We start from the raw sequence: 57,671 nt of genomic DNA, 5'->3' as shown, positions 1-57,671 counted from the left end.
GCCTTCTATTTCACCTTGCTTGAACCCACCAAGTAAATCAATGAAATCAGATTCAGCATAAGAAATTTCTTCCTTGATGCTTTTAAGCTGACTATTGAGTTTCTTTTGTTTTGCAAGTAAATCAACCAAATTTCCCGCAACTGATAACCAATTGGATATGCTAATGTTCTTAGCAACATCCGGTGTGATCACATCCCTATTAGGACAAAGTTCAGGTGGCTGTTTTGTTTCGCACAGTACAAAGAACGCCTTTACTTTTTCAGCAAGCCATTCTTGATATGCAATATTTGCCTCAATTTTGAAGCAAATAATTTCTTCGGTTTCAACGTTATAAAACGCCAAGTATCCGATTTTGCAACCTACGACAAAGAGTTGATATTGTACTTGAGTGTAATAAAGCCGGTATGAATGGCTTAATCTTCTTCGTTTAACAATATCTTGCCAAGCAGATTCAGATGGGCATTTGATCTCTAATACTTCTTTGTAAATCTGATTATATCCGTCCAAAGACGCAATATAGGGATACCCTAGATCAGATACTACACAAGTTGGAACAAATACCTTTCTTGCACCTCTTTGGAATTTTATTCTCGCTTCATTCTCAAAGCGATCCCCTCTAATGACGTTCGGGTTTCTGCTTAGGTCTGGTTCATCCCAGAATCCGCAGATTTCCCCCCAAGCGATGTATGCAGTTTTATATGGATTGCAATCAATGACCGTTGAAGCTAAAGAAGCTCCAATGCCATATCTGCGCCATTGTTTCCACTCATCAGTACCTTGAGTTAAGTTTAAAAAATTAGCCATAGTAATAACCTAGTTTTGTGCAAAGCACGTTGTTGAATTAAAACGGTTTAATCAGCCCTAATTCATATTTCAAATTATGTTTGATCGCATAAGCCGTTAATGATTTTATTGAGGCAGTCGAACAGAATGCCTTATTTCCATTGAGAGTTGTTGGATATACCTCAACCTCGTTAATGAAGTATCTATCCATTGATAGAAGTTCATGTTTAGGGTTTAGTTTATCTACTATCAAATGCTTACTAGCCTCCGATATATAGACGTAAAAAGTCGCAAAAGACATAAAGTGCCCCTTGTGGTTTAGAGTTAAGATTGGAGTGAATGAAATTGAAATCGACAAGAGTGAGTTCAATGTTCAAACGTGAGAAGTTACAGCTTGATGCTGTAAATTGGTTTTGATGGTTTATTTATTTGTTTGTCCAATTGGACTTGATTTGCCGAGGATGGCTGGTGGTATGGGCTAAAACGCTTCTCTAAAATGCCCGAGAGAGAAGTGAGTGTTTGAGTTGTTAATATCGCACACATTAATTGATTTTACAATTTGAGAAAATAAAAAGCCCATTCAAAAATGAATGGGCTTTTTGTTCTTACGCTGATTTCTTTGCAATTTCAAAAATTGCTTTCGGTAAATCAGTTAATGTTTTAACTACTGTGAAATTATCACCAAAGATTTCCTTTCCCTTTGCAGGGGCAGAATCAATCATTAATGAATACATTTCAATGTTAGGCTCCTTGTGGATTTGCCTGATCATTTCAGTAGTCATCTTTTCCTCATCGGGTAGACCATCAGTTAATAGAATAATCACGTTTCGGTTGTCGCCACTGGATTGCGCCTGCACAAGAGTTGCCATTAAGGCTTGTGCTAAAGGTGTGCATCCGCGTGTACATAACCGAGTAAGGTTATTCAAACATATACTCTGTGTTTGCTGTGGCGTTTTTAACACAGCAACGTCATAGGTATTTTCAAAACCAAACCCATATACAGATGTTTTAACGTGATGGAATACTTTCAAAGAATCCAAAATTGCCATTGTTGATGCAATTGTTTGAGTTATTCTAGTTCCTGCCATTGACCCAGAGCTATCAATCAGTATGTGAAAATGCGTACTTTCACATTCCACTTCAGTTGTAGTTCTAAAGACTTTATGATCAAACCTAGTTAACTTTTCGATTGCATTTTGTGTTAAACGCTTGCCCTTTCTGCCGGTTCCAACTTTCTTCGCGTATTTAGCCTGGACTAAACCGTGTAGCGATCTCCTTAAAGAAGATGAAAGCTTATTGGCATCATTCATAATATCTGCAGCCTGACTTACGACAGGATAATTTTGAATGCTTACCAGTTGCGGCATTACAGGCAATGAAATAGTTTCGAAATTATCGACACCTTGTGATAGCAGGTCTTTTAGAACCTTACCCGCATCAAGTTCACCATTGTTTTCAAAACCATTCACAGCATTGCTTAGGTCAAAAGGCTTTGCCTTATCACCATCAGTATCACCACCAGCTTTACCGTCAGTATCACCATCGGCTTTACCATCAGTGTCACCATCGGCTTTACCGTCAGTATCACCATCGGCTTTACCGTCAGTATCACCATCGGCATTACCATCAGTGTCACCATCGGCTTTACCGTCAGTATCACCATCGGCATTACCATCAGTGTCACCATCGGCATTACCATCAGTGTCACCATCGGCATTACCATCAGTGTCACCATCGGCATTACCATCAGTGTCACCATCGGCATTACCATCAGTGTCACCATCGGCTTTACCGTCAGTGTCACCATCGGCTTTTTCGTCTATGCAGCTATCGTCTTCTTGATCTTTAAAAAAACTGATCAATCTATCGGTAAGCATAATACTGCCAATAGTCTCATCGATTAGCCTTACATCGAAAAGTATTTCATTTAACTTTTCTAATTTTGCTTTTTCAAACCCGCGCTTGATTAAGCAATCTGCATATATACCGATAGAGCGCTCATAAACAGAGAAGTACCCTGAATAGCCGAATGAACGACAATATATGTAATTATGCAGTAACGATGAATTGGAAAGCTGTGAGGCATTATCAAGCGTATTATCATCAATTAGATACTTACGTAGCCAAATTAGCTTCGCTTTGGCACCTGCAAAATCTAATGATAATTTCTTCTCAATAAAGCAGTCTTCAAAGATATTCAAAAAACCAGCGAGCTGACCAAACTTTTTGGCCGCCTTGCTGTACTCTTTTGAATCTGTATATCGTGCGTGTCCAGCCTCATGAATTGAGTAAGCATACGCAGCGCATTTTAGTGTTTCATCACTCGGATCGAATGGTGGAATATTTATACGAACACAACCTCCAGACTTTTGACAGTACGCATCCCCTTGGTTAGCGGTTACGAGTAGCCTCATGCCTTGAAATTCATTCATCAACCCACCAATAAACACCGGTAATGATTTTAATATTGACATAGTTAGTTTCCTTTAGTTTTGTGCAACGCACGATTGGTAAAACGCCCCGAACGGGGCGAATTGAGTTAGAACATATCAAAAAGCAAATCAGTATCTAATTCATCAATTTCTGATAAATCGGCTTCTTCACTTTCAGTATTGTTAACGTTGGTTTCTTCCTTGTTGTTTGAGCTTTCGAGATCTAAATCTGATAGTTCAATTTCATCAAGGTTGTTAGTTTGCGAGATACCAGAGCTTTCTTTAGATGAATTATGTGAAGCTGTAGTGTCAGGCTGTGGGGTGTCTTCCGCATCATCAAAATTTAGCAATGCTATATCGCCAAATTCTTCATGAGCTGCTTTTCCATTACCAGAATAACCAGAGGTTATTAGGCTTGGGTTTGCAAGAATGGAAAGAGTTTTTAAGTACGTAGCAACAAAATCTGGATGATCTGAAACAGCATCTTTCTCAGGTATATCATTGTACGCACGATAGACAGCATCTACTTCTGCAAGCAAGAGGCTGATACTTGGATCAAGTAAGGTATTTGCTCTCATCTTATCAACAATCGAATCATAAAATCGCATATCAAAGCGAGTTAAAAAACCATTTTTGGCTTTCTTTGCTGCTTTTTCTTTTTGCATTTTCTTCTCGATTGCAACTTGTTTATCACAAGCAGCCGAAGCTATTTCATCAATGTAAGCAGAACCTAGGCTTTTCATTTCTTGGTCAAGCGTTAGCCATTTGAATTGTAACTGATTAGCCACATATTCTTTTGAGAACGCTCTTTGCAAAATGATTTCCCCAAAGCCTTCAATTTCCTTTTCTGCCTCAACAGCCCATGCACGCAACTCATTTTCATAAGAAGCAACGATTTGAGCCGAGAGTTGATTCCATGCTTGACTCAATTGAGTTAAGCGGGATTCAAGCCAAGAAACTTTACTAATTGGGAATAAGTATCCATCACCAAATTTAATACCAAACTGATTGCACAATGAGTGCGCCTGTAAGTACCAATTACGGAATGGTTTTAGTGTTTCATCATCAAACGTATTCATCGTCCCAAGAGAGGCCAAGCGTTTAGTAATTTGCTTGTCCAGACCTAGGTCGCTCGATTGAAGATTTCGTTTAGCTGTCCACTTAGAAATTTTCAGAATATAGACTGTGTATCCTTCTGGAATTAGATCTTTAGTAGTTTTCATAAGTTCACCTTAGTTTTGTGCAAAGCACGATAGAAAAAGCCCCCGAAAAGGAGGCTAATATTGGACTATATTGGACTGGTTGATTAAGCGGCTTGTACCGTTGGAATGTGCGTAGTCAGAATTTCAACTACAGCTTCCTTGGTTGGCTCATCCAGAGTGTTTGCGTAAGCAATTTTGAAGCTATCAAGGATGGATTTACCTGTTAGATATTTAAAAATCCAACGTTCTAATCCACGTAATGACAGTACCGGTAGGTCTTGTTGTTCAGCGGAGGTGCGAATTGCGCGAGCTACTTCAACCATTTGAGAGGCTAGAGGTAAAACCCCCGCTCGTTTGTTTTGGTAACTTTTGTTTTTCGCTAAGCCATATTTCTGCTCTATGTCAGAAACAACAGACTCCATGAATTTCTGTTCTAGTTCCTTCGTCATGTAAGGTACATCGATAACGTAAAAACGATCCATAAACGCCTCGTTTAATACGTTTGCACCAACATAAGAACCACTTAGACCAGACCCATTAGTGTTGCCGGTAGCAACAAATCTGAAGTCTTTATGTACATTGACCCATTCTTCTATTTGAGGAACATAAATTTTGTCAGCAGTGAAAAGCTCATTAAGCTTTACAAGTTCGCCAGCACTCATCATGTCAATTTCATCAAGAAGATAAATCCCTCCCTCTTTAATGGCAGTAAAAAGCTTCCCTGCGAGAAACTTAATAGAACCACTGACGGTCGGTAAGGTGGTGCCAAATAAATCAAGGTATTCAGTAGTTGAGCTCCCAGTTTCTTGATACAGAGGTAGCCCTGTTCGAGCGCAATACTGTTCAATAATGGAGCTTTTACCTGTCCCTTTTTTGCCTGTTAAAAATAAACCATATTTTCTAGGCTGTAATACAAGTGCATTTACTTCTACAAGGAGATCTTTTCTGAAGAAATAATTCTCTTTGATTGAAGGAACTGCAACGTGCGGTAATGACCACTTTCTGACTTTAATGTTAACGCTTTCATTAAATGGTTCATCTAGTATCTCAAACAATGAATTTGCCGAAACTTTTTCAATTGTTTGCTTGTTGGAGGTGCCTTGGTAGCCTAAAAATTTCGCGGCCTCAGCACGATTTGCTTTTGCTTGTTCTGTCACCAATGTTTTAGCTAGAACTTGAGCAAATTGCTCTACTGTTTGTGTATCGAACATAGTTAGTTTCCTTTAGATTTTGCGCAAAGCGCGTAGTACAAATGCAACAAAGCACACATCGAGCAAAAATTAATTTTGATCTCGATAGTGCGAAAATTTGTTGATAAGTGTGATTGGAGTTTCCCGTAGGGGATAGATTAGCCGAGGATGGCTGGTGGTATGGGCTAAAACGCTTCTCTAAAATGCCCGAGAGAGAAGTGAGTGTTTGAGTCTTTAATTTTGCACAGGGGTGGGTAATTGTCAACCAAGTACGCATTATTACCACGGTAATAATATGGCATACAGCTCACAACCCCGTAGCTTTTAGTTCGATAACTTTTTCATCGACAAATTGCTTAACTTTCCATTTAAAATCATTACTTGTAAGCTCACCGGCTTCGACTTTGTTTAAAAGCAATTGCCATTGACTGGTCAAATCAACAAGTCGAGCGAACTCTGGTAATGCTCTATAAAAATCATGCCCCAACCAACGCTTTCAAACTCGTTTTTGGACAAAAACGAGTTATATATTTTAGTAAATTAGGAGGTAACGGATTAACTGAAGTATGGGAAAGTAACAACGCCCGCTTAAGTGGTGAGCAACGCAATACCGATGTTGCCGCATACCACCTAAATCATTGAATTTGCCGCAAACCACAAATGCCACGCGTTGCGAATCCGTCTTAAAGCGTTTGTTAGGCTTCTAGCTCACGATATAGCACTAAGCAATTGTATTCTTTGCCGAATTCTATTTCTTGATCGAAAGCTCTAATTTGCGTAAAACCTTGTCTATACCAGAACCTAAAAGCAGAAATGTTTTCTGCATAAACATTTAAACCTACGCTTTGTAGATTTGCGTACTCACAGGCTACGGCGATAACACTACTAACTATTTCTGAACCCAAGCCTTTACCTTTAAAACTCGGTAGAATAGTTAACATAGGAAGCCAAAGTATGCCAGTTGACGGAGCATGAAACTCTATCTGTATGTAACCAACCACTTCACCTTTCTTTGTGCTAATTTTTCTTAGGTAAAATGCACCTTGCTCGTCAGATAATTTTGACTTGTTGCTTTCAGCTATTAATTTTTCATACTCGGTGATAGACCATTCCCTAAACGTTGGGTCCATTGCTTGTACATTTAAGTTACTGTCAAAGATTGACTTGGCTAGCTCCGCCTCATCACTTGAAAACTCAGTGAAAACCAAATTTTTGGATTCCCATTGTGATATCAACACTAACAACTTCCTCCTTGAAGCCTAACGCCCAATTAAGGTGTGAAGCACGCGACCACGACACTCAATTTTACCACCGTAATCACTAAACTTGACTCAAACCAAAAATGCCAAGCGTGCTGAATCACTCTTAAATTGTTTGTTATGTTTAAAGCCAAACGAGTCCACTATACGGCTTAGTTCTTAGGGATTCTAACCTGCTTTTAAGGGAGCCAGAGTGTATCTCTAGTTTATGGCCATCCGGGTCTAAGATATAAAGTGACTGTCCTTCACTCTTATTCTGTTTCCAAACTTCCACACCCAATGAAACTACACGCTTCGCAAAGGCTTCAAATTCTTTTGGTTCGATATCAAAGGCTACGTGGGTATAGTCGGTTTTGGGGCAAGGTTCATCGTGAGAAAGGCAAAACCAGAGTTCACCTACTGACAAATAAGCCCCGTTGTCCCACTTAGCGTGAGCAGTGAATCCCAACGTCTCCCGATAAAACTTAAGAGAGCGCTCTAAGTCACTAACTGCAATGGTTATATGATTGAGTCCTAAAATCACCATTTTCTCCCGTAAACATAACGCCCTGTTAAGGGGTGAGCAACGCAATACCGAAGTCGCCGCATAACACCTTAAACACTAAACCCTACGCATAGTAAAAATGCCACGCGTTGCAAATCCCTCTTAAACAGTTTGTTATAGCAAATATTCAATAACTCTCTGAATTAATTCCACTAGTAGACTCAAACTTACAATCACCGTTAGTAATATAGTCAAGGCCATACCTATCGCGAGGTAATCTTTTGATAACTTTCCCCAGTAAGTCCTCCCCTTTTTCCGGACATTTACCAGTTTCTAGCAAATAAATATCAGCAGCATTACCTAAGCCTATAACGTCTGCGATTTCGGTTTGTTTGGCAGTTTCCTGCCTCTCAGCTTTTAGCTGCTCTGTTTTTACCTTATCAAATATAAATGGACTAGCTAAAACAGCAGCTCCTATCACTAACGAACCTATTAATATTGACTTACTCAACGTTTATCTCCTTTGCTATAACGCCCGCCTAAGGGGCTGGCAACGCTACCGCACGGCTTAAATTTACAACCGTAACCACCACAGCTCATTGGGACTGGGAACGCCACGCGTTGACAGTCCCTCTTGAGGCGTTTGTTATGTGTGTGTTCAAACCATCAAATTTAGTCAGGTACTACTATTAAACCTAATTGCTCTAAAAGTTGTTCTTGTTGCCACGAACAGATTTTTACACCTGTAAGGTCAACTTTCCGGGGGTCTAAACCATACAGCTCCGAGTGGCTCAAATCACAACCTTGCAACCTACACTGGCTCCAGCACCCTTCAGAAAATACTCCCCGACTTAAATCAGACTCTTTAAATGATGTCCCACTCAAATTTGCACCAATCCATCTATTCTCAAACAAATCACACTTTTCGATACACTGCCTTTCAAAATTTGCGTATGACAGATTACAACCTGTTATATAGGCTGAACAAAAATACATTCTGTTCGATACCTGATTCATGAAGCTAGCTTGAGCAAAATTTGCCCCCTTTAAATCGCACTCTCTGAACTCGATACCAAAACAATTTGCACCTTTGAAATACGACATTGAAAGACTGCAGTTTTTAAAAGATGCGTCTCTAAGATCCGAGTAAGAAAAATCACACCCCTCTAATTCTCCTCGTTCAATGAAAGAACAATCTACAAATTGTGTATCGCGGAGGTTTGCCCGTTTAAAGGAACAGCAGAAAAATTTGCAATTTTTAAAATACTGACCACTCAAGTCTTGATGTGAAAAGTCAGCTTGTACATATAACTGGTCTGTTTTATCCATTTTGTAGCCCTCTTTTTATTTGAGTCGAAGACTAACATTTACCAACCAGTTCTCAAGAAAAATAAACACCTTAAAAACAGCAACTTGCAACCACTTAAAATCACAAAAATAAGGCGCCAAATTGACGCTCTAAGGCGCTGATTTTTGATCTACCCACGCCGCATGGCTAGAAAAAAGTTTTGTTCAATTACGGCGCTTACAAGAAAAACACATAACATTCTTAATAACAGGCCGGCTCGTTTTCCCTCCAACCTAACTTACAATCAATCTAACATAAACCATTAAAAAATAAAGAATATACATAAATTTTATTATTTTACCTTCACATAAAAACGAGCCGGCCTGTTATCACTTTTTACGTGGCATGTTATCTTGGGGAGTTCTTGCTTCAACTTACCTATTAACAACGACTTACTAATTGCTCTGCCGACAAAATGAGCCACTACTCCTGATAAAACAAGCCATTTTTCATACTCAAACTCCTTCTAACACCAATAAACTGTATAAAAAAACAGTTTTGGGAGGTGGGAAATGGCAAGCAAATTCATTGAAGAAATCCGTAGACACATGCGAATGCGAGGCTATAGCCTCAAAACAGAAAAGGCCTATATATACTGGATAAAATACTTCATTCGCTTTAATAAGCTAAAGCATCCTCAAGATATGGGAACGACTGAGGTAACAGCCTATCTGTCTTATCTTGCTAATGAACAACACGTCGCTATCAACACTCAAAAAGTCGCGCTTAATGCGATTGCGTTCCTTTACAACCAGTTTTTACAAAGACCGCTTGGTGATCTAGGTTTTACTTATGCTAAAAAGCAGCGCAAGGTTCCGAGCGTACTTACGCCAAATGAAGTCCAACTGATACTGTCACACCTTTCTGGTGTTAATCACATCATTTTTTCTCTGTTGTATGGTTCTGGACTTAGAGTTAATGAGTGTTTGAGAATTAGAGTTCAAGATCTTGATTTACAAAACCTATCTTTAACCGTGCGAGATGGGAAAGGGAAAAAAGATCGCGTAACTTTACTTAGCCCAACGTTAATTGGTTCTCTTCAATTGCAAATTCAGAAAGCGTCAAAAATACAAGAAGAAGATATCAAACAAGGCATCGGTCCCTCGCTTCCACACGCCCTTGGTAAAAAGTACCCGAACGCTTTTAAACAAATTGCTTGGATGTTTATCTTTCCTTCTTTAAGCATCTGTCGGCACCCACTGACTAATCAGCTTTGTCGGCATCATTTACACGATTCTGCACCAAGAAAGGCTCTCAAACGAGCGGTGCAACAGGCTAAAATCTTTAATAAACGAATAACATGCCATACCTTCCGTCATAGCTTCGCTACCGAACTGCTGCGCTCGGGGCAAGATATTCGTACAGTCCAAGAGCTATTAGGACATTCAGATGTAGCGACGACACAAATCTATACCCATGTTATTGGCGAACATTTTGCGGGTACTGTAAGCCCACTAAATAAAATCTTTATTGAAAACTATAAGGAAAACCAATGATCCTTGCCATGAACCAAACATAACAAAAATTAGGGCTTATTTGGAACAGATACTTGAGTGGAGTAAACAATCTAAATTGCTTTGGGGCATTTTCGATTTAGGAATGGCAGCGTATCGATTGCGATCGCTGCCATTTTAGTATGATACTTTAATACTAAGTATGAATCTTTATTACTTGGTATGAGACTTTATTACTCTCTCACAAGAGGAATGATGGTTCATCCTTTAATCGGATTTCCTATCGGATTGCTTCTTTTCGTGTCATCCCTTGTTTATCACCTTGTTCCTGAATGTGGATTAGAGGGAAAGCGATGCTTCAATCACATACAATTAGGTCACAAAAAAGCCCAATCAAAATGAATTGATTGGGCTTTTGTTTATTGTCTCGTTGCCTTTAAAATGACAACAGAGACGCTAGTACCATCGAATTGATTATTCCTATCACTTGAATATTCGTAATCAAATCCATCAGGTAATTTATAGTTTCTTGCTGAAACCGGCAAAATTGCCGATAGTCGGCCACCAGCTTTCAGTAATGACAGTGCTAAATTCAAATGCAATTCCGCTCGCCCCTCGCTGAATGGAGGATTCATAACTATTGCATCATAGTAATCAGAAGTGTTTTTGGCATAAGTGACAAAATCTGCTTCCATTACATTCTCAAAACCCATTCCTCTCAATATTGCACAATGAAGTTTACTTGCTTCAATGAGAGTGGCATTTGCCGGTAAGAATTTTGCAATCCCTCCCTGCCCTGCGCTTGGTTCGAGAACAGCATCACCGTCCTTAATGTCGGCCAGAACAACGGCTTCCATAGCAAGAACTTGATTGGTTGGATAAAACTGATGTGACAATTTATCAGGAATACAACCAATTCGTTGGATTTCATTCAGTATATCGACAGGATTATATTCAAACTCAAAAGCCGTCTGGGCTTTTATAGAACGAGCTTTTACCCCACCGATTAACTGAAGAACACGTTCAAGCTCTTTAATTAGGTGCTTGTCTTTGTTGTGTGTAGCTATAAATAGCAGGTATGCTCCGCTATTCGATCTCTTACATGCACTGTAACCCTTGTGCGTAAATTCATTTAACGCATTAAGAACTTCAACCGTTAAATAGTCATCGCGTAGGATAACCACTTTTGATTGCTTCTCTTTCTTTGGTTGACGGTGCTTGTGTGGGATCGCTGCCCCATATATTGTTGCTAATATTGAATTGAGCTGCCATGCGATCTCGGGGTGAAATTCAATATGACATGTTCCTTTCAAATAGCGTCTAATTTTCCACGTACCACCATCCATTTCATACCATTGTCCATCATGCGGTACAGTGTCTAATAACTGACGAGTATGATATACGGTAAAAAGTTTGGTGTTTCGGTTTGTTAAAAGCAAAATCACTGCTCTAAAATCATGAATGCAATCCACCATCCCACTGAGATAATCATGCCACCCCCCGTTATTTCTATCTAACGCGAAGATGCAGCGTTTATAGAATCCCTCTGGTCGGTTGGTGATATGCTCTTTAGAAAGGCTTTTAAAGCATCCATCAATCTTTTCTGCGGTGAATTTACCTTGCTCTTTAAGTAGGGCGAACAAAGTGGATTTAATGTTTTCCTCATTAAAATCAACCCATTCTTCTTGGTTTTCCCATTCCTTTTTTCGTTGATTTGGCAGAACGTCATACAATCCGGTTGTGTGAAGTAACTCCTTCCAAGAAGACACTTTTAATTGTTCCAGCGCTACTTCTATTTTGTTTGCAAAAAAGCTGTAGGTTTGGCTAGAAATGTATTTATACACACTCTCAAAGCAACTTTGATTTTGGTAAAACCATTCAATTTGCTCTAAGCGTTGTTTGTACATGATGAATTGATGTTCAATGATCCCACCATTCACTGCTAATGCAGTTTTGTTGAGTTGTTCATTACCTAAATCAATATTGAATTTTATGTTTGCTAATGCAGTTGTCATAGTTAGTTTCCTTTTGCTTGGCGCGTAGCGCATTTGAAAAGGAATCTCACCCTAATGAGAATGAGATCCCTTTAGGGTTTTAGTGGTTAAAGTTTGGTTAGTTATTACCGGTTAGATTTGCGCTCTGCGCGGGTTTAGTTATCCCCTAGATTCAATGTAAATCGCTCAGGGTTCCTAGTTCGAATATTTACATACTCACCAAAGAACACATCGAAAACTCTCACAGCATCTTCATAAGTACCGCATCGCATAATCTCCCCTACGTTGGTAGTTATGCCGAGCTTTTTTGTGAGGTTATTAGCTACCGAGATCAGCACAAAAACATTGCCGTGCTCGCCATCTAAATCTATTTCGATTTTTGCTTCTCTTAGTCGTGGTGTAAGAATTGCCATAGTGTTTCCTTTTTTTGCGTTTGTTATTATCAAAAGGAATTTCCCTGCAGGGAAATGTCCCTTTAGGGTTGTGAATACTTTGCTGATTAAGTTATTTCTTAATTAGCGCTTTATATTCAAGGTAGTTACCACAGTTATTTAAGTCGCTTTGGCAGAAATTCCATGTTATGAAATTCTTCCTCAGTGCGGTTAAATGATGTGACTCGATTGTTTTAAAGCTTGTGCTTAGTTTGATTTTTCCATCCATATCAATTGCACCATCCTCGACCCATTTGAGTCTACGAGGTGATTTTGATTCTAAATAGATAGCATATTCACGAGCCTCATCAGAAGACGGGGCTTTAATGATAACGTCTGTATCGAACTCAATATCAGAGATTTGAATCCGTACATTCACTAGATAGTGTTTGTTAAACATGGTTATTTCCTTTTAACTAAGTTGAGCAATAAATGCTCAATAGGTGGTTTCAAGACGCAATAAGCCACAGCAAAAAGCTGATTGGTTTAATGGTTGAATAGTCTGGTATTGGTTTGTCCAAGGTGGACGAAAAGAGTTGCCGAGAATGGCTGGTGGTATGGGCTAAAACGCTTCTCTAAGAGTGCCCGAGAGAGAAGTGAGTGTTGAGTCGTTAATATCTCATAAGGTTTAAATGATTTCAATTAAACAAAAAAAGCCCGCACGAATGCGGGCTTTTTCAGTATTACTTTTCGTTAGCGTAATCGAGAAGTTTTTTCTCAACTATTATCAACTTTTTTTCTATGTAAGGTGATGCAATGGCAAGTAAGCCAATTGTTAACGCAACACCCATTACAACATATAAAGCTGTCATATTCTGTCCTTAGCTTCAATGAGCCATTGTTCACATTTTAGTCTTTTGAAGAAATGATGGCAAGTAGCGTAAATATCACACCTGATCCCAGCAACAAATAAAACTGTTGGTTAAAATCAAAATCTGATGATATAGCCGATGTATAAGCACCGGTATATCCAGCTACTCCCAAGTTCCCCAAGTGGACACCGATAGCTGCTTTTGCATTTTTCAATGCGCCAGCAATTTTTCGAATAAAATGAACAAAAGCGGCAATTCGTATTGAAATTGCCTTTTTCAAAGCGTTGAATTTTGCTTTCATTTGTTCCTCTTTAATTAAAAAGAGGCAACTCCCCTACGGGAATTGCCCCGTAGGTTTGTTATTAAATTACTTACTGTACTGTGCAGGGATAGGCATAAGAACGACCGTCACACACAAAATGCTGCGGCTTGTTCAGCATACCTCTGATAGATTCGTATCTGTCTGAGTCAACAAAGTCCACTAAATCAAGGATGTGTCTGATCTCAAACTTATTCCCAAACTGCCCTGATACCGTAATAATTGCGACATCTCGAACAAGCTTATTTAGTGTTATTGTTACCTTCCCCTTTTGGCTTGCTAACATTAAGACCTTTGGATTCGCAATTAACGAACATTTTGGATCTGAAATGTTTAAACAATGAGTGATTTGAGAGCCCAAATTTCTTCTTCTAGGTTCTCGGTTAGTTAATACCTGTGCTTTGGCCAAGCTTAATGCGTGGCTTCTCGATATGTGCTGCAAAATGGATTTTTGATCTCCATTATTATGCAGCCAAAAGAACTCTGATGACTCAGGTTCATTCTTTATCGTGTACTCAAGCATTTCTATTCCAATTTTACTGTTTAAGCGATAGAGCCATGTACCAGCTCCATTTCCTTTCAGTATCCAAATATATTTATCGCCTACTACCGAATCGTTTTCGATAATATCTCTATCAATCTCAAACAGATCTTCTGTAAAGCGAGTCATTAACGGGTACTGAACGGATGCTTCAACCATTTGTTCGAATAGTGTTTTCATAGTTATTTCCTTTTTGAATTGCGTAAAACGCGGGTTTATGCGCACGACAAGAACAAAACCATTTAAAAAATGGTTCTGCTGTCGATTGCAAGTTGGTATTAGTTAGCTTGTCTAATAAGACGAATGGAAAGCCTAAAAGATGGCTTGAGTGTGGCTTAGTAGGTAAGAGATTTGATGGCTATACTTTGGTTGGTTAACTCAATTAGAACTGATTTAGCTTCCTTTAATTCAGTTAAAAGTTCAGCTTTATTAAGTTCTTTCTTGAATGTTGTTTTAACCGCATCACCATCAACCGATTCCACCAGCTCTGAACGAACTGAGAAACCGTTTTCTGTCTCCAATACCAAGTCCTTACCGTTAAACGATAAGAAAGCGTTGTCATTGAATTTAATAGCATCACGTAACAAGTCACGAAAATACTTTCCAATAAAGATGAATTTCATATAACCACCAATGATTAAAAGAGTTGTGCATACCCTTTTGGGTACGCACAAGCACTTTACCATAATGAATGGTTTTATTTGATACGCGCAGCAATCATTCGAACGTAAGCCTTTTCAAGCTTAGTTGTGAACGATTCAGCAGCCTTTATTAAAAACTCAGCACCGCCTTTACCCTCTGAAATTGAGGCTAACTGGTCGATGGTGTGTCTTGTTGCAGGGCTGATTGCAGTGAAGTCATAATCATCGAAATTTTCAAAGTTTTCCGTATCAATGCTTTCAGAAAAATCATTTTCAACCGGTTCCTCTGATTCAACTTCTGTTGCTTCGATAGCCACTTCTTCATCTTCATCTACCAGCTCATCATACTCCGAATCGATAACTGTAACCTCTGAAGTTTCAACAACTTCCTCTGCTTCAATTACCACAACTTCTTCGTCCGATTGAACGGTATTTACAGCTTCAATTTCCTGATCATGAGAGTTGTTTACACCTGATTTTTCTTCAGTTGTATGCTCATGTTCAGCCGCTTTCTTCGCTTCTGCTTCTTGTTTCGCTTTATTTAGCTTTTCCAAGTTGATTGTCACAGAATCACTAAGGTACTTCTTCATATTCACTAATTGCTCAGCATTTGTGAAATGAATAGTCTTACCCTGCTCAGAAAGCTTCGACTCAATGTTGCTAACGATTTTATTTACTAAATTTACGTCAGTATCGAGTCCTAGCTTGTGAACAAAACCTTTCCATTCAGCATTTAGCTCAATTGATGGATCTACCTCGACCTTTTTAGGGGTTTCGGATTCATCCATGACAATTCCACCATCATGCTCTTGGCCAGACTTTGTTTCATCTAACTCCATCTCCATTAACTCCACACTATCACCACAATCAAGTGATAGAGCGAAAGCAACGCCACGAGTTAACGCCTTCATTGCATTTAAACGGGATGGATATTTTGTCCACACGATAGTATTTCGAACGTTCTCTAAAAAGAATTCAGGAATTCCCTCGATAACTCGCCCATCCTTAAACTCTATAATTAAAGAGCACCATTCATTAACTGAATGCTGTGAGTATGGGCAGGTTACTTTTTCACTCGAAAACACCATTTTGTGAGTTTTGTAGTCTGGATTATTTATCAATGCAGATAAGTAACCTTTAGCAGTTAAATCCACCGTGATTTGCCCACCGTACACACCAGCGTATATTTGCCCGAACAACGGGTTTAACGCGGTTCTACGTGCGAGAACAAATAATTCCCAAATGCTTGATTCAGGAATAAACGACAATGGATCTCTTTCTCTTGTTAAGAGTGGAACGAAAATCTTATTAAACACTAATTCATAGTATTTATACTCGTCATTGAATCCGGCTTTTTTTGCCATTGGTGCAATAAACGCGCGAAGTTCGTTTGATATTGTTTTGTCAGTTGTAGTTGTCATAGTCATTACCTTTAAGTTTTGTACATAAGTACGATTGGAAAATTCCATCAATCAAATACTCGGCTTACGCCAAGATCTTGAATGAAGAATTGAGTTTAAGTTTGCTTGTCCGAATCGGACATTGATTTGTCAGCTATGTGACGGATGGTTTGGGCTAAAACACTTACCGAAATTGCCCGAGCAGTAAGTGAGTTTGGATTTTGGGTAGTAGACCTACCGAATAAAACAAAGCCCCTACTGGGGCTCTGTTTTGATACGGTTTAAATAGGTAGCTTAGCGAGCTTTTTGTTGTAAGTCTTTTTAACAACCTTACGATAAAACACGCCTACACACTCCCATACAGTCCACAGTGAAGTTAGTAACACTGCTGCATTAACTAATACTTGTTCAGCCCACATGATATTACCCCTGTGCTGCATTCATGAAAGCACCGCAAGGTACATCTAAAGCTTCTTCAAGTTCTTCGCATTGCTCATCAATGAAGCCTGCTAATTCCACACCTAAACGGATATAGGTTGGAATTGCCATTTCTGCATCGTCAACTAACTCAGCATGAGCATCGTAGTTTACCGATTCAAAGAAATTAAAAGTGCCATTAGCATTTTCAAGCTCTGAATCATTTGTGTTGCTTACTTTCAATTTGGCTTCTCTGCGTCTAACAAGCTTATTAGCGGTCTTGTTTGAGTAGTAGCCAATTTTCACTTGCTTCACAAATCGGCAGATACGCCAAAATGAAAGCAAAGCAATTATAGGAAAAGCAAAACCTGAACATAGAAATGCAAAGTTTTTAATGCTATTCCAAATCAAGAAAGTAGCTGGTGACATAGTGAAATAATCCATAGTTATTACCTTAATAGTTTTGTGCAAAGCACGTTGGTTGTGTCCATAAATGGACGGTTAGTTATTGCTAGATGCAATTAAGTAATCCCAAGCAGGGATTGATAGTAAGATCTGAGTAAAATCAGTAGGTGTAGCAGTACAATAATCATAAGACTATTAGTAATTTGCTATTTAGATTGGAGTTCCCGTAGGGAAGGATTAGCCGAGGATGGCTGGTGGTATGGGCTAAAACGCTTCTCTAAATTGCCCGAGAGAGAAGTGAGTGTTTGAGTCTTTAATTTTGCACAGGGGTGAATAATTGTCAACCAATCTCATTATTACCGTGGTAATAAGTGCAACTATGATTACTTCTTGTACTATCCAAATATTTATCCCCCTGATTGTTGCAATCAAGAGATTTACATAGTAAAAATATAATACAAGTATTATGTGGGAACTTTTATGGAATATCAGATCTCTTACTTAGTGTTGGTTTCTTCTCTGCTGTTGACTGCATTAACCGCTTGTTGGTGGGCGCTCAACAAAATCTATAAATTAACGCTCCCGATGACACAATTCGGATTCCGAGGGAAGCTTGTCTATATTGATGACAATAAACATCCCGTTCTGTTGAGTCACAAATATAAACTCAGCTCTAAACCGGATTTCATATTCAAGACTTCTTTATTTCGGCACACTCTTGTTGAGCACAAGTCTCGATATAAAGGTCACTATCCATCCGATGATAAGCAAATGTATGCCAGCGCAATTACAGCAAGGGAGCAAGGCTACCCTGTAAGCAGTGGGTATTTAGTGACAAAATCTGAGTTATATCCCGTTAAATTATCGTATTCATCAGCTACACTTTATAGAAAAATCAAAAATGAGGTTGCGTATATCAATATGATTAGACAGGGAAAAAAGCCTAAATGTAGAAAATCAGCCAAATGTTTAGTGTGCTTCAGGCGTGAAAATTGTGAGATCAATCAAGGTTAACCATTGCGCAATTATAATACTTGTATTATAATTGGCGTATTGATGAATGACTTAAATTATTAAAGGTGTATTATGAATGAGTTTTTGTTAGTTGGTCTTCTTTGTGGTGTGTATGTTGCGTTTTACTTTGCAAAGGCGTTGAAAGGTAAGCACTATACCGATAGTTATCCTTTCAAATTACCAGCCGGTGTTAGCCGTGAAGAAGCGCATTTGAACTGGGTTGAATCTTTACCCCCAAAGTATAAGCAAGCAGAGGTTGCAAAACTACTTCGTGTAATGAAAAACAAGAAATGAGAAAGATATGAAAAAGAAAAAGTATTTAAACTTATTGCTTTTTGTGCTGTTTTTCCCGCTGTCTCTTTTGGTTCTAATCCATGCAATTGGAGCGAAAGACTATTACAAGAAAAAGCGTAACAAAAAAATCTATGGGCGATCCCATGTTATTAATATATTTGACGAGGATTAGCATTTTGGGTTGTACATCTAGCTTTAGTAAATAAAGGGACACAGAAAATCTGCGTCCCTTTTTATTTATCTCTAGTCTAACGACCTGCTGCTTTTTTAGCTACGCTAACGCCTGAAGATATAACTGATGATGCGAATGACCCAGCGGTTGATGCTGCTTGTTGTCCCGCGCTATCACTCATAGATAAGCTTCCAAATAGTTTTACACCCATCCAGCCCACAAAGACAAACCATATAAGAACAAGGCTATAATTAGCCATTTGACCTATTAAATTTATGGATGTTGAAATTGTTTGCATCATTGAAACGGACATGCCTTCTGGTAATTTAAGGTACGTTACATTGAATAAGAATGATGTGAGTGATTCATCTAAATACGCCCCAAGTTCAAATGTAAATTTAGAAAACTCTATCGCCACATATCCTATTGTGGAAGCTAGTAATAGGTTCCGATTAAATCCTGTCATCAACATCATTAATGGGAATGCAATAATCAAAAGCATTTTGGCTATTGAAATAACAAGGGGAGCGGTAATTTGGTACTGAAGAACCTTTGTTGAGTCTATTGCCACACCTAACAAGTTAGATGCTGTTGTTACACTATTTCGTATAGCATTCGCTGAGCGTTCTAATATACTGCCACTACCAGATGTTCCTTCTAATACCAACCCAGAAGGATTAAAGGTTGTTAAAAGCCAACCTGCAGCATTACCGTTCACAGTAGAATCTAGGCTACTCAGGGCTGCATCAGTCAATGTTCTGCCATCTTTATGAATGGCGTTATTAAACAAAACATTTGCATTGCTATTGTCATTTTCAGTATCACTTGATGTTGATCTGCGGTTAATAGCGGCAAAGTCTTTTGCGTAATTTCCTGTTTTTGTGTATTCAACCAAATCGGAGTGTAAATTGCTTCCTAAAACGCTGCAATCAACGGTAGCTGGCTTATAGCCCCATAGGAAGCCCTCTTGTGAATATTCGGGCAATTGAACGGTAGCGGTAAGCTTTTCTTCATATCCGTCAATATTCATTCCTGATAACGCGGTTCTAATTGCTTGACTATTGAAAGACAGGTCTGACATATCTATTTCAGATTGCTGATTTTGCATTTGTGATAAATCACCCAAACGTTTAATAGCCGGTGCGTAACATTGCTTATTATATTCAAGTGCAGTTTGATAAAGGTCGCCTTCAGGCACCGCGCTTTGTGCATTGGTTAAAGCTACACGTAAGCTATTTTCACCCTCTTGAACATCGCAAGGAATAGCATGGATTGCGGCGTTTGTTACCCCTGTTGAAAACATATTCATGAGCGCATTCCATAGTGATGGATTCGCCCCCTCAATAGATTGAATTGTTGGGTTTATTGATAGCTGATCGACCGTTAAGTACGTACCTAATCCACCAGCTAAGCATGAATAACTTTTGTAGGTTATATCTCTAAATGTTTCTTTCGATGAAAAGGAGAATGGCTGTACAGCAAATAGAATTATTACAAACATACCCCATGCTTTTGCTTCAAACTTTCTAAAGGTTTGTATTGCGGGCGTCCCTTCATCCGCGCCTGCGGCTCTGGCCTCGTTAAAACAAACGATTAGCACGATAATGAATGGAATTATATAGAGCTTAGTCTGCAGCAATAAATCCCATATCTGTGATGACATGTAGTTACCCAACGGGATAAAAAACAGGTCTGTTGCTTCATTGGTTAACATGATCTTTATCTCTTACTTGATGGATAATGCGTTTTCATTTTTGGTGCCTCTTGAATGGAATCTTCTTTCATTCAAGATAATGCGCGTATTGCTATTGATGGAGTCACGCAATGCAATTTCTTGCTGGAAGTTATTGATTTGCTCAGTAAGGGCATTTAACTTGCTATTCACCTCCATCATCATGGCTTCATTGCCGGTGATATTTGCATTAGAGCGACCAGTTAACAGAATTTGGCGAGTAGCGATTATCTTGTCGATAGTTTTTGAACTGGCCACATCAAACGCCAAACGTTCAATAAACACCTGTCTTGAGTCTGTTTGCTCTGCCCTTAAAGCTGTGATTGTCGCTTCTGTAATTTGATAATTTGGGGCGCTAACATCATCAAGTTTTTCTTGTGTGATATTTCTGTCCTGCGTTAACTCTGTAAGCTTTTGAACTAGCTCGGTAGATTCCTTTTCGACAAGTTGAGCGATTGACTGAGGTGGAGTTGTGCGAATGGTTTCGCAGCCAGAACAGGTGCGATAATTTGTCTCACCTAACAGTTCCACTGCAAAATCTTCTGCCTCTTGATTTGTTGCAAATATTTTTTTGATAGCTGTAGATGATGTACCACCAGAACCAGTCACGTTGGTACCGACCACATCGGAGCAATCACCTGATGTTGTTTCGGTTAATCCGCAGTAGCCAGCCAATGAAGTCTGCGCAACGACCTTTAGTGGTCTCTGACCGGCACCACCGAATTTATTACCAGTCACACCGGTAACACCTGCGTCACCATTAAGTCTTGAGCCACTTCTGGTTAGATCAATAATATCAACGTTTCCTTGCTCACTATATTTCGCCATTTCCTCTTGCTGGCTAGTGAACTTCATGATGTTCTCTGGTGCATTCTTAATGAACTTTTGCATCTCCTCACAGGACTGTAAGGAACTAAGGTAGTCGTTATAACCCAGATCGATTCCATTTTCTAAAAATTCATAGAATCCTGGGTTCATTTCCTTCATTAGCTGGCCAGCAAAGCCCTGAACAGAGGTTACAGCGGAAGTAATTACGTTATTAAAAAGGACATTTAAGTTGCCATCGTTGAATGAGTTCAGTACCGATAGATTGGGGTCGAACTTTCCACACTGTCCAAACGTGTCAACTTTAGCTTTAGCCAGTTCATCCCATCGAGAGCGGGGTTTATACCCGTCCACTTCAAGTATTGGCGTTGGGTTTTCTCTTGGATTAACAATTAGCATTTCCAAGGCTTCTCGTTCGGCTGCAGAAGATGAGGTTGACCTTGACATCATATAGCCAAGATCGGTTGAGTTTGCGGCAAATGCGCTTGAGTTAAAGAGCAATAAGCTAATTAAGGTGAGTCGGTGATATTTAGCCATAGTCAATCCGTAATGATTCAAAATGTTCGGTCGTTCGGACTAAATTAATATTCATTATGTGTATCACCGAATTTAGATGGTTAAATGACATACATGGCACACAATTATCAAACTTGTATTGTATAATACTTGTGTTATTCTTATTCAATGTCTTGTACTTGGAGGATTTGAAGCTTTATGGCATTACAATCTCAGAAAGATGTGGTTATAGATGGTGCTGAAACGCTTCCACTTGAGGATGTTCTTCTTCATGCTTTCGGTGGTGATAGAAAGACACTTCTTGCCTCATCAAACGTCCCAACAGCCGCGCAAATCAATAATATGGTTGCTTATGATTACAAAGTTGCGCTGATGGATAATGGTAATTTTGCTGCCATAACCGGTAAGCAAAAGGTGTTTAAAGGAAGCAAATCAAATATTGCCACAGGGTTAAACGCATTAGGTTTGGAGTTTCCTAGCGGTGGTAAATTTGTTGAAAACTTAATGACTTTGCTAAAGGTAGATTCATTAAATGAGCTAGCACAAAAGCTGGCCGTTGATGAAGTAGCGATTGGGTTGTATGAAAAATTAGAATCCGTTCCAGCTCGATTTGTTATATATGTCCACCTGCATACTGGCATTTCAATTCAAAAGCTTATCTCTCATAAATAATGAGGCCGATTGTGCTATGGATTACAGGGGTGTATCCATAGCAACTTCTTTAAAAACAACACTAAGTAAGGCTTTCCCCGTCCAATACACCGCCTATTCGTGCTTTTATTGATTCGATTCTTGCTTTCTTTTGAGCGGCATTGCGAGCAGCGTTAATGGCATTCTGTACAGGGCAGTTTGTGCTGCTGTGTTCCCCTAGATTGATATTTAATAGTGCGCCAACATCATTTGCCAACTCGGTTGCTCGTTGCTCCCAATGGTCACGTGTTGAAACAGTGCTTTCTAATTCGCTATCAGCGATAAGCGAAAAATTATCTACATTCGAGCGAACCCATGTCGCTATGTCTGCATCACTCATTTTTGCTAGTTGATATAAATCCATACTTTTCCTCTCTTTAGAGTTAATGTTTCATTTAAAGTAAATCAATTGTCATTGCTTATCTTTGGGTTATGGTTTTGTAGCTGCCTCAGTCTTTAAAGTAATTCCATATAGGTCTAGTTTTTTATTTATGCTCTATATCTGCTTCTGAATGTACTTTGTAAGGCTTATTGCAGTGATCACAAGTAAACTCCAAGCCTGCTGGATTCACTACAAATCCATCTTCTTCATTTCCACAGTGAGGGCAATATAACAAAACATTACGTGCGTAGAGTTCAGTTACTATTTTCATGTCCAACTCCTAAAATTAATACACGGCAGAAACCAAAGAGTTGCCTTCTCTTGTGCAACAAATGTAATTTCGCCAAAGTGTGTAATAGTACGCTCGGCCAACCTTAATAGGCTCATTTGTACCAATCCCAATATTGATGTTAGGTGTTGGGAATGTTGAGCATTTTTGCATATAGCTGGCACCAATATTCATCGGCTGCCATTTACCATTAGCTTGGTCTACTTTGGGATCTTCCAGCTTTCTAGCTCCATTGATGTTTTTGGGCATTGCTGTATAGATATGTAGTCCCCTTGAATCCCCCTGATTTTCGTTAACTATCGATGCTGCTCTAACTGCTGCTACAGAGGCACCGATATATGGCGAGCTATTCATAGTCCAACCGGTTCTAGGATAAAGCGTCCCCCACAGGCTCCCTGTAGAGCTGTTTGTGATCCGCCTTAAAATGTTCATTGGGTAGAAAATTTGTTCCATCATCCCGCTGCGCCACTCGTAAAAGTCTATGTCGCTATGAAAATACGTCATAAAAGGCTGCACAGTAGAGCTGCAATAGCCCAACTCCATTGCATCTAATAGGGTTCCAATTGTCTGCTGGTGGGCACTAAGAACGGGATTGCCCATAATATGAACACTACGGTATCCCTCGGTGCTGCTTGATAGGTTATCCATAGAAAATCCGGTCAACGAGCTCCCTATTCCACCACCTATTGCACTAGCAAGCTTGTTGTTCAACTTAGCCGGTACGTATGGCGTGTTATCTTTGGTGTGGAAGACTTCAACTTTGGCGTCAGGTGAATACATGCTTACCACTGGTGAGTAGTCAATATCAACGCTAAACGGGGTAACTGTAATCCAAACGCAAACACCAAGAACTTTAACGTCCACGCACTCCATGTTAATGCTTGAGCTATAATCGGTTGCAAGCTGCTTTGTCAGCGAGTCTTCTTCATCTTCAGAAAAAACGTTGTCTTTGTCGAAAACAAAGTCGTCATTATTCTCAGAATCAAAATAATCGGATGTGTTTATTGTTGGGTTTTCATTTGCGTTTGCATAGTGTGGGCCACAAATTGCAATTGCCATTATGAAAAGCAATTTCGTCAGCTTCATTCTATTGCCCCCCGCTTAGTTAGTTCTTTCCAGCGGTAGACGGATAATGACACCGGAGAACCATAAACCACATAATTCCCATTAATTACAACGGCAGGTGTTTTTTGAATTTGGTAGCGCATCGCTTTTTCAATACCTTGCCATGCGTTAATTAGGTCATTTTTTTGCTTTTTAGCTTGCTCAACAATGTATGGTGTTACACGCTTTTTGTACTCATCTAGCCCAGCTTGTGATGCGCGTTCCTGTTTTGTTGGCTTTGGTATTGATTCACTAGCGACCATTTCCAGTCTCTTTGCCTCATCAATGACGTAGATGCTTAAACCTTTAGCGGATTTCTTTACATCTAAAGCGCTATCAAGTTGGTCATGGGTAACAAATAGTTCTACTGTGTTGGGTGCAACATCTGCAGCCAAGCTGAAACTAGTAAAGGCGAGAATATAGACGGTAAGTACCAATCGCACTAAATGATTCATAAGGAGTCCTCCAAGATGAATCAAGGATAAATGCGATAGTATCTAAGGGAAAAATTAGGCGGTTTGTTTCGGTTACTCTGGAATTATAAGAGCTATACCATTCTCAAGCGGTGCGACTTCTGTGAACCCTTGTTTTAACCAGAAAGCATGAGAATCTTGATGATTAAGTTGAGCCCCAACTAGTCTGACTGACTTTAACTTTAGCTGCTGTGTTGCAAATTCTACTAACTTTGTACCCAGCCCAATGCCCTGCATTGCTTTTGGTAATGCAGCGAAGGTGATTAATGCGTAGCTTTCGTTGTTCATAAGCTGTTCAACTAAAATCCCACCCTGTTCACCTTTGATCCCAAAGTAATGCAGCAAACTTGGCTTTTTTATTTCAGAAAAATCTATTTCAGGTTCCTCACTGTGGGAGCTACAGCTCTCATTGTACAGGCGAACGGTTTGGGCACGTTTGCTTTGATATTTCTTCCAGTTAGAGTCTGCAGTAAGACTGTATAATTTGGTCATCGCTAATAATAATTCACCTTTATTTGGGATGGATTTATAACATTGTTGGAGTTTAATTCCTATGTTATAAACAAAAGAACTCAATGATTCACTGGCAATGCCAATGAGGTTAACCATGCAAAATACATTAGAAGAAGATCTTAATTCAGTGTTGGGTAATTGCCTTGGGCTTACTGAGCCTTGTCAGTGTAATACCCCTCGTAGCTGTGAATGGTGTGGCAATGCTGGATGGCTAACTCCCAAAGTAAAACAATTGAAGATAGCCGCACAAAAAGAAGAACTTGCACGTTCAAGTGTAAGTGATTTGTTTATGAATACATCTATTTAAGAAAATTTCTTACCTGCAACCTTAACTATATAGCCCACAAAAAATTCATTTGTGGGTTTTGTTTTTGTGGTTCTGTAGGAGAGGAATAAAGTTTGTACTAAGCAGTCAAGTAACCCTGTTTGTACCGTTTTAAATGATACTCACCCAGAAATAAAGATTCATACTAATTCCTACTACAAAGTCTGAGTCATGCTACAACTGAGTAATAAAGTATCATACTGGTTGTCTTGGGCATCCACAGATTGAGCGGTCCCATTCAAACACGTTTCTGTCGGATAGGCGACACCTGTTACCAAGTGCCGCCCTCCTAAGAACCGTACGTGCAACTTTCACTGCATACGGCTCAAGCCTCCACTAAGGCGTATTACGTTACCCAGCAACCTAGATAGCAGTTAAAGCAGGCTCCAACCATGAGTGACGACTTTCCTTTTTCGATTTCCTCTTTGCCAAGTAATCTTGGTATTGGGGGTCGAACGGTGTAGCCGCACTTCGGATCTTCACATGTCTTTTAATCGGCGTTTTCGCTATTTGAACTAAGTTGTAATGACAGTCCATGTTCGCGATTTTCTGCCAACCGTGAAATTGCCAACCACCACTTCTATTCATGTAGTATTTGCGCCTGACCCAGTCTTTTGGCTTAGTAGGATGGCGTCTAACCGCCCATCGCCACAGAAGCCAGAAGATTTGATGACCGAGATAGCCGAAAGTTCGTTTTGCAACGCAGTGACGATAATAATTCGCCCAACCTTTCAATTTAGGATTCAATAGTCTGATAAGATCATTGACTGGCATTGTTGCGTGCTTCTTGATGAGTTCACGCAAGTTTCCCAAGAAAGAGAGAACGTTAGTTTTACTCGGTTTGATGAGCAATTTACCTTTGTACTTCCTGAGGTTAAAACCTAAAAAGTCAAAGCCATCATCTATATGAGTAAGGTGTGTTTTCTCTTCAGAGAGTGCCAACCCTCTTTCTTTTAGAAAACCAATTAACCGAGGTTTGATTTCATTGATAAGAACATCTTTTGATGATCCGGTTATTATAAAATCATCCGCATAACCGATGAAGTTAACTCGTTCTCCCGAGCTCTTGTCTACTTCCTTTACAAGCTTTTCTAAGCCCGCAAGTGTCAGTAACATAAGTGTTGGTGAGATAATTCCGCCTTGCGGAGTTCCCTCCGATGTTCGGTAAAACAAACCTTTATCAATATAGCCTGAGCCTAGCCACTGCTTTAGCATTCGTTTGTCTATTTGAACATTTTCAATTAGCCATTCATGCCCGATTTTGTCGAAGCAAGCTTTAATATCCCCCTCCAAAACCCATTTACCTGAGCGCTTAAGACACAAACATTTAAAGCATTGTGCTATAGCGTCAGCAGTACTGCGATTCGGACGAAAACCGTAGCTGTTAGGATCAGCTATCGTTTCCGATATCGGCTCCAAAGCAAGTAAATACAGCGCCTGTTGCGCTCTATCTATCATGCATGGAATGCCTAGAGGTCTAAGTTTGCCGTTCTTTTTCGGGATGTAGATGCGTCTGAGTGGTTTGGCTCGATAACCTTTACGATTCAATTGATCTACTGCGGTCATTCGACGAGCATCTGTATTCCAGATGACTCCATCTATTCCGGGTGTCTTACTGCCTTTGTTTTGAGACACTCGCTTCACAGCCAGTAATTTAGCTGATCTTGAGTGTGTTAAGATCCACTGCAAAGCTCTCGCTTTACTGTGTTTTCCCTCTCGGGTTGCTTTTGCAATGCGCATTTGAAGCTTTAATACGTGCAACTCGACAGCCTTCCAATCGATGGATTGCCATTGAATACTGTTAGGAGAGGCACTAACTTCTAATAAAGCCACCATTTGCGTTTCTCCTTAAATAAAGTTCTTCAAATCATCTTGCAACGGGAGACCAGTTAGAAGTCAGCTCGCTTTCGCGCCAGATATAAACCTGTATCCACTTCATTACAAAGTGGCATTTGCTTTTTCTAACCTCCTTTACCTGCATACCTATCGGCAGTCTTCGCAGACTGCTTTCCCGAAGGGAGATATACAGGCTTACCCTGTTCCGTATGTCGCGCAAAATATCAGGTTAGATGCCCACTATAGTGCGGAGAGCACATCGATCACGAAAGAGTACTGTCCAACTTCTTTCCGGCTCTCATTGCCTTTTTGGCCACAGCGTACAAACCACTTCCGCTGCTTCATCGTATAACGCGCCTTACATGGATTCACTTACGTTCATCATACTGACACCCTAGCACTTACCCGATTTGTGGTTATCAGGAGGAACGTTCTCTCACGATTCAGTTCCCACTCAGTCTAACAACCGAGTTTCGTTACATTGTCGGATTCGCTGCTTTATTCAGAATCCTAGGGTCATCTGGTGATACAGATGGTCCACTCTTATCGTGGTGAACAACGCTTCATACGACTTCAGGTCGCACGGACAAAAACGAGTTATATATTTTAGTAAATTAGGAGGTAACGGATTAACTGAAGTATGGGAAAGTAACGTTTGGCTAAGGGGCGGGGTTTAGCCCGTCCCAGTGAGCGAAGCGAACGATTTGAGCCAGTTGTTAGCTGGCGGTTTTGCTGTGGTGGTAGTAAAGGTAGGCTAGCCCAATAGGGGCAATAAATATTGCAAAGCTCCAGCAAAGCAGCATTGTAAATATTTTCACGATGATCATGAGTATGGCATTTACAAAGAACACGTTATTTCCCATGATAAAGCCGACAACGCTCTCATAGACAAAACGCGAGTAAGGATAAAGAAGTGTGTTGATTGCAAGCAGCGCAATCATGCTGAATTGAATAGGCTTTCCACCGTTGATTACTACATAAATTATCAGGGCTGCAAATAGGGATCCAAAGAATAATTGGCGGATATAGTATTGAGCGGAAAGGCCGCCAAAGGTTTTTTTGATTATTTCTTGCATAATTTTCTCCTTGATTGGATTTTCCGCACTTTCCGAGGCTGAGGTTTCGTACAGCTAACGCAGAGCGCACCGGCGGACTTTACGGAGCGTAGCGGAGAAAAGGCCGTCCGAGTGACGCGTATGGTTATACACCGGACTTTGCCTTATGAATCAAAGTGGCCAACTCCGGCGCTATTGGCATTTTCTTGAACGGACTGACATTTGCACCACCGGTATTGCCTTGCGGGACCAAACCGAATGCGGTCTTAGTCGCAGCACCAACAATTCGGAAAACCTGCCCCAGCGTTTCTCGGATTGAATGGTTGCGAGTAGCCCACACCAACATCAGAGCGTGGACCTTGACATGCCAATACGTTGATTCCTGCCCAAGCACATGCGCCCGTTCCAGATGGGCGAATTCTTGCTGAGTATCACCGGCTGACCTTGCCCGTCTCGCTCTCGCTAGCTCGGTCTCAACGTAAGGGGCTACTCGCTCAGAAAAAGTACGTTTCATGAAAACCTCCTCGTAGGGGTATAACGCCGAAGTTAAGTCGTGCCGCGAAGCGGCATCGGCTTGAACGCATTGTTAGACATCATTGCCGAGCACCTTGGTGATCTCGCTTTTCATGAAGTGAATAAATTCTTCCAACTTATCTGCGCGCAAGACCGAGCGATCTTCCTCTTGCCCAAGATAAGCCTGTCTAGCTTCAAGCAAGACAGACTGATGCTGGGCAGGTAGATGTTCCATTGCCCAGTTGGCAGCGACATCCTTCGGCGCGATTTTACCAGTTGCTGCGCTGTACCAAATGCGGGACAACGTAAGCACTACATTTCGCTCATCGCCGGCCCAGTCGGGCTGCGAGTTCCATAGCTTCAAGGTTTCATTCAGCGCCTTGATTAGATCTTGTTCAGGAACTGGATCAAAGAGTTCCTCCGCCGCCGGACCTACCAAAGCCACGCTATGTTCTCTCGCTTTCGTTAGCAAGATAGCCAGATCGATGTCGATCGTGGCTGGCTCGAAGATACCCGCAAGAATGTCATTGCGCTGCCATTCTCCAAATTGCAGTTCGCGCTTGGCTGGATAACGCCACGGCATAATGTCTTCGTGCACGACAATGGTGACTTCTATAGCGCGGAGAATCTCACTCTCGCCTGGGAAAGCCGAAACCTCCAAAAGATCGTTGAACAAAGCTCGCCGCGTTGTGTCATCAAGCCTTGCGGTCACAGTAACCAGCAAATCAATATCACTGTATGGCTTCAGGCCGCCATCCACTGCGGAGCCGTACAAATGTACGGCAAGCAACGTCGGTTCCAGATGGTGCTCGATAACACTAAGCACCTTGGATAGTTGCGTCGAAATTTCGGCGGTCACTGAGTCCCTCATGATGTCTAACGCCTGGCACAGCTGCCGACAAAATTGGCGCTTGTTTTGCCGGCTTTTTGGCAAAACAAGTGACACTTTTGGCGGTCAGTTGCTGCCACTTGTTAACCCTTTTGCCAGATTTGGTAACTATAATTTATGTTAGACACGAAGTCTTGGCTAAAAACTGGCCTAAAACTACCGGGGATTTCTGGAAAATAGACATCACCTTCTGGCTCAATGTCGATTGTTGAAATATGTAAAGTATCAGCTTTATCGATCAGGCTTTTGTATATTTCACCACCACCAGACACAATCACATGATCCGTTATCGTCTTCAGATGATTTAGCGCTTCATCGATAGATGGAAATACCAATACATTCTCATCACTGGAAGTGAAGCTTGAACGAGTTACAACGGCATATTTTCGGTTGGGTAAAGCCCCCATTGACTCGAAAGTCTTTCGGCCTACCAAAAGCCACTGATTATAGGTAATCGCTTTGAAGAGTAATTGTTCCCCTTTGGCACTCCATGGAATATCTGGGCCATTTCCGATAACTCCATTCTTCGAAATTGCTGCCATTAGTGATAGTTTCACGATACTTCCTTAGGGGTTAACGCCTAGGTCACATGCTGCGCAAACTAAGGCACGATGGTTTGCTAAACTGCCGAAGGCAGAGCAAACCGAGTGACGTGTTAGCAGTCATGTGCACCGACTTGTTAGATTTCATTTAAAGAGTTAATGCCCTGTTCATGTAGTTTATTTAAACCATCTTTCATTGCTTTAACTTGCTCTAATGAATGACCCTGCCAGCTTGATACTTCACCTACAACTTTAAATGAATGGGTTGAACGATATGACATGGTTGGATTCCCTGGGAACTTTCTATCCGTTAGGTCAGGATCATTTTCAATTGGACCTGTTGGCTCAACCAAATAAATTCTTTCGCGACCATTACCTAGGGCAAGCTCTGCTCCCCAAATGGCAGCATCTAGTGTAGCTGTCAAGAATATATACTTAGCCTTATTATTTTGTCCAAAATTTGAATTAAACCCTGTTTCTATAAGATCTCCCAATTTAAGATCTGCTTTGGTTCCATGAAAAAACGTTTGAGAAAAAGGTTTTGCATTTTTTTGGGCATTCTCAGTCATATCTTTTTTCCTAGTTATGGTTTTTATACTAAATATTGCGAAATTATAGCTAACATGAAATCTAACGCTGAGCTAAGTGGCGAACAACGCCCCCACTTCACTCAAAAATACCGCCGTAATCACAAAACTCAAATTTGAACCAAAAATGCCGAGCGTTGTGAAGTCCGCCTTAAGCGACTTGTTAAATTGCCAGATAAATACACTTAAGGAGCCTACGACATTGTAACTGCATGCTTTTTACCACACAATTTTATTTAACCTAATGCAGCTGCTCCACATAACCCAAAACAAACCGAAAGTTACCATTGCTGATAAAACTAAAAATAATTAGGTTTGATTGATGTTGAACTCACGAAAACCAACAAAACTTCCCACGACTTTTACGCACGAAAGACGTTCAACCTCAAATTAAGGTTAAGAAGTTACTTCTCAATACGATGGATAAACTCAAAGTAACTCCCAGCCTTAAGAATAAGGTTCTAAAATGCAATTTAACATTCTTAATAACAGACCGGCTCGTTTTCCCTCCAACCTAACTTACAATCAATCTAACATAAACCATTAAAAAATAAAGAATATACATAAATTTTATTATTTTACCTTCACATAAAAACGAGCCGGCCTGTTATCACTTTTTACGTGGCATGTTATCTTGGGGAGTTCTTGCTTCAACTTACCTATTAACAACGACTTACTAATTGCTCTACCGACAAAATGAGCCACTACTCCTGATAAAACAAGCCATTTTTCATACTCAAACTCCTTCTAACACCAATAAACTGTATAAAAAAACAGTTTTGGGAGGTGGGGAATGGCAAGCAAATTCATTGAAGAAATCCGTAGACACATGCGAATGCGAGGCTATAGCCTCAAAACAGAAAAGGCCTATATATACTGGATAAAATACTTCATTCGCTTTAATAAGCTAAAGCATCCTCAAGATATGGGAACGACTGAGGTAACAGCCTATCTGTCTTATCTTGCTAATGAACAACACGTCGCTATCAACACTCAAAAAGTCGCGCTTAATGCGATTGCGTTCCTTTACAACCAGTTTTTACAAAGACCGCTTGGTGATCTAGGTTTTACTTATGCTAAAAAGCAGCGCAAGGTTCCGAGCGTACTTACGCCAAATGAAGTCCAACTGATACTGTCACACCTTTCTGGTGTTAATCACATCATTTTTTCTCTGTTGTATGGTTCTGGACTTAGAGTTAATGAGTGTTTGAGAATTAGAGTTCAAGATCTTGATTTACAAAACCTATCTTTAACCGTGCGAGATGGGAAAGGGAAAAAAGATCGCGTAACTTTACTTAGCCCAACGTTAATTGGTTCTCTTCAATTGCAAATTCAGAAAGCGTCAAAAATACAAGAAGAAGATATCAAACAAGGCATCGGTCCCTCGCTTCCACACGCCCTTGGTAAAAAGTACCCGAACGCTTTTAAACAAATTGCTTGGATGTTTATCTTTCCTTCTTTAAGCATCTGTCGGCACCCACTGACTAATCAGCTTTGTCGGCATCATTTACACGATTCTGCACCAAGAAAGGCTCTCAAACGAGCGGTGCAACAGGCTAAAATCTTTAATAAACGAATAACATGCCATACCTTCCGTCATAGCTTCGCTACCGAACTGCTGCGCTCGGGGCAAGATATTCGTACAGTCCAAGAGCTATTAGGACATTCAGATGTAGCGACGACACAAATCTATACCCATGTTATTGGCGAACATTTTGCGGGTACTGTAAGCCCACTAAATAAAATCTTTATTGAAAACAATAAGGAAAATCAATGATCCTTGCCATGAACCAAACATAACAAAAATTAGGGCTTATTTGGAACAGATACTTGAGTGGAGTAAACAATCTAAATTGCTTTGGGGCAGAACTTTCTTAGAGCCATAACATTCGTAATCAAAAAAAGGCAGCGTACCGATTGGAGAACGCCGCCATAGTAGGTAGTGTTTAGAAATCTGTGTCATTTCTCCTAAAATAGATAAAAAAGGAATGACACATGAATAATGATTTCGATCTAGAGCAAGCCATTAAAGCTCTTCAATCTGGACAAGATTTAACAGGCAAAGATGGCTTTTTAACTCCTCTTATCAAGCAAATTACGGAAGCTGCTTTAAAAGCTGAGCTTGCACAACACATCGATAATGATGACCAGCCAAATCGTAAAAATGGAACCTCTAAGAAGACTGTTAAGTCTTCTGTCGGAGCATTTGAACTTGATACTCCTCGCGACCGTTCAGGCTCTTTTGAACCTCAACTTATCAAGAAAAATCAAACCAAGCTGACTGATGAAATTGATCGTAAAATCCTTTCTATGTTCTCGTTAGGAATGAGCTATCGTGATATTCGAGGACATGTTGAAGATATGTATGGTATCGACGTCTCTGAGGCCACAATTACTGCTGTCACAGACCGCTTAATACCAGAGCTTAAAGAATGGCAACAGCGTCCTTTAGACGCTATATACCCGTTCATTTGGCTTGATGCCATCCACTATAAAATTAGAGAGGATGGTCGCTATGTCAGTAAAGCGATATACACAATTTTAGGCTTGAATATCGACGGTAAAAAAGAACTGCTCGGGCTATACTTATCAGAGTCTGAAGGCGCAAATTATTGGCTATCAGTTTTAACTGATTTACATAATCGAGGGGTTGAGGATATCTTAATCAGTTGCGTAGATGGCTTGGTTGGTTTCCCTGAAGCCATTGCCACTATTTATCCAAACACTGAAGTTCAGTTGTGCATCGTCCATCAAATTCGTAACTCAATAAAATATGTCGCATCTAAGCACCAAAAAGAGTTTATGGCAGATCTGAAACCAGTTTATCGAGCGGTAACTAAGGAAGCAGCTGAAATAGAGTTAGACCGATTAGAAGCTAAGTGGGGCCAACAATATCCAATAGTATTACGCTCATGGCGTAATAAATGGGTAAACCTGTCGGTTTACTTTAAATATCCAGAGTATGTTCGGAAAGCTATATATACCACCAATGCTATTGAGGCGGTACATCGTCAGTTTCGAAAGCTGACCAAAACTAAAGGTGGTTTTCCAAATGAAAACAGCTTGCTTAAGCTGTTGTATGCTGGGATATTGAATGCATCTAAGAAATGGACAATGCCAATCCAGAACTGGAATATGACATTGTCTCAACTGGCGATTCATTTTGAAGGTCGTTTGGATGACGTCTTAGATATTTAGTCAAAATTAACTGACACAGAATTCTGAACGCCCTCTTATAGTATGACACTTTAATACTTAGTATGAATCTACTCACACAGGTTCCCGCCCCTAAGATCAAAGCTTTTTAAAGCTTCCATCTTCAGAAAAAACGATTCCATATCGCAAAAACACCGACATTATTTTCTCAACCGTGTTCTTTCGAGGGGTCGATTTACCCAACTCAAACTCAAGTACCGGTGGAATGCTTAATCCTGCGGTTTTGCAAAATTCGATACGTGTTAATTGGATGTACTCGCGTGCATGACGACACTGCAATCCAGTAATAGGTAAACGCGGTTTCCTATAACCAGCTTTTTAGTCTTTACGCCAAACTTTCTCATCCACGCATGTGCGGTTGGATAAGTCACACCAAGAGCCCTAGACACATTGGCTATACTGCCGTGAGTGTCATATATTGCCTGTAGTGTTTCTTTATCGTATTTAGTGTATTTTTTCTTCGGCATACTACTTTTACCAACAAGTTTACCGCATGGTTTGCGACATCGCTCGCAAACCAATTTGGTGGTGCCTTATGATTTCAAGAACACCAATTTCACGCAGTCATCATATAATTGTTTGTGATTACTAATCTCATCCTGATTCAGTTGAACCAAATCCGTCAGTAATTCAATTTCTTCTCGGCTCATTTTGTGCAACACACCGGTTGAAACATCAAATGACTTTCCGCTGTAATTTTTTATTAATGCTTTAGCCAATAACAAAACAATTTCACTTGTAGGGCGATTGGTTGTTAATTCGGCTTTAATGGCATTTTTAAATTCATTTAGCTTTGTATTAAGCATTGCCAATATTCCGTAATTTATCCAAACGTCTTGCCATTTCTATTGCAGCATCTAATTCGGTGTAAGGTTTACCTTCGGATTTCAGTTCGGACATGACCTTGTATCGCTGCTCCTTTTCTTCTTTTTCAGTCATACTGAGTGTGAGGAATATTGATGGCGGAACCGCCCGAAATAATGATTGAACCTTTTTGCTTAGCACAACACCCTCAGTGAACTTGTTGTCCCCTTTTTTGCTTGAGGCGATCATGCTTTTCTGATCTTCAGTTAAGGATTTGTACTTCGATATTTTTTCCACCTCATCAGGTGAAGCAAGCATGACGATATACCATTCGATCATTGTGAGTAGCTTTTCAGACTCATCAGGAAAATCGGTAATGTTCTGTGTAATAAACCAAGGGCTAACACCTAACTTACGGTACATCTTCACCATTTTAATAATGTATGGCGCTAACAATGGGTTTACGGTCAGTAAGTGAGCCTCATCTATAAATAGTGAAATTCCATTGCCCGTATATTGATCGCGTTCAGCAATCATAGTTACGTATTGAAAAATACCCGTCATTAAAACGGCAAGCTCTGCCTCTTTACCTTCATCGGCAAAAGCTCCAACATCAATTATGACCACATCGGCATCAGGTAGCGGTTTACCCTCATCATTGTTAAAAACACGACTGGCAAAGCTACCTTCTTCACACCATAGACCCAGTGCGCCAGCCATTTCACGAGCTTTCTTGCGCTTTTCCTCATCTATATCAGCTCCAAAGTCTTCGCCTCTAGCGACTCGCTCAAGCGCTGCTAAGATGTGTCTAGGTAAACATGGACACTTTTCTTCATGAGCAATCTTAGCCGCCAAAATAATAGCTTTTCGCAGCATTTGACGATCGGCACGTCTATACATTTCGTATTCAATTTTTTCGCCACCGGTGATCATAAGTAAGGCAATCATTTCTAGCTCGCCAATTATGTCACGCTCAATCTCCTCATCAGGTGCGCTTTCAAACTCCTCTAAATCTTTCTTGGAGTCGAAAATCGTTTCCATGCCGCCCACATTATTAACCATATCGATAATGTCATTATCTTCATTGGATAATAGGCTTGATGCTTCAGCAAACAATGACAGCGTAGTATCTGACTTAGGTGTGAATACCAAACGCTTCACGTTTAGGCCATGACGCTTCATGTAATCACCGGTAAGCCCGAATGAGTTACCTTTTTCTACAATAAACATCTTTGGTCTATGCACAGCCATAATTTGTGAAGCAAGCGCACAAGAGGTTGCTGACTTACCAGAGCCAGGGGCTCCTAAGACAACTCCAAAGCTATTTGATGCTCTATCTTTCTTATTTAACGGATCTACGGTTAAGGGTGAGCCACCACGATTAAACCAAGCAAAGTTTGGGTTTCCAGTTCCTTCATCGCGTCCATAGGCGTAACTCAAGTTCGCTACATGCTGTGCCCATGTTGGTTTGTGATAGGTGAATTTTTTGTCATGCTTGGGATTAAAAAACATTGGTAGCGCAAGCAAGTATGCTCTGAGTCCATAGGCATCTTCTCGCTCAAGTAGTGGTTTTAAGCCACAACTATGAAGAATCGTTATCGCTTGGTTTGTCGCCACACGCAAGTCATCTTCATTTTTCCCGCGTACATAAACACCGGTAAAATTACGAACAATTTTGTCATTACGCCCCATAGCATTAGAAGCATTTTCTAAGTCTTCTAGTTTCCTATCTGCGGCCATGCCGTCACCATAAGCTTTACTAGATTGCTTTTGTAATAACGCTTCAAACTCGGTCTGAGGGCAGATCACCGTTGTTGAGGCCAATATGGAATTTGGCGGTAATTTATCAAGTGAACACTCAGACTTTAGGTTTTCACCCTCTCCCTCACTCACCTCACCGGTTAGCTGGCCAATGCGAGGCGGTCTGCGACTTCCTGCTATCCGAATAAAACGACTTGGCACACCGTCAAAATACCAACAATTTTCTTCTACGTCAGAACGCGGTGGATTAGCGACTAAAGCTTCACAAAGAGCTCCTTTAATCGGAAGCTCCCCTGAAGCTTCACGCTCTATGATATTTTCATATAAGCGGTAAAAGCCCTCTTTGTCTTGCATGTCTGGATTCGGATTAAAGATTCGCACTAGCCATGAAAAGAACTCTTTTGAGTCATCTTCTTTGAGCTTGTAACCACCGTTCTCCAGAATCTTTTTGGCTCGGTCTACTAGCTGATTAATTTCTTGAGCAGGACAGAATCGTTTGTTTCGCAGATCACCATTACTACAACGTCTGTAAACCACCAGCTTCATTCTTCGGTAACGTCCAACCCAAGGGGCGTTCGTTACTTCATCATCAAAGAAAATACCATCGGTATTAGAGCTAATACCTTTCAGGTGTCTACGCATCTCCGCAATGTATTGATTCGTAAACTCAGTTCCAGCAGCATGAGGCTTACAATAATCAGCAATTTGGTCGGCTAATTTGTCAATTCGAGGATCGTCATAGCTAAATTGCTGAATTACCCACTGACCATTATCAATGAACTGTTCTTCAAAGGTTTCGATGAACTCTTTCATTTTTTCACGGTATTTAACAAGAGTCGCAATGCTGCGCCCCTCAGTCGGTAGTGGCTCAACAGTAAACACTTTAGCGCGACTAAAGCCGTCTTCTAGGATAAAAGTACCACTGTCTTCGTCATAACCAGAGTAAGGCAGTAAATCAACAAAACTTGGTAGGCTGCGTTCATAGAGTTTTTCTACATCACTTTGAGTGACTTCTCGTTTCTTTATGCCTAATGCTTCAGCTATTGATGCAATCATTTGTTAGCTTCCCAGTTTGTTAAATTGCTTTCACTTGGCAGGGCGTATTCGTCACGCTCAAGTAATTTAAACTCGGTTATGTATGCTGGAATTGGAATCCGGTACTCGGTCGAAATATGTGTATTTACAAACAAATACATTGTCGGATTGTCTAGCATCAGATAATGCGTTCTTGGTGTGTTATGCAGCATGTATGGATCTATGCTGTTTTCGGTTTCGGTAGTCGGTCTGCGCAACACACTGCGAGCAAAATCTGCATCACTTTTCCCTTGGCCGTCATAAACCTCTTTAGTGGTCATTTCTGGCTCGGGAAATACAGGTTCCTCTCTTTTTGGGGCGCTACAGGCTGCTAAAACCAAAGTTAGCAAACTAATCAATACTGCTTTTGACATAACCATTTCCATTATTGAATGAGTACGAAATCTTGCGCCCTTTCTCGTGATAATCGATGCGCAACTCTTTAGTGATATGAATATCTACATTCTGATTTGTTGGCAAATATACGAGTCCAAATGCCGATTCTTTAATGTCATTAATCCAATCGGTTGTAGTTGAGGTCATTTCAGAAAAGCCTTTGCCTGCTGCATATTGCCCCGCATCATTAACATAAGACTCGCGATCCTCTCCTGTCCCTGTGTTAGATGTAGCTGCCGTTGCGTAACCCTCAGCAACAGCACCAAGCGCACTTAAACCACCTTGTAGAGCGATAAATTTGGGTGCGTCACTGATATATTCACCACTAAGGCAAGGAACACCGCCTCTTGTTGAAATCCAGCCTAGGCGAGTTTTAGTTACCGTACCTGAAGATTCATAGTCATTATTATCATCGCCCATATCTCCGGCATTGATTGTCTTAATTCGACCATCTTTAAAGACGAACGTAGCGGCAACAATATCACCCGAGGCACATTGACCGGTGTAATCCCCTTTTGCTACACCGCGCATAACAATTCGATCTATGTTTGGAATATATAAGCCATTAGCCGCTAGGTTTTCAGAGCCAACTAATACTTTAAATTCATAGGGGTCAACGAGCTTTCCGCCTACTGGTATGCGCCCTAACAGTGCTGACATAGTAACGGCATCCGTTAATGTGGCCTCTTGCGGAATAGTGGCAAATGGGATTACGGGATCTTTTTCAGGCTGCCCGTTTTCATCTAATTGTTCGGCTTTTTTAGCCGGTGTATGGATACCAAAGTTTCGTTTCATTACTTCATCTTTGGTTAGTGCAATCGACACTTCTCCACTTTTGGTGTTAACCGACACGTCATCACCAACGTACCAACCATTGAAGTCTTTTTGTGGTTGGTATGAGCTGGTTTTAACAGGTTTGTTTGAACTAATAGGCTTATCAAGTTGAGGTTCATCACTCAGAGATCCACCACCTAAGCTAATTGGTTTCGAATTGCTAATGCCAAAGTCATTTCTATCTAAGCCATCGTCATCGAGTTCTTTACCCATCAAATTTTTCATTTGGTTTTTGACGGTTAAAAGCTCTTTTTCTACTTTCCCTGCAATGTTTAGTTCGCCACTTTCTTTTAATTTACTGATCACTTTATCTGCAACGGCTTCATCATCGACTTTCTGAGCCTTTGAGCTTTTTTCTTGCTTTAATTTGGCCAGCTCATTTTGCATCGATTTCATCTCGTTTTTCTGGCCGTCCATTAGTGCAACAAGGGTGTTTAGTTGCTCGTTGTCTGTGCGAGTATCGTTCGTTGATGTAGTGCTTTCCGGTGCCCCAATAGATACCTTTACTGGCTTAGGTTCATCGGAAGAAGAAAATAAAATGAAACCCAACACAACAACTAAGACAAAAATGACGATTTTAAGAGTGCTATTCATTTACGCTTCTCCTTTCTCATTGTCTTTTGGTTTAGGTAAAGCGTTCGGATCTACTTTCAACATGTGAGGAAGGAATGCCCCTCTGGTGATAATGTAAATTACGCCATAGTCACCCTGATCAACATCGTCTTTCGCTGCTAACGTGTAGTATGGTTTTGGCACTGAGACAAATTCGGTATCAATTGTTATATCTCGGAAATCAATCGCTACCGGATATGGCGTCACGTTCTTAACGACAATTGACGTTAGAACCAAATTTCCACTTCTGTAGCTAGCCGTAATTTTGGATTTAAGTACCTCCGCCATTCGACCTGAAAACAATTGATCGATATTTAGGTTTTTTGGGTACGGTACTGACGCAATAGACGGAACGGTTTTCCAAAGTCGCTTAGGCATTAGATCACGCATAGCCGCATAACGTACCAATGCAACCGGATCGCCTTCGTTGTGATTTGAAAAGTCACCATTTGGTGCCATGACCGATTCGCTTTGAGCAAATTCAGTTTTTTTCTGTTTTTCAATAGGAGGCGTTATTCGAACTTCATCCAAATCCTGTGGCTCTGCCACGGCTGTGAGCCTAATTCGAATAATCTCACCTGATTCGTTCAACTTGACGTCCAATGGTAAATCTTCAAGAACGGCTTTCGGTGTTATATAGAGTATCCCTGCGCTAGTGGACATTTCGACACTATTTACAGCCTCTTTAGGGAACCGGTATTGAATATTGTCAGTAAAGCGAATAACGCGCTCTTTACCGACTTCGAGCATTACTTTTATCGGCTTTCCATCCCACTCATAGGCAGTGGTAGCATTGGCAACAAAAGGCATCAATGCGATAAGGAGAAAGGTAATCAATCGTTTCATTTGTTCTTCCTTATAGACGCTCAACATTGCCGTAGTAACCAATTAACTGCATACCTGTTGGGTTAGTTGCAGGATCGAAATCAACTTGCTGAACTAATATCGGGTAGCGAAAACTTGAGTTTCTAATCACTTGGCTATTCAATCGCTCCGTGATGGTTATATCCAAATACACAACCCATTTTTTATTACCTAGGTTTATGATTCGGTTATCTTCAGTCCATGTGGTGCCTGTTTTTTCATTAACTCTGCGTTCAACGTTGGTTTTTTCCCCGCGCTCTGCATTGAAGTTTTTCAATAAAACCTTCTGGAACTCAGGTGCAATATAATTCCCGTAGCGGGTAATATTTTTCGGGTAATCAACAGCCAAGTTGTCTGCTTTATTTATCGTCTGCCATAAATACAAAGCCGTGCTGTAAACGGCATAAGGCGGTACGTCTTGAATTTTTCGCGTTGAACCGGTTTCTAGGTTTGGGGTTTGGTACAAAGGGATTTGCGATGGCATTTGGCCTATCGCATATAGGCAGCCCATTATGATCACAAATAAACCTAAACCCACGCCTCTAAGAGTCCAGATATGTGCCTCTGTTTCCTTTTCTGCTTTGTAATAGCGCTTCGGTAACGAACGAAACCTAAACGAAAACACATCCTTTAAATTGAACTTCTCTTTTTTATTTGAGTTTGAATTTGTCATTGTTATTTTTCACCATCTTTATGTGAGCAATTGTCCCAGATTTGAGTTGGTATAAATCCGAAATTCACTTTTAGGCGAGTGAATAAAAGGTTTATCCCTTTTGTCTGTACGTGCCTCATAATTAACCCCCAAAAAAGATAGCTTGGAGTTCCTTGCTTCTTTACACCGATATAGCCAGCTAATTTCCATGCAATGATGAAGCCCGCCCCACTACCAATAACAAGCCCAAGTATTGAGTAGGTTGGGTTAACAAAAAATAAGATTAACGCCCCTATAATTGCCGATACCCCTACACTTGATGCGCATAGCAACCCAAACTCCGTACCACTTAATCCCTTTAAGATTGGTGGCGCTTCATCTAGGTTGTCTAAAATCACTTGAATGGTTTGTTCTTCATCTGCCATGCTTTAACTTTCCCTTAGAATGAGAAATCTAAACCTAGTGAGTCACTTAGCTGCGTTAGTAAGAATACACCGCCCATTAATAGGCCAACCGCTAACAGCACCATCCCAATAAGCTCAGCAATAGTGGCTTGCTTTTGCTTCCATTCGTTGAATTTTGTTAATACGCCATCGACCGCAGAAAAGAATAGTTTTGCAACGACAATCATTGCGCCCAAAGCTAATAGGCTCCAAATGATGTTTTTTGTAGTTGCAACGTAGTCAGTTGAACCACCACCTTGAATATCAATAGTTGGCAAATCAGCAGCAAACGAGCTTGTTGATATAGAGGCATAAAGTCCAATACAGACACCTCTTAGGATTGATTGAGATTTGTTAATAATTGCTTTCATTATTAATGCCTTATAAAAAATAATATGTAGTGAAAATCAATAAAGTGAAGTAGCGAATCAAGTACCACATGGCCTCATTTTGTGTCAGAGTTTTCTTCTTGTATGAATCAAACATGCCACTAAATAAGTACGCTCCTAACAAAAGCATTCCTCCAAAGTATGTAAGCCCGATGATTGTTGCGATAGTGTCTGAGCTAGCAAGGCCAACTACAGTTTCATTCCAAGCATCAACAGTCTTTGACATAGTTATTTCTCCTGAAGCGCATCAACGCCTCGCGGCAATGGAGGGTGCTCAAGGTACTCGGTTATTTGGTCTTGAAGATTCTTGATTTGAATCTCAAAGGCTTGGTAATTAAATTTTCGGTTAGCTGACTGATCGGAGTATGTTTTTAAACTTTCACTGTGCTCAATGATTTTGCCAAGTTGTGACTCAATCACTTCTAACCCCATCCGCTCGCGGATAATGTCAGGTTCTTTTGAGTTATTGCTGCTCATTGCTAATGCCGGTGCCGATAGCAAAAGAAAAAGCAAACCACTCGATATTGCTGTTCTTTTCATAAAAAAAATCGCCATGTGATAAAACATGGCGATAGGTTATTTGTAGATTGAATTCGGGGCAAAATTAGGTGGTTATCCACGTTTAACCCGAAGTGGAACTTATCGGTAATAAGTCACAACCCTGATATTTGGGAAGCAATACTTGGTTCCGCTCAAACCTGTATTCGCATTACCAATCAGATTTATTCGTGTTGAAGATACGGAAACCTTACAATCGATACTTTTTTGAGTGCATGATGCACCACCATGAGCACCACCTGAGCAAACCGCATATCTCATAGTGCCTACTGTGTAGGTTTTTGTTCCTGATGTTGGTACTGCGAAGGTGCCAGAAAAGGCTTGGGAGTATGGTTGCAAATTTGAAGCATAACTATTATCTGCATTTTTAGAGTAAGCCGTGATAATTGAAACGGCTTTTGCCCCTGATGGAAATGAAGCGGATTGACTGTTTGCAGTGCTAGTGCCCCATACACCGCCATTATTTTTACTGGTGGGTTTTGGTGACTTCTTCCAGTTGCTTTCGCTTGTATTCGCAGAAACACTAATATTTGTATGATTATTGCTTTGTGTTGGCATTGATTCAATATCGGCAGCATAGGCCGAACTTCCAACGCAAATTGCGATGATTACAGAGAGGAATTTTTTCATTATGTAGCCCCTATTTATTATGAGAGGTTACATTGTATTCACTGTGAAAATATGATCATTTTTAGGTGGTCAAATCAGCGTTATTACCGTGGTAATAACGCTGAACATGTCTGTCGATATTAATCAATTAGAAGTTATCTCAGTTTTTCGTACACCAAACATATTTCCGTTCGCCTCCACCGGCTTCAAAATATCCGAAGTTTCGATGAGTGAACCCCTTTGGGCAGCCATTTCGAACGCTTTGTCCCATACAATAAACATTAACTCTTGTTTTGTTGCCGGACATTACATAATCACCGCATTTAGAGCCTGATGGCATATCGCTCGAATGATTATTCGATTGAACAGTCATATTGCTTATGTCAGCAGCATTTGCAGCCCCCAAAAACAATGCAAGAGGCATGAAGGTAAATTTAGATTTGTTCATTGTAACCGCATTAATTTTTCTCAACAAATTGAACAATTGAATGAGGCGATTGAGCTCGCCTCATTTGATTTACATCACCAAAACTTTTGTAATCATTGGTGATTTATAACTGTATGAGCCAGATGTGGTGTAAGACGAAACCGAATTACCTTCTTTCTTTAATATCACTGTGGTTGTTGTTTCTGTTAGCCCTCCACAGCTCCCTTGCGCACATCCTCCTATGTTACCATTGCTTGTATAAGACTTATAACTAAAAGTATCCAGCGTATAGCTACTTGAGCTTGGATCTACCGCATAAGTTTTTGCAGACTTACCAGCCAATTGGACAGATACAAATTTTGAATTGCTACCTATAGCTACTGTATCTTTTGCCGAACCTGAATAAACCGATTTCCACTGGTAGGTGTCCGTCGATGTTGGTTTGGGTGATTTACTCCAATTGCTATTACTCGCATCACTTGAAACGCTAATGCTCGTATGGTTGTTCGATTGGATAGGCATAGTGCTTACATCGGCAGCATTAACAACCCCGACAGAGGAAAGAGCTATCAGTACAGCAAGCAAATATTTATTTGTTTTCACGTTCCATTCTCCTGTTTTTATAAATGGAACATTAAAAGTTGCACAGTTCGAGACTGGAATCACATTTAGGCGGTTAAAGTTGAATTTTTTGTAATAAAAAAGGGCGTGAATAAATCACGCCCTTTTCGTGGAATATTTATTTTCTTCTTCTAGCTATTCCTAATCCCAGTAAGCCTAATAAACCAAACACACCAAGAGAACCACCGCTAGAGCCACCTGAACTTTCACCGCCATTGTCGGGTTCTTCAGGATCAACAGAATCTACATCCCATTTATTCACATGGATAACTTGATTATCACCTAATAGAATTTGACCCTCACCACCATTACTCGTGACACTTAACGAACACACATCAAAGGGCTGTACACTATCGGCACTATGGTGCTCGGCAGTGTTGTTGTCGTGTTCAGGAGAGAAACAAGCAATAGTGCTGGTATCTACATCAGCATCACCAGTCGTGGTAATCGTGTTTAATAAATTTACTGTTGAGTTATGAAGCGATTGAATCTTAACAGTCACAGCATTTGAGCTATTTACTTTTACCCAAGATGCGTAGTTCCATGCGTTAATATTATCTAATAAAAAGTTTTGCGTGGCTGCATAATCCATGCGATTCGCATAGCTACCGTTCATTGAATCCAAGTCAGCATCTGAGCTAACAATGTCACTAACATTGACCCCCTCAGTTGTACCGCTATCTGCGTGATATGAGTGCCCCGCATCTTGTAAGCCGTATGGTGATAATGAGTGTAAGATGCCAACCATGTAGCCATCTTTAAATAATGCTGCGCCAGAGTCCCCATCAATGATTCGCCCCTGATTTATTTCATACGTCACCATCATATTTGGATCTAACGTTTCACAATAGCCATCATCATGAGTTGCACCGTCAATAGTGCAAGCCTCGACATTTGGGGTATTAGCTAAATCCCAATTCCCGTAGTGCCAATTCGCCAATGTACGTTGTTCTATATAGTTTAATTCTGGATTGGTTTGACCAAATCCATATAGTCGAAGTAAATCATTATCTGACAATGTAACGTTGGAAATTGGGGCGAATGTAGAGTGCTTTAGTGCATCATCCAATTCCCAAACGGCAACATCAAGCATTGGTGAGCTATAACCGGTTGAGTCAGGGTTTTCAGTCTGAGCTTTGTACTCAGTATATTCAGTCGGAATATTAGATTTTTTTACACTCAACGTTTGATACACGCCATCAACGGACGAGCCTTGATTACAGTGAGCAGCAGTGATAACCCACTTCCCGCCAATTACCGTACCGGTGCAGTATGCAGAAGAATCACTATTCGCAATAACAATATTATCTTGATCAACACGGTCTACGTTGTGATAAACCAAACTGGTATCAACTGCAAAAACATTAGCAGAAACTAACGCAGATAAAAGAGTAACGGAGGTTGTAAGTTTTTTCATGATTTAATTCCTTTTTCACAACATACAAGTATTATAATTCACACAGGGAATAATACAAGTATTATATTTGTGATTTTTAATCATTTGTTTTTCTTATTGATTTAATTTGTGATGCAAGACACATTCACATTAATCTCACCATTTGAAAGTTGCACCCATGCGTCATCAGACTGGCGAACCGCATAATACCGCAAGTACACTTTCCATGCGCTCGAAGTTTCTGTGTAATAGGTATTTATTGCCCCTAATTCACGCATATTGTAACCGGCAATAGATTTTACACTGGTAGAAATTGCTGGCTTTAAACCTGCTGGACAACTTGGTTTTGGAACGCTAGTGCCATTGGCAACAGGAAAACTCGAAATCACACTTGCAGCCAAATTCATTTGCTTTCCGTCCTGCGTTCTCACAGTGACGTTCTTTGCATTGGCAATCGAGTAATTACCACCAACATCCCAATCATCTTCTAATTTCCTATTACCCTCAGCATCAATAAAGCCTTCTAATGCTGCACTTGCACTGGAACGGTTTACGCGAACGGTCATTGTTTTTGATGGTTTATCGTAAGTAAGGAATGGAACACGCCCCATAAACATTCCGGCTACCCTGTTGGCTTCTTCTGTTGGGAGCGTTGTTAATGGATATGACAATGTTAAGTGCATTACTATATCGTTCGCTGCATCTTTATCTATTCGGTTATAAGAGATTGAGTCACCCCAGTAAGTTTTTTCTACGGACTGGCATTTTCCCGCAGATACCTCAGTAGCGGTACACTCATTGGCGTAACCTTTATCAACCAAATCTGCAGGTGTTTCAGGGAACCTTGTTACACTTGCATAAGGTTCAGGAGATTCAGCTTCGTATTGCTGAATCATGGTTAATTCCATAACTAGCTTATCTATTGCAGAGTTAACGTCATTATCGAAATGCTTTTTATTGGCAAACGCAAAGACACCTTGCATGACTACACCAAATATAACCAATGCAATCATTAATTCTAATAGCGCAAAACCTTTTGATTTTTTCATATTAACTTCCATCGAAAGCTGTGCGGTCAAAACAATACTTATCACCTACGCGCGGTGGTAGCTGTAATTGTGTGTATTCATTATTCATGTACTGCATCCCCCGCGAAAATGGGCTAATGCGAACTCCAATGCTAACGATAGAGTCAGATTCATTCGTGCTAACTTTAGAGTGAGGAATTGATTGCGCAACGGTGTTCGCTACAGCTCTATCTTGAAAACTTAACTGTATTGTGACCATTCTCGGGATTCTTCGGTTGGTCTTATCGCGTTCAACATCAAAGACAAAGCTGGTGGGAAAGATTTGTTCTGGATTGATGAGCCAGTTCTCACTTGCCAATTGCTCAAACGTAAAATCCTGAAAGTCCACGCAATCTTGCCACTGCTGCGCAGTCTTAGCTTTAATTGCAAGCTCTAGGTCTTTTACATAGGATTTGGCTATACTCGCTGATTCTGTTGGGTTGGCGATCTTGTTAAAATAAGTGGTAGAGACAAGCCCTACCACCGATAAGATCACGACAACGATAATTAGCTCAATTAATGCCATCCCTGTCGAGTTTCTTTTCATAAGTTAAATATCAATATAGATTTCGCCACCAGCACCATTCTCTTGAGGCTCGGTCACTGTGATAGATGCGCAGTCAGTAGAAGATTGACAAGCTTTGTACGATTGACCAGCTAAAGTGTCAGCTAACTCAGCAAAACGGCCATCTGGAATACCAGTTACACCAACGCTAAGGTGAGCTGCCCCAAAGTTTGTAGACGGTGCAACAACCCAGTCACCACCGAATGGGTTTGTGCCGACACCATCATTACCAGTACCACACATAGTTTCAGTTAAATATCCATCGTTACATAGGACGCTAATATCTGTAATTACGTTGTAGTTACCTGCACCTTTTTTCGCTCGTGCATCACTAGCGATTAACGAAATACCATCACTGGTTTGCTTCTTGAGAGATTGAAAATCTGCACCACCTCGGAATGCAGCGATAGCAGCCCCCAATACCCCCATAATGACAAGAACAATGACAAGTTCAATTAAAGTGAAACCTGCTTGTTTGTTAGCTTTAAATTTCTTCATAATATTTCCATTAATAAAATTAAAAGTGATTAAATGTGCACAGGGAAATTCTATCTATACCTATGAATTTTCATAATTTAGACGGTTAAAAGGTCATTCCAGCATTAGCAAGTTGCGCGGCCATTTGTCCAGCAAAGGCCAGCACGATTAGAAGCCCCACCACCAGCAATCCAAAGTAGCCACTATATTTACCGATTCGGTCTAAAGATTTGTTCAGAACTTTTTCGTGACGCTCCGCCACCATGACTAAAAGCTCATCAATTCCATCATTTGATTTAGATGTGATTGACTTAATACGAGCGATTTCTTGATCCAAAAGCAAGCCTGTATCCATAACCTGACCTACACCGGTCTTATCTGAAATTGAATAAAGCATTTCTTTTGCATGGTTGGCCAGATAGGGGTCGCTTGATTCTTTAACTGCGTCTAATGCCGTTTTGAGTATCTGCTTAGACTTGAGCATTACAGCCATTGAGCGCAAGAAAGAAGAAGCTGTTAATATCCGGTATTGTTTAAAGATGATGAAATTATCAAACCTTGAGAATCGTACATCAGCAGTCCAAGTAGCCAGTATGATTTGAATGACAAAAATCAACGAGAATACAGCCAGTACCAAAAAGTACCAGTTGTACATAAAGAACTTGCCAAAACTGTAAGAGATTTGAGTTATTACAGGGAAGCTCAAAATTGGCTTGTCCACCAGCATTGGTTCAATGACAAGTTGCGCCACAACGGCATTCATTACATTTCCTAGAATGATAAGGAACAAAGGATACCCGTTTGCTTTAACAATTTTTCCAGTCACACCAGATTGGTTTTCCAGTGTTGTTTTGGCGTTTTCTAATGCTTGAATCTGTCTTCTGTTCCCTTCACCAGCTTTAATGGATAGAACAATCATTGGATCAAACCATCCATCAAGCGCTCGTGACAACGAAGCCCCGCGATTTAAAACGGAATAGATTTCGCTGTACGCTGTGCGGTTTTTAGGTGTACAGAACTCTAGTGAGTTTCGCATGGCTTCAAGTGGCGACTGCTTGGCATTTAAAGCAAGTATCAAGTCTTCTAAAAGCTCTAATTGCTGTTCACGGTTAAATACCCTATTTTTTTTAATTTCAGACAGTTTCTTTTTTATATGCTCTCTGATAATCCCAATATTCATTAAGCACCTACCTCAGCAGTGTTAATGCTTATTTCATCGATTAGTTCACCGTAGTTGAATGATGTGGCATTGGAGTTATCGAGCTCACCAACAACCCTTGCAGCAGCATGAATGTCAATAATGCCAAGCTTGATACAGTGCAAAGCATGATCTCGTACAGTAGGAAAGCCTTGGCTTTTTAGGTAAGCAACCATTTCAGTTGTCTTTTGATCTTCAATAAACTGACGAACATTATCATCAAGCATCAGTATTTCGGCTAAAACGGTTTTACCTGACTTGCCTGTAAACTCACATTGATTACAGCCTTTATCATTTGAATATCTCAAACCTTCAAGTTGACCTTTGAAAATGCTTTCAGCGTAGTTCAAGCGATTTAAGCGTGTCTCAGCAGAGAATATTCTCGCTTCAACCCCTGACACCAAAGCGTCCTTGAGCTCGGTTTTGAGTATGGACTTATGCTCATCATGCGAATGACAACAAGCCTGACAAACTTTATCGGGCAGTTTTTGGTGCATAAAACATGTGAAAGCGTCTTTATCAGCGGCCTGCAATGGATTTAAACCATAGGTATTCATTAGCATGTTTGGCACACCAGTAGCGCTGGAGACGTGCATTGTTCCTAACAGTAAGTGACCTGTGGTTGCTAGGTGATAAAAGACCTGGACAGACTGCTTATCACGCAGCTCACCAAACACACCAACATCAATATCTTGACGAAGTAAACGTCTACCAAAATAAGCAAACGAACCAATCTTCACACCTAGGTTATCTTCATCACCAGAAACGTTGATTTCTGTTTGTGAAGCATTTTCCAAAATAAGCTCAATTGGATCTTCAAGTGTATGGACACTCTTATTTTCTGGTATCGCATCAACCAAAGAGGCTAGGGTGGTTGTCTTACCCGAACCGGTTTGACCAGTAATTAATAAAGAGCCAGACGGCTGATTTATTGTGTGCATCAGCATTTTTATCTGAGCGGGCAAAAAACCTAAATCAGTAAGTGTTGGTACTTCATTCGAAAACGGTTCAAGTGAACGAATGACGATCTTACATCCATTTCTAATTGGAACCGTTGACGCACGGAACCGGCAGCTTTTACCTTCTATAAGCCAACTGAACGTTGTGTCATTCGCCTCTGTTGGCAAGAATGAACCATTCGAGCCCTCAGAAGCGTATGTACCAAAAATCAACCCGCCCAAGCGTAAACCGTATTCGGCCTCACGCGCTGAGTCATAATGTCGAGTGACACCACCAGATGTGCGAACGTAAACAATCGTAGATTCACTTGTGGCCTTGATGTGAACGTCAGCCACCTTCTTCTCGCGCACTTCATATAAAAGTTGCTCTAACTCACCGATAGCCTGTTTATTTGCTTCGTCACTTAGGTCGATTGCGGAATTGGATATGTCTTTCAATAAATCATTATTAGACTTTGATAGAACCTCTTTTATTGCTTGGCGAGAAGCAATTCTGACCACTACATCCTGCTTCGGTGCGTCTAAATTGTTTTGGTATTCATTCGCTGCTTGAATCAGATCATTAATAAATGGGTTTGTAATATCCGTACAACAAACCACAAACTTTTCGGTCAATATGCAAGAACCATCTTTCTTGCATAGGTTTAAAATGGACTCATCTTTGAGTACATCGTAGTTACCATCGAGTAAGTCTTGAATGATAGCTAATTCATGGTCTGCAGAATCAACCATATTGCTTGCAGCCCTGTCATTGACTTGGTTTGTTTCTGAATCAGTTGTCATTAGTACACCTTAAAGCATTGATTCTTTGAGTTCTGCTTAACGCATAGTGATTGGTCATCTAACTGCGTAACTGCAATCCTTGGAATGTCTTTTGATGAGCTATACACAATCCCCTGAAGATTTAGCGATACAACCTCACCGTTGTAGGTGATCATGGCCTCAAGTTCATTGTTAATTTTGCTGATTGAGATTAATGAAATTTGCCCATCTTGACTTACACCACTTTCGTAGCTACTTGGCTGAGCAGGTTCGATTACCGCTGGTGGCTCAGTGGCAACACGTACTGGTGTACTACTGGATACCCCGTAATCAGAATCGTTTGAAGATGATGCAATAGTCTGGCGTTTGAATGATGCTGTATCAGTTTTGAGTCTTGCTTCTTCAAGCTGAGCCTTTTGATTTTCGTTGGCAATTAGCAAATTTCTGTGTATTTGCTCAGAGCGATAAATACCTAGACTATCGATACTTGGTAACATCAGTTGTGGTGCATTCGCAGCATCAGGAGCTTCAACTTTCTTTATTACCGTTTGACCAGAACCACCAGCTTGAGCGGTTTGTGTTGATCTTGGCGCTGACTTTGCGAAAGGGTTTGAAATGCTTGTGTCATTAAAGAAAGTAAAATACACAATGGCACACGCTGCTACAGCTACAACGGAATACGCAAGAGAATTTGGGATCTCACGCTTAGCCGCTTTTTGTTTGTTGTTTTTGTTTCGTCTAGTCATCTTAAATACCTACAAGTTCCATTGTTTGAGTCACATTAAAAGATCCATCGTTGTTGTCTGTAATATCTAGCTTTACAGACATGAGTGGGATTCGTTTATATGCCTCATATAACTCATTCAATTTTTTTAAAGTCATTGATTGGCCGCTGAACGTAATCAATGCAGAACGATAATTTTTGTTTTGCTTTATTGTGGAAACCTCAAAACTTTCTACACCGGCAGCAAGATTCAAATCTCTCAACTGTGAAAGGTTCAGATCTAAATCAACAATCCATCGCTTAAAGCCTTTGATGTAATCGCTTCGTTCAAATGCCCCCTCAAGAACAAACACACCGGCATCCATTTTTAGCTTGTCATCACCTGCGTTATTCCTAGACCACAGTAAAAATGGTGTTTGTGGGGCGCTATCGATGTATGGAGCAATTGTTGCTTTGTATTTGCCAGCACGAGATACGCTAATATCTTTCATAGTCCAGCCCTCACGATGGAAATATTTATCAGCAACTTTCATTGCATGAAAAAACTCCTCCGAAACGTGAGCATCTTTAAGCGCATTCCTATATTGAGCATGTTCATCTTTAGTCACGTAAGTAACCGTGTTGTCTTGATGAATGAATGTTTTGAAACCCCAAAATGCTGCTGCCATTGACGCCAGAATTACACATCCAAGAATGAGTAATCCTTTTGAACGTTCTTGGTTTTGGCTTAAAAGTTCGTGGACAGGCTTGGTATAAAAGTACAAGTCGTCTTGCTTTGGTTCGGGCGGATTAAAATCAGTCACCTCTAACTGCAAACCAAAGTGAGAATAAATATCTGATATTTTCTTGATATTTATCTCAGGGCTTTTGACGATCTTATTGTCGTATCCATTGGCAAGTTGCTGGGCGATGTAGGTTGTTAATTCAACACTTAATCGACCAGAACGAGCATCAACCACTTTGCCTTCACTTATAAACAGAACGCTTACCAATTGGCTCTCGGTGTACTTTTCGACTCCGTGTGATGGAGCTATGGCAATGAATGTTTTGCTCATTGTGATAGCTTCATTGGCAATAGCATTTACGCGCAATTGCTCGTCAGCGGTTGTGCTCGCGATATACGTTGTTTCACCTAGCTTGCAAAGACCGGCATAGTCGTATGCCGGAAGCTTTTTTAAAACCTTTCGTATAGCTGATTTACTATCATTCTGAATTTGGAAGATTTTCATATCATCCGCCTTACTTAACGATGGTTGGTGTTAGCAATACAATGGTTTGGCTAGTTTGATCACGACCGGAATTACCGCCCATAGCTGGATTTTCAAATGACTGCTTTTCACCGGATGATGTTGTTCCTTGGCTGTAACCCGAAAGCACAACAGTTCTACCGTCTTGTACGCGGATTGATTGGTTGAATCGTTCTTCGCTAATATTCGGTGTTTTAATTTGAACATTCGGCATATCAACAACACCAAAATCACCAAGCTTTGAAACTGTCGCTGACAATTGCATGATCACTTCGTCATCAATAATTTTTGGCAGGATACGCATTGAGAACCCCTCAGAAACGATGCCCTGAGATACCTCTGCATAATCATTGTCGCTATCACTACTGATTGTCGGGATGGTGACATCTTTGATGTAGGCTTCTTTGCGTAAACGTTCGATCTCACCAACACGGTTATTTGTCACAAGTAAAGATGGCTCAGTTGTAATAGCTACATTACCTTGCTCTTGCAGTGCATTAATCAGAATGCTTGTACCATCAAACTTTCCGCTTGAAGCGGTGTATGAAAATGCACCCAAGTTATCAAGTGAATTAACAACACCGCCATTTGCTGTTGAAGCAAAGTTCAAGGCTCCGTCAGTGGTTTTTCGTACTAAATTCCAATCAATACCAAATGAATTATTCTTGGTTGTTTGGAATGTAAGAATGCGAACCTTGATGTTTACTTGCTTGCCGTAGATGGCGTTCATGCTTTCAACGTACTTATTGATTTTGCGAATTGTCCTTGGTCTTGCTGAAACAGTGACAGAGCCAGAGGCTTTGTTAGCTTTTACACCGGCACCAGCTTTTAGTTCTTCGCTACCGATAATGCTTTCAATGGCATCAACGGTGTCATCAATTGGGCTGGCATCGTCAGCTTTAATGCTTGAGTATTGATCTTGGTCAGCGTTGAACAATGAGCCACTAGAAGATTCAGAGTCACTATCTTCACCATCGGTAAGATCTGCAGCCGCTTGCTTACCAATCATAAAGTCGTGTTTACCGACAAGGTTGGCCAAAGAGTATGTTTCTGTTTCCCATGCAAGAACGCTAATAGAGCCCTCGGACGATAAATCAACTTTATAGTCCGTTTGAGATTCAATATTTCTTGCTAAATCGCTAATAGAACCATCAACGTTGATTTTTACCGGAATGTTTTTATTTGTTTCGCGACCATAGAACACTGAAACATGAGCGCGTCTGGCCACATCACGTAAAACATTATCTAAACCTACTTCTGTGGTATTAATTTTCACAGGGATTCGATCAGCCCAGATTTTCGGCTTATTTAATTTGATTGGAGTTAAATCAACCGGTGGGGCGCTGATATACATGTCTTTATGTGCATTGGTGATTTTTGTAATTTGACCACCAATATCATTCGCTTTTTCTTTTTGTTCCTTATAAGCCATAGCCCCACACCCTGACAAAAGCAGAGAAGAACTAACGACTACGGCTAAAGCGCATTTATTAAACTTCTTCATTAATCTTCCCTTATTGTGATTTGTTCAAGATGTAAACTTCGCGTTTAGACTCAAGAAGTTTTGGGGTAATACGTGGGTAACGAGAAACAAGCTTGCTCAGCGCATCAGCAATGCTGTTTTTGCTAATTAATGGATAATCAACCGTGATCATGTAATCTTCATCGGCAACCCAGCCAGTAGATTCATCAAGCGTCCATCCGAACTGTTTAGCTAACGCAGATACATTTTTTGATAGCGTGCCTTTTTTAACGTTGAACACAGATGCGTTGGTAGCAAAGCCGTTTTGATGGAAGACAACGTATTTGTTTTTGTCATTAACCAAGGCATACAGCTTCTTATCATTTACAACGCTCAATTCTTCATCTTCATCGAAATGCTGCTTATTCAGACGGTTCAAGCTTTCTGTAACAAACTCAAAGGTTGTTTTTGAGGTAATATCTTCTGCGTTTTCAGGCTTCTCGTTTATTGTTTCAGCCATTGAGTCATCCATGTCACCCCAATAAATGGCATAGCCATCTTCAGTTAACCCTTTGCGTAGGTTATCTGCATAACTTTGGCGTGAATTGATTGTGTACACTTTTGATTTAGCCATTTTTGAGTCTTCAACTTTGCTTTCTGCTTTACCATTGGCTGAAGTATTGCCAATTGGCTTATCCGTCTTAGCTGTATCGGCTGACTTAATACTTGAATTGGTATTGATAGAAGTACCGCTAGTACCGGCAATAAGGCTCGAATCACTAGCGTTATTACCATTGCTACCATTTACACCTGTGCTACCAGCTTGGTTTGAAGAATTGGTATTTGTACTAGCGAGTTGTGATTGAGTTTTATTGACCTTATTACCGCTCAATGCGTCTTTACTTGTATCAATTGCATCGGGATGATCTGGATTTAAAGTCACGTTCTTGCTTTTTGGTTTTGGTGGCAAGATGATTGTCGTGCTTTCATTCGGTGCAGACACCTGAAATGGCTGAACGTGAACAATCTTTGAATTAGTGTCTATATCGGTAATGTAAACGGTTTGCTTGTAAAGCATATCGAACGCATCTTGTGCGCTTAACTGGCTAACATTAATTTTTAAAGGAAAGAATACTTTGTCATTTGATAGGTTCGCGTTGGCTTGTTGTGACCAATCAACCATCGAAAGGTTATATTTGCCAGCAAGTTTAACTGTTGCCTCGGTAATAGTTTCCCCTTCATTGATAGTTAAATACTCGTCTTTAACTTCAACTTTCTTAGGTTCAACTACTGGCTCGCTTGACGCGCAACCGGAAAGAACGGCAAGCTGTGAGAGAACACACCCCACCAAAATCAACTTGGTATTAGAACCAATTTTCTTATTTTTGTGTTTCATAAATATCCTAATCTCAACACTAATACGTTACTGGCAAGATTAATTCGGATATGTAGATAGCTTAAATTTAGGCGGTTAATCAAAAAAGCCGCCCTTGTTTCAGGCGGCTTTGGGCGGGATTTTGAGGTTAATTGTAGTAATACTTTAACAATTCATCTGGCTTGTACGCACCCTGAATAAACTTACCATTATCGAGCAATGTTGTTGGTGTTCCTGTCACTCCACCTAACTCGGAATTGATGTAGTTATACATTTCACTTAAATCTTCATGTGTGAATTTTCGAACTACCTTGTTGGGAATGTTTTCTTTGGGGAAAAATGCCTTTGCGAATGGGTTCTGCCACTGCCATGAACTTACTAAGTAGTTTGCTCCTTGTGAATCCATTCCATTTTTAGGGTATGGATAAAATGAAATTGTGATCCCATTTTTAACTAAAGTGGGCGCAGTTTCAGTCATCAGTTTTTGACAGTACGGACACTCTAAATCAAATAAGACAACAATCTTGTGCTTTTCATTTGGTGCCTGAAGTGTAAACATCTTAGAGTCATACTTTTTATAGATCTCATCCAAGCTACCCGCATGAGATATAAATGGTAATGCCAAGAATGCAATCAATAGAGCTTTGATGTATTTTTTCACTAAGTTTTCCTTTAAGTGCGCCTAGATTGTCAATTATTACCACGGTAATAATGCTGGTTATGATTCGCCATTATTACCACGGTAATAATGCTGATTATGGTTCGCCATTATTACCACGGTAATAATGTTTAATCTCATACTTCAGTTTTGTGTCCCTCTGCAATAACTTCATTCAATGCTTTGCTGAGCTTTAACTTCATGCTTTTTCTGAAAAACGAAAAGCTAGAAAATATTGCATTGATTGGTGCTGCTGCCGGTACTTCCTTTAAATTACTCAGCGCTATGTCCGAGATATTTTCAGGTACTTCTAATGAGAACATCTGGCAAAAAGGTATGTATTGCTGCGTTCGGTTTCTTGGCACCAATTTGTTATGCCCAACCACAACCCATACTTTCAAATTGTCCATGCTTTGAATGGCTTTGTACTTTAAGCCGCCTTTCAAAGTGTTGATTAAAGTCTCATTCAGTGTGTGACCATCACTGTCAAATATATCATTCTGATCTTCATTGTTAATCATAAAGACCAAGTTTTCGCTGTTCTCTAAGCTATACAAACTAACGGGAATACCTACATTCTTTTCTCTATTAAAGCTCGTGTTAATGAATGCACCCTTATCAAGCCCCAGTAATTCCTCTTTGTCTGTGTTGCAGTCCAAAAGGCCAGAAAGCTTGTGGCTGCTTGTTAACATTTCAAAGTGACCATTAAAGTTAAAATAGATTTCTTGGTTTACTGACTCTAAGGCTTTCCACATGTTGATGCGATATAGCGAATCGAACAGATCAAACTCTATTTGCTTGTTTATTTCAAATACAGACGAAAATGCTCTACGTACATTCAGATAGAGGGCTTCTTCGGTGATCCCGCTCAATGGAAAGGTGAACACTTTATCTTGGAGTGCTTTATCAATTGATTCTCGTGCTTCAGCTTCGAATGTTTGGTCATCAAACTCGGCCAAGTTGACAATATGCTTAAAGATTTCAGCGCTTTTGTTGCTGCGAGATACACGCTTAAACGATGTAGCTGGAATTTTTCTTTTTCCAAGGCTGGTGGAGATCGTTGCCTTTTCTAAGTCCTCAAAAATACCCGTAATTAGATGTTGAATTACCAAATTAGCTTTCATGTTAGGAATCCTTTTGTTTTTATCAAATTCATTTAATTAAGTTCAATACTAAAACAGGCCGCATTTCTGCGACCTGTCTACGTCATTATTGCTTTATTGCGTCTGTCGATTTCGTTGGGTATCGAGGTAGCAAGTCAGCTCGCTAAGCATTGTTTTTAAATCTCGGCCAGAACCACTAAATTTGAATCCTCGCATATTACCACTTCTAATAGACGCATCAATTAAGTGAATTGGTGACATGCTTTCTTTTAAAGATGTTCCTGTCTGTTGTATAGTACGCATTGCTGTTGTCATTTTCGAACCCTCTAGTTTGTTCTTGATAAGCAGTCGGGACAGGTCTGCCAACCTGTCCCTTTTTTTTGCTTAAAATTAAACTAGCGCACAATTCATCCATTTTCAATCCATTTTTTTCCAACGCTGTAATTTTTTTAACGCGCATCTATTTTCTTGCATCACTGTCATTTTTATTGACCACCCATAATATTTTAATTACTCTTAATCAATAAAACCGATAGTCGGGTAGTGGAGAAAAAA

The 57,671-nt window shown here is 40.3% G+C and carries 62 protein-coding genes (1 of these 62 running past the window's edge); 7 read left to right on the top strand and 55 right to left on the bottom strand.

The genetic code is table 11. The annotated features are described in order from the left end of the window. The 8 genes from Vgang_RS16700 to Vgang_RS16650 all read right to left on the bottom strand — a co-directional run. Positions 1 to 804, bottom strand: partial view of a lambda-exonuclease family protein gene (locus Vgang_RS16700; protein WP_105903555.1) — the 5' portion only. 264 nt of this gene lie to the left of the window's left edge; only the first 804 of its 1,068 coding nucleotides appear in the window; its start codon is at positions 802 to 804; its stop codon lies off the left edge, out of view. A 584-nt stretch (positions 805 to 1,388) separates the two neighbouring features. Then, on the bottom strand, positions 1,389 to 3,257 hold the full coding sequence (locus tag Vgang_RS16695; protein ID WP_264923664.1) for a vWA domain-containing protein: 1,869 nt from the start codon (positions 3,255 to 3,257) through the stop codon (positions 1,389 to 1,391). Positions 3,258 to 3,322: 65 nt separating this feature from the next. Beyond that, on the bottom strand, positions 3,323 to 4,438 hold the full coding sequence (locus tag Vgang_RS16690; protein ID WP_105903558.1) for a DUF3150 domain-containing protein: 1,116 nt from the start codon (positions 4,436 to 4,438) through the stop codon (positions 3,323 to 3,325). 83 nt (positions 4,439 to 4,521) lie between these two features. Further along, entirely contained in the window at positions 4,522 to 5,628 is a 1,107-nt protein-coding gene (locus Vgang_RS16685; protein WP_105903559.1) for an AAA family ATPase, read from the bottom strand. A gap of 674 nt (positions 5,629 to 6,302) precedes the next feature. Continuing rightward, the gene (locus Vgang_RS16675) at positions 6,303 to 6,845 is read right to left on the bottom strand and encodes a GNAT family N-acetyltransferase (RefSeq protein WP_045594165.1); all 543 of its coding nucleotides are present in this window, start codon (positions 6,843 to 6,845) and stop codon (positions 6,303 to 6,305) included. Positions 6,846 to 6,990: 145 nt separating this feature from the next. Continuing rightward, entirely contained in the window at positions 6,991 to 7,389 is a 399-nt protein-coding gene (gene fos, locus Vgang_RS16665) for a FosG/FosC2-related fosfomycin resistance glutathione transferase (protein ID WP_105903561.1), read from the bottom strand. A gap of 148 nt (positions 7,390 to 7,537) precedes the next feature. Further along, positions 7,538 to 7,861, bottom strand: a complete 324-nt coding sequence (locus tag Vgang_RS16655; RefSeq protein WP_000045524.1) for a hypothetical protein — start codon at positions 7,859 to 7,861, stop codon at positions 7,538 to 7,540. Positions 7,862 to 8,022: 161 nt separating this feature from the next. After that, positions 8,023 to 8,679 carry a quinolone resistance pentapeptide repeat protein QnrVC7 gene (locus tag Vgang_RS16650; protein WP_063866460.1) on the bottom strand — a complete coding sequence of 219 codons (657 nt, stop codon included), beginning with the start codon at positions 8,677 to 8,679 and terminating at the stop codon, positions 8,023 to 8,025. Between the two features lie 531 nt (positions 8,680 to 9,210). On the opposite strand from Vgang_RS16650, the gene Vgang_RS16645 reads away from it, so the two are divergent. Next, entirely contained in the window at positions 9,211 to 10,194 is a 984-nt protein-coding gene (locus tag Vgang_RS16645) for an integron integrase (protein ID WP_105903798.1), read from the top strand. Positions 10,195 to 10,571: 377 nt separating this feature from the next. On the opposite strand, the gene Vgang_RS16640 is transcribed toward Vgang_RS16645, so the two are convergent. The 9 genes from Vgang_RS16640 to Vgang_RS16600 all read right to left on the bottom strand — a co-directional run bounded on the left by Vgang_RS16640 (position 10,572) and on the right by Vgang_RS16600 (position 17,151). Next, positions 10,572 to 12,167: a DUF4942 domain-containing protein gene (locus Vgang_RS16640; RefSeq protein WP_157946059.1), complete on the bottom strand. Its 1,596-nt coding sequence runs from the start codon at positions 12,165 to 12,167 to the stop codon at positions 10,572 to 10,574. Positions 12,168 to 12,301: 134 nt separating this feature from the next. Further along, positions 12,302 to 12,559: a hypothetical protein gene (locus tag Vgang_RS16635; protein WP_105903709.1), complete on the bottom strand. Its 258-nt coding sequence runs from the start codon at positions 12,557 to 12,559 to the stop codon at positions 12,302 to 12,304. A gap of 91 nt (positions 12,560 to 12,650) precedes the next feature. Then, entirely contained in the window at positions 12,651 to 12,977 is a 327-nt protein-coding gene (locus Vgang_RS16630; protein WP_105903708.1) for a hypothetical protein, read from the bottom strand. Positions 12,978 to 13,260: 283 nt separating this feature from the next. Then, entirely contained in the window at positions 13,261 to 13,389 is a 129-nt protein-coding gene (locus Vgang_RS16625) for a hypothetical protein (RefSeq protein ID WP_264923662.1), read from the bottom strand. A 37-nt stretch (positions 13,390 to 13,426) separates the two neighbouring features. Continuing rightward, positions 13,427 to 13,690: a hypothetical protein gene (locus Vgang_RS16620; protein WP_105903707.1), complete on the bottom strand. Its 264-nt coding sequence runs from the start codon at positions 13,688 to 13,690 to the stop codon at positions 13,427 to 13,429. Positions 13,691 to 13,760: 70 nt separating this feature from the next. Then, complete coding sequence (locus Vgang_RS16615; RefSeq protein WP_105903706.1) at positions 13,761 to 14,429, bottom strand: hypothetical protein; 669 nt, start codon at positions 14,427 to 14,429, stop codon at positions 13,761 to 13,763. Positions 14,430 to 14,584: 155 nt separating this feature from the next. After that, complete coding sequence (locus Vgang_RS16610) at positions 14,585 to 14,872, bottom strand: hypothetical protein (RefSeq protein WP_105903705.1); 288 nt, start codon at positions 14,870 to 14,872, stop codon at positions 14,585 to 14,587. 74 nt (positions 14,873 to 14,946) lie between these two features. Then, the gene (locus Vgang_RS16605) at positions 14,947 to 16,311 is read right to left on the bottom strand and encodes a hypothetical protein (RefSeq protein ID WP_105903704.1); all 1,365 of its coding nucleotides are present in this window, start codon (positions 16,309 to 16,311) and stop codon (positions 14,947 to 14,949) included. Positions 16,312 to 16,713: 402 nt separating this feature from the next. Next, entirely contained in the window at positions 16,714 to 17,151 is a 438-nt protein-coding gene (locus tag Vgang_RS16600) for a hypothetical protein (protein WP_105903703.1), read from the bottom strand. A gap of 441 nt (positions 17,152 to 17,592) precedes the next feature. Between Vgang_RS16600 and Vgang_RS16595 the strand changes: the two genes are divergently transcribed. Both Vgang_RS16595 and Vgang_RS16590 read left to right on the top strand, forming a co-directional pair. Then, positions 17,593 to 18,126: a PD-(D/E)XK nuclease family protein gene (locus tag Vgang_RS16595; protein WP_105903702.1), complete on the top strand. Its 534-nt coding sequence runs from the start codon at positions 17,593 to 17,595 to the stop codon at positions 18,124 to 18,126. Between the two features lie 72 nt (positions 18,127 to 18,198). Then, positions 18,199 to 18,420: a hypothetical protein gene (locus Vgang_RS16590; RefSeq protein WP_105903701.1), complete on the top strand. Its 222-nt coding sequence runs from the start codon at positions 18,199 to 18,201 to the stop codon at positions 18,418 to 18,420. Between the two features lie 248 nt (positions 18,421 to 18,668). On the opposite strand, the gene Vgang_RS16585 is transcribed toward Vgang_RS16590, so the two are convergent. Next, positions 18,669 to 20,306: a conjugal transfer protein TraG N-terminal domain-containing protein gene (locus Vgang_RS16585; RefSeq protein WP_105903700.1), complete on the bottom strand. Its 1,638-nt coding sequence runs from the start codon at positions 20,304 to 20,306 to the stop codon at positions 18,669 to 18,671. 12 nt (positions 20,307 to 20,318) lie between these two features. Beyond that, the gene (locus Vgang_RS16580; RefSeq protein WP_105903699.1) at positions 20,319 to 21,686 is read right to left on the bottom strand and encodes a hypothetical protein; all 1,368 of its coding nucleotides are present in this window, start codon (positions 21,684 to 21,686) and stop codon (positions 20,319 to 20,321) included. Between the two features lie 177 nt (positions 21,687 to 21,863). Between Vgang_RS16580 and Vgang_RS16575 the strand changes: the two genes are divergently transcribed. After that, complete coding sequence (locus Vgang_RS16575) at positions 21,864 to 22,337, top strand: helix-turn-helix domain-containing protein (RefSeq protein ID WP_105903698.1); 474 nt, start codon at positions 21,864 to 21,866, stop codon at positions 22,335 to 22,337. Between the two features lie 61 nt (positions 22,338 to 22,398). Here the strand turns inward: Vgang_RS16575 and Vgang_RS16570 are convergent, their stop codons facing one another. The 5 genes from Vgang_RS16570 to Vgang_RS16550 all read right to left on the bottom strand — a co-directional run bounded on the left by Vgang_RS16570 (position 22,399) and on the right by Vgang_RS16550 (position 25,212). After that, positions 22,399 to 22,719 (bottom strand): hypothetical protein, encoded by a 321-nt coding sequence (locus Vgang_RS16570; RefSeq protein WP_105903697.1) that lies wholly within the window; start codon positions 22,717 to 22,719, stop codon positions 22,399 to 22,401. 121 nt (positions 22,720 to 22,840) lie between these two features. Then, entirely contained in the window at positions 22,841 to 23,008 is a 168-nt protein-coding gene (locus Vgang_RS16565) for a hypothetical protein (protein ID WP_108745531.1), read from the bottom strand. Between the two features lie 15 nt (positions 23,009 to 23,023). Continuing rightward, a complete protein-coding gene (locus Vgang_RS16560; RefSeq protein ID WP_105903696.1) occupies positions 23,024 to 24,112 on the bottom strand; it encodes a TraU family protein in 1,089 nt (362 codons plus the stop codon). Next, on the bottom strand, positions 24,109 to 24,585 hold the full coding sequence (locus Vgang_RS16555) for a DUF1525 domain-containing protein (protein ID WP_105903695.1): 477 nt from the start codon (positions 24,583 to 24,585) through the stop codon (positions 24,109 to 24,111). The genes Vgang_RS16560 and Vgang_RS16555 overlap by 4 nt, the downstream gene beginning before the upstream one ends. A gap of 72 nt (positions 24,586 to 24,657) precedes the next feature. Further along, positions 24,658 to 25,212, bottom strand: coding sequence for a GNAT family N-acetyltransferase (locus Vgang_RS16550; protein ID WP_105903694.1), 555 nt, complete (start codon positions 25,210 to 25,212; stop codon positions 24,658 to 24,660). Between Vgang_RS16550 and Vgang_RS16545 the strand changes: the two genes are divergently transcribed. Further along, positions 25,211 to 25,423, top strand: a complete 213-nt coding sequence (locus Vgang_RS16545; RefSeq protein ID WP_105903693.1) for a hypothetical protein — start codon at positions 25,211 to 25,213, stop codon at positions 25,421 to 25,423. The two genes, Vgang_RS16550 and Vgang_RS16545, sit on opposite strands and share 2 nt — an antisense overlap. Before the next feature lie 381 nt (positions 25,424 to 25,804). Here the strand turns inward: Vgang_RS16545 and ltrA are convergent, their stop codons facing one another. From ltrA to arr, 6 genes are all read right to left on the bottom strand, one after another. After that, a complete protein-coding gene (gene ltrA, locus Vgang_RS16540; protein WP_105903793.1) occupies positions 25,805 to 27,277 on the bottom strand; it encodes a group II intron reverse transcriptase/maturase in 1,473 nt (490 codons plus the stop codon). Between the two features lie 716 nt (positions 27,278 to 27,993). Continuing rightward, on the bottom strand, positions 27,994 to 28,353 hold the full coding sequence (locus Vgang_RS16535) for a hypothetical protein (protein WP_105903770.1): 360 nt from the start codon (positions 28,351 to 28,353) through the stop codon (positions 27,994 to 27,996). 124 nt (positions 28,354 to 28,477) lie between these two features. Next, positions 28,478 to 28,846, bottom strand: coding sequence for a DUF3703 domain-containing protein (locus Vgang_RS16530; RefSeq protein ID WP_105903791.1), 369 nt, complete (start codon positions 28,844 to 28,846; stop codon positions 28,478 to 28,480). Between the two features lie 72 nt (positions 28,847 to 28,918). Continuing rightward, complete coding sequence (locus tag Vgang_RS16525; protein ID WP_001424636.1) at positions 28,919 to 29,716, bottom strand: ANT(3'')-Ia family aminoglycoside nucleotidyltransferase AadA13; 798 nt, start codon at positions 29,714 to 29,716, stop codon at positions 28,919 to 28,921. A gap of 101 nt (positions 29,717 to 29,817) precedes the next feature. Continuing rightward, the gene (gene dfrA15, locus Vgang_RS16520) at positions 29,818 to 30,291 is read right to left on the bottom strand and encodes a trimethoprim-resistant dihydrofolate reductase DfrA15 (RefSeq protein ID WP_001830196.1); all 474 of its coding nucleotides are present in this window, start codon (positions 30,289 to 30,291) and stop codon (positions 29,818 to 29,820) included. Between the two features lie 122 nt (positions 30,292 to 30,413). Then, positions 30,414 to 30,845 carry an NAD(+)--rifampin ADP-ribosyltransferase gene (gene arr, locus Vgang_RS16515; protein ID WP_105903792.1) on the bottom strand — a complete coding sequence of 144 codons (432 nt, stop codon included), beginning with the start codon at positions 30,843 to 30,845 and terminating at the stop codon, positions 30,414 to 30,416. Between the two features lie 811 nt (positions 30,846 to 31,656). Between arr and Vgang_RS16510 the strand changes: the two genes are divergently transcribed. Both Vgang_RS16510 and Vgang_RS16505 read left to right on the top strand, forming a co-directional pair. Further along, on the top strand, positions 31,657 to 32,640 hold the full coding sequence (locus Vgang_RS16510; protein ID WP_222760222.1) for an integron integrase: 984 nt from the start codon (positions 31,657 to 31,659) through the stop codon (positions 32,638 to 32,640). A gap of 218 nt (positions 32,641 to 32,858) precedes the next feature. Further along, positions 32,859 to 34,061: an IS256 family transposase gene (locus Vgang_RS16505; RefSeq protein WP_105903604.1), complete on the top strand. Its 1,203-nt coding sequence runs from the start codon at positions 32,859 to 32,861 to the stop codon at positions 34,059 to 34,061. A gap of 551 nt (positions 34,062 to 34,612) precedes the next feature. On the opposite strand, the gene Vgang_RS16500 is transcribed toward Vgang_RS16505, so the two are convergent. From Vgang_RS16500 to Vgang_RS16380, 25 genes are all read right to left on the bottom strand, one after another. Beyond that, positions 34,613 to 34,885, bottom strand: a complete 273-nt coding sequence (locus tag Vgang_RS16500; protein ID WP_105903606.1) for a hypothetical protein — start codon at positions 34,883 to 34,885, stop codon at positions 34,613 to 34,615. Continuing rightward, positions 34,878 to 37,700: a conjugative transfer ATPase gene (locus Vgang_RS16495; RefSeq protein WP_105903607.1), complete on the bottom strand. Its 2,823-nt coding sequence runs from the start codon at positions 37,698 to 37,700 to the stop codon at positions 34,878 to 34,880. Before Vgang_RS16495 ends, Vgang_RS16500 begins: the two co-directional genes overlap by 8 nt. Continuing rightward, positions 37,697 to 38,092: a hypothetical protein gene (locus Vgang_RS16490; RefSeq protein ID WP_105903608.1), complete on the bottom strand. Its 396-nt coding sequence runs from the start codon at positions 38,090 to 38,092 to the stop codon at positions 37,697 to 37,699. Before Vgang_RS16490 ends, Vgang_RS16495 begins: the two co-directional genes overlap by 4 nt. Further along, positions 38,070 to 39,542 (bottom strand): TIGR03752 family integrating conjugative element protein, encoded by a 1,473-nt coding sequence (locus Vgang_RS16485; RefSeq protein ID WP_105903609.1) that lies wholly within the window; start codon positions 39,540 to 39,542, stop codon positions 38,070 to 38,072. Before Vgang_RS16485 ends, Vgang_RS16490 begins: the two co-directional genes overlap by 23 nt. Then, positions 39,543 to 40,406, bottom strand: coding sequence for a DUF3438 family protein (locus Vgang_RS16480; protein ID WP_157946053.1), 864 nt, complete (start codon positions 40,404 to 40,406; stop codon positions 39,543 to 39,545). It abuts the gene before it with no gap. 10 nt (positions 40,407 to 40,416) lie between these two features. Next, complete coding sequence (locus Vgang_RS16475) at positions 40,417 to 41,097, bottom strand: DUF2895 family protein (RefSeq protein WP_105903611.1); 681 nt, start codon at positions 41,095 to 41,097, stop codon at positions 40,417 to 40,419. Between the two features lie 2 nt (positions 41,098 to 41,099). Then, positions 41,100 to 41,501: a DUF3487 family protein gene (locus Vgang_RS16470; protein WP_105903612.1), complete on the bottom strand. Its 402-nt coding sequence runs from the start codon at positions 41,499 to 41,501 to the stop codon at positions 41,100 to 41,102. A 14-nt stretch (positions 41,502 to 41,515) separates the two neighbouring features. After that, on the bottom strand, positions 41,516 to 41,890 hold the full coding sequence (locus tag Vgang_RS16465) for a DUF2976 domain-containing protein (protein ID WP_105903613.1): 375 nt from the start codon (positions 41,888 to 41,890) through the stop codon (positions 41,516 to 41,518). 10 nt (positions 41,891 to 41,900) lie between these two features. Next, positions 41,901 to 42,134, bottom strand: a complete 234-nt coding sequence (locus Vgang_RS16460) for a hypothetical protein (protein WP_105903614.1) — start codon at positions 42,132 to 42,134, stop codon at positions 41,901 to 41,903. 2 nt (positions 42,135 to 42,136) lie between these two features. After that, positions 42,137 to 42,463, bottom strand: coding sequence for a hypothetical protein (locus tag Vgang_RS16455; protein WP_264923659.1), 327 nt, complete (start codon positions 42,461 to 42,463; stop codon positions 42,137 to 42,139). Between the two features lie 84 nt (positions 42,464 to 42,547). Next, the gene (locus tag Vgang_RS16450) at positions 42,548 to 43,096 is read right to left on the bottom strand and encodes a hypothetical protein (protein ID WP_157946054.1); all 549 of its coding nucleotides are present in this window, start codon (positions 43,094 to 43,096) and stop codon (positions 42,548 to 42,550) included. A 139-nt stretch (positions 43,097 to 43,235) separates the two neighbouring features. Then, positions 43,236 to 43,523 (bottom strand): hypothetical protein, encoded by a 288-nt coding sequence (locus tag Vgang_RS16445; protein ID WP_157946055.1) that lies wholly within the window; start codon positions 43,521 to 43,523, stop codon positions 43,236 to 43,238. A gap of 69 nt (positions 43,524 to 43,592) precedes the next feature. Continuing rightward, a complete protein-coding gene (locus Vgang_RS16440) occupies positions 43,593 to 44,105 on the bottom strand; it encodes a hypothetical protein (RefSeq protein ID WP_105903617.1) in 513 nt (170 codons plus the stop codon). Positions 44,106 to 44,241: 136 nt separating this feature from the next. Beyond that, a complete protein-coding gene (locus tag Vgang_RS16435; RefSeq protein ID WP_105903618.1) occupies positions 44,242 to 45,540 on the bottom strand; it encodes a trypsin-like serine protease in 1,299 nt (432 codons plus the stop codon). 101 nt (positions 45,541 to 45,641) lie between these two features. After that, on the bottom strand, positions 45,642 to 46,568 hold the full coding sequence (locus Vgang_RS16430) for a prepilin-type N-terminal cleavage/methylation domain-containing protein (protein WP_157946056.1): 927 nt from the start codon (positions 46,566 to 46,568) through the stop codon (positions 45,642 to 45,644). A gap of 1 nt (position 46,569) precedes the next feature. Next, positions 46,570 to 47,133, bottom strand: coding sequence for a prepilin-type N-terminal cleavage/methylation domain-containing protein (locus Vgang_RS16425; protein WP_108745530.1), 564 nt, complete (start codon positions 47,131 to 47,133; stop codon positions 46,570 to 46,572). A 3-nt stretch (positions 47,134 to 47,136) separates the two neighbouring features. After that, positions 47,137 to 47,649: a type II secretion system protein gene (locus Vgang_RS16420; protein ID WP_105903621.1), complete on the bottom strand. Its 513-nt coding sequence runs from the start codon at positions 47,647 to 47,649 to the stop codon at positions 47,137 to 47,139. 85 nt (positions 47,650 to 47,734) lie between these two features. After that, positions 47,735 to 48,808 (bottom strand): type II secretion system F family protein, encoded by a 1,074-nt coding sequence (locus tag Vgang_RS16415; protein ID WP_105903622.1) that lies wholly within the window; start codon positions 48,806 to 48,808, stop codon positions 47,735 to 47,737. Then, positions 48,808 to 50,568: a GspE/PulE family protein gene (locus Vgang_RS16410; RefSeq protein WP_105903623.1), complete on the bottom strand. Its 1,761-nt coding sequence runs from the start codon at positions 50,566 to 50,568 to the stop codon at positions 48,808 to 48,810. Before Vgang_RS16410 ends, Vgang_RS16415 begins: the two co-directional genes overlap by 1 nt. Continuing rightward, positions 50,568 to 51,293, bottom strand: coding sequence for a hypothetical protein (locus Vgang_RS16405; protein WP_105903624.1), 726 nt, complete (start codon positions 51,291 to 51,293; stop codon positions 50,568 to 50,570). Before Vgang_RS16405 ends, Vgang_RS16410 begins: the two co-directional genes overlap by 1 nt. Before the next feature lies 1 nt (position 51,294). Further along, positions 51,295 to 52,500, bottom strand: a complete 1,206-nt coding sequence (locus Vgang_RS16400; protein ID WP_105903625.1) for a hypothetical protein — start codon at positions 52,498 to 52,500, stop codon at positions 51,295 to 51,297. A 10-nt stretch (positions 52,501 to 52,510) separates the two neighbouring features. Further along, entirely contained in the window at positions 52,511 to 53,950 is a 1,440-nt protein-coding gene (locus Vgang_RS16395) for a type II secretion system protein GspD (RefSeq protein WP_157946057.1), read from the bottom strand. An 82-nt stretch (positions 53,951 to 54,032) separates the two neighbouring features. Next, the gene (locus tag Vgang_RS16390) at positions 54,033 to 55,376 is read right to left on the bottom strand and encodes a hypothetical protein (protein ID WP_105903627.1); all 1,344 of its coding nucleotides are present in this window, start codon (positions 55,374 to 55,376) and stop codon (positions 54,033 to 54,035) included. A 127-nt stretch (positions 55,377 to 55,503) separates the two neighbouring features. Then, entirely contained in the window at positions 55,504 to 56,016 is a 513-nt protein-coding gene (locus Vgang_RS16385) for a thioredoxin fold domain-containing protein (protein WP_105903628.1), read from the bottom strand. Positions 56,017 to 56,150: 134 nt separating this feature from the next. Further along, positions 56,151 to 57,137, bottom strand: coding sequence for a hypothetical protein (locus Vgang_RS16380; RefSeq protein ID WP_105903629.1), 987 nt, complete (start codon positions 57,135 to 57,137; stop codon positions 56,151 to 56,153). Positions 57,138 to 57,671: the final 534 nt, after the last annotated feature.

It is taken from the genome of Vibrio gangliei, assembly GCF_026001925.1.
Lineage (GTDB): Bacteria > Pseudomonadota > Gammaproteobacteria > Enterobacterales > Vibrionaceae > Vibrio > Vibrio gangliei.
This window is presented reverse-complemented; position numbering and strand designations above follow the sequence as displayed.

Excerpts from the sequence above, each read along its gene's own strand:
- ltrA (WP_105903793.1), bottom strand. The coding sequence starts at position 27,277 with ATGGTGGCTTTATTAGAAGTTAGTGCCTCTCCTAACAGTATTCAATGG.
- Vgang_RS16480 (WP_157946053.1), bottom strand. The coding sequence starts at position 40,406 with ATGAAACGATTGATTACCTTTCTCCTTATCGCATTGATGCCTTTTGTT.
- Vgang_RS16500 (WP_105903606.1), bottom strand. The coding sequence starts at position 34,885 with ATGCTTAATACAAAGCTAAATGAATTTAAAAATGCCATTAAAGCCGAA.
- Vgang_RS16430 (WP_157946056.1), bottom strand. The coding sequence starts at position 46,568 with ATGAAAAAATCAAAAGGTTTTGCGCTATTAGAATTAATGATTGCATTG.
- Vgang_RS16485 (WP_105903609.1), bottom strand. The coding sequence starts at position 39,542 with ATGAATAGCACTCTTAAAATCGTCATTTTTGTCTTAGTTGTTGTGTTG.
- Vgang_RS16560 (WP_105903696.1), bottom strand. The coding sequence starts at position 24,112 with ATGAAGCTGACGAAATTGCTTTTCATAATGGCAATTGCAATTTGTGGC.
- Vgang_RS16600 (WP_105903703.1), bottom strand. The coding sequence starts at position 17,151 with ATGGATTATTTCACTATGTCACCAGCTACTTTCTTGATTTGGAATAGC.
- Vgang_RS16415 (WP_105903622.1), bottom strand. The coding sequence starts at position 48,808 with ATGAATATTGGGATTATCAGAGAGCATATAAAAAAGAAACTGTCTGAA.
- Vgang_RS16650 (WP_063866460.1), bottom strand. The coding sequence starts at position 8,679 with ATGGATAAAACAGACCAGTTATATGTACAAGCTGACTTTTCACATCAA.
- Vgang_RS16510 (WP_222760222.1), top strand. The coding sequence starts at position 31,657 with ATGGCAAGCAAATTCATTGAAGAAATCCGTAGACACATGCGAATGCGA.
- Vgang_RS16470 (WP_105903612.1), bottom strand. The coding sequence starts at position 41,501 with ATGGCAGATGAAGAACAAACCATTCAAGTGATTTTAGACAACCTAGAT.
- Vgang_RS16435 (WP_105903618.1), bottom strand. The coding sequence starts at position 45,540 with ATGAAAAAACTTACAACCTCCGTTACTCTTTTATCTGCGTTAGTTTCT.
- Vgang_RS16505 (WP_105903604.1), top strand. The coding sequence starts at position 32,859 with ATGAATAATGATTTCGATCTAGAGCAAGCCATTAAAGCTCTTCAATCT.
- Vgang_RS16555 (WP_105903695.1), bottom strand. The coding sequence starts at position 24,585 with ATGAATCATTTAGTGCGATTGGTACTTACCGTCTATATTCTCGCCTTT.
- Vgang_RS16640 (WP_157946059.1), bottom strand. The coding sequence starts at position 12,167 with ATGACAACTGCATTAGCAAACATAAAATTCAATATTGATTTAGGTAAT.
- arr (WP_105903792.1), bottom strand. The coding sequence starts at position 30,845 with ATGACTGAGAATGCCCAAAAAAATGCAAAACCTTTTTCTCAAACGTTT.
- Vgang_RS16380 (WP_105903629.1), bottom strand. The coding sequence starts at position 57,137 with ATGAAAGCTAATTTGGTAATTCAACATCTAATTACGGGTATTTTTGAG.
- Vgang_RS16455 (WP_264923659.1), bottom strand. The coding sequence starts at position 42,463 with ATGGCGATTTTTTTTATGAAAAGAACAGCAATATCGAGTGGTTTGCTT.
- Vgang_RS16445 (WP_157946055.1), bottom strand. The coding sequence starts at position 43,523 with ATGAACAAATCTAAATTTACCTTCATGCCTCTTGCATTGTTTTTGGGG.
- Vgang_RS16460 (WP_105903614.1), bottom strand. The coding sequence starts at position 42,134 with ATGTCAAAGACTGTTGATGCTTGGAATGAAACTGTAGTTGGCCTTGCT.
- Vgang_RS16585 (WP_105903700.1), bottom strand. The coding sequence starts at position 20,306 with ATGTTAACCAATGAAGCAACAGACCTGTTTTTTATCCCGTTGGGTAAC.
- Vgang_RS16625 (WP_264923662.1), bottom strand. The coding sequence starts at position 13,389 with ATGACAGCTTTATATGTTGTAATGGGTGTTGCGTTAACAATTGGCTTA.
- Vgang_RS16405 (WP_105903624.1), bottom strand. The coding sequence starts at position 51,293 with ATGACTAGACGAAACAAAAACAACAAACAAAAAGCGGCTAAGCGTGAG.
- Vgang_RS16565 (WP_108745531.1), bottom strand. The coding sequence starts at position 23,008 with ATGAAAATAGTAACTGAACTCTACGCACGTAATGTTTTGTTATATTGC.
- Vgang_RS16635 (WP_105903709.1), bottom strand. The coding sequence starts at position 12,559 with ATGGCAATTCTTACACCACGACTAAGAGAAGCAAAAATCGAAATAGAT.
- Vgang_RS16535 (WP_105903770.1), bottom strand. The coding sequence starts at position 28,353 with ATGCAAGAAATAATCAAAAAAACCTTTGGCGGCCTTTCCGCTCAATAC.
- Vgang_RS16525 (WP_001424636.1), bottom strand. The coding sequence starts at position 29,716 with ATGAGGGACTCAGTGACCGCCGAAATTTCGACGCAACTATCCAAGGTG.
- Vgang_RS16580 (WP_105903699.1), bottom strand. The coding sequence starts at position 21,686 with ATGGCTAAATATCACCGACTCACCTTAATTAGCTTATTGCTCTTTAAC.
- Vgang_RS16575 (WP_105903698.1), top strand. The coding sequence starts at position 21,864 with ATGGCATTACAATCTCAGAAAGATGTGGTTATAGATGGTGCTGAAACG.
- Vgang_RS16475 (WP_105903611.1), bottom strand. The coding sequence starts at position 41,097 with ATGACAAATTCAAACTCAAATAAAAAAGAGAAGTTCAATTTAAAGGAT.
- Vgang_RS16550 (WP_105903694.1), bottom strand. The coding sequence starts at position 25,212 with ATGGTTAACCTCATTGGCATTGCCAGTGAATCATTGAGTTCTTTTGTT.
- Vgang_RS16495 (WP_105903607.1), bottom strand. The coding sequence starts at position 37,700 with ATGATTGCATCAATAGCTGAAGCATTAGGCATAAAGAAACGAGAAGTC.
- Vgang_RS16390 (WP_105903627.1), bottom strand. The coding sequence starts at position 55,376 with ATGAAACACAAAAATAAGAAAATTGGTTCTAATACCAAGTTGATTTTG.
- Vgang_RS16570 (WP_105903697.1), bottom strand. The coding sequence starts at position 22,719 with ATGGATTTATATCAACTAGCAAAAATGAGTGATGCAGACATAGCGACA.
- Vgang_RS16630 (WP_105903708.1), bottom strand. The coding sequence starts at position 12,977 with ATGTTTAACAAACACTATCTAGTGAATGTACGGATTCAAATCTCTGAT.
- Vgang_RS16605 (WP_105903704.1), bottom strand. The coding sequence starts at position 16,311 with ATGACAACTACAACTGACAAAACAATATCAAACGAACTTCGCGCGTTT.
- Vgang_RS16590 (WP_105903701.1), top strand. The coding sequence starts at position 18,199 with ATGAATGAGTTTTTGTTAGTTGGTCTTCTTTGTGGTGTGTATGTTGCG.
- Vgang_RS16645 (WP_105903798.1), top strand. The coding sequence starts at position 9,211 with ATGGCAAGCAAATTCATTGAAGAAATCCGTAGACACATGCGAATGCGA.
- Vgang_RS16695 (WP_264923664.1), bottom strand. The coding sequence starts at position 3,257 with ATGTCAATATTAAAATCATTACCGGTGTTTATTGGTGGGTTGATGAAT.
- Vgang_RS16465 (WP_105903613.1), bottom strand. The coding sequence starts at position 41,890 with ATGAAAGCAATTATTAACAAATCTCAATCAATCCTAAGAGGTGTCTGT.
- Vgang_RS16400 (WP_105903625.1), bottom strand. The coding sequence starts at position 52,500 with ATGAAAATCTTCCAAATTCAGAATGATAGTAAATCAGCTATACGAAAG.
- Vgang_RS16420 (WP_105903621.1), bottom strand. The coding sequence starts at position 47,649 with ATGAAGAAATTTAAAGCTAACAAACAAGCAGGTTTCACTTTAATTGAA.
- Vgang_RS16410 (WP_105903623.1), bottom strand. The coding sequence starts at position 50,568 with ATGACAACTGATTCAGAAACAAACCAAGTCAATGACAGGGCTGCAAGC.
- Vgang_RS16595 (WP_105903702.1), top strand. The coding sequence starts at position 17,593 with ATGGAATATCAGATCTCTTACTTAGTGTTGGTTTCTTCTCTGCTGTTG.
- Vgang_RS16615 (WP_105903706.1), bottom strand. The coding sequence starts at position 14,429 with ATGAAAACACTATTCGAACAAATGGTTGAAGCATCCGTTCAGTACCCG.
- Vgang_RS16425 (WP_108745530.1), bottom strand. The coding sequence starts at position 47,133 with ATGAAAAGAAACTCGACAGGGATGGCATTAATTGAGCTAATTATCGTT.
- Vgang_RS16530 (WP_105903791.1), bottom strand. The coding sequence starts at position 28,846 with ATGAAACGTACTTTTTCTGAGCGAGTAGCCCCTTACGTTGAGACCGAG.
- Vgang_RS16450 (WP_157946054.1), bottom strand. The coding sequence starts at position 43,096 with ATGAAAAAATTCCTCTCTGTAATCATCGCAATTTGCGTTGGAAGTTCG.
- Vgang_RS16610 (WP_105903705.1), bottom strand. The coding sequence starts at position 14,872 with ATGAAATTCATCTTTATTGGAAAGTATTTTCGTGACTTGTTACGTGAT.
- Vgang_RS16545 (WP_105903693.1), top strand. The coding sequence starts at position 25,211 with ATGCAAAATACATTAGAAGAAGATCTTAATTCAGTGTTGGGTAATTGC.
- Vgang_RS16395 (WP_157946057.1), bottom strand. The coding sequence starts at position 53,950 with ATGGCTTATAAGGAACAAAAAGAAAAAGCGAATGATATTGGTGGTCAA.
- Vgang_RS16685 (WP_105903559.1), bottom strand. The coding sequence starts at position 5,628 with ATGTTCGATACACAAACAGTAGAGCAATTTGCTCAAGTTCTAGCTAAA.
- Vgang_RS16620 (WP_105903707.1), bottom strand. The coding sequence starts at position 13,690 with ATGAAAGCAAAATTCAACGCTTTGAAAAAGGCAATTTCAATACGAATT.
- Vgang_RS16690 (WP_105903558.1), bottom strand. The coding sequence starts at position 4,438 with ATGAAAACTACTAAAGATCTAATTCCAGAAGGATACACAGTCTATATT.
- Vgang_RS16490 (WP_105903608.1), bottom strand. The coding sequence starts at position 38,092 with ATGTCAAAAGCAGTATTGATTAGTTTGCTAACTTTGGTTTTAGCAGCC.